We start from the raw sequence: 57416 nt of genomic DNA, 5'->3' as shown, positions 1-57416 counted from the left end.
CTGCTACCTGGTCGCGCCCGCCGGACATCTCTTGCGCCCAACCCTGAATCGTTGAGTCGACCGTACCGCGCAGCGGTCCGTCATGTCCCCCGCACCGCGGGATCGTGTCGGGTGGATACCCGCGCGTCCCGGCAGGCAGGCTAACAATCGTCATTCCGACAACGTCGCCCGGTAGGCGTCGGCAGTCAGCAGGCCCGACAGACTCTGGTCCAGAGCTGCCGAATCCGCGTTCGCCACCTGAAGTTCCAGCAGCCAGCCGGCGCCGTAGGGCTCGGAGTTCACCAATTGCGGGTTCGCGTCCAGGTCGGCGTTGACCGCGCTCACCGACGCGGTGATGGGCGCGTAGAGGTCGGAGACCGATTTGGTCGACTCCACCTCACCGAATGCCTCTCCCGCGGTGACTCCGGTGCCCGCTGCGGGCAGTTGCACGAACACCACGTCACCCAAGGCCGCCTGCGCGAAGTCGGTGATACCCACCCGGACGGTGTCGGGGCCCGTGCGGCGAACCCACTCGTGCTCGGCGGTGTAGTACAGGTCGGACGGAACTAAACTTTCCGAGCTCACGGTGATCGTGCTCCTTGCGCTGTCGGGCTCACTTGACTGGCTGAGCGTATTGGCGCGGTTTCGGTTGTCGCAACACGGTCACCTCCACGCGGTCGGCTTGCTGCACTCCCATGGCGCCGCCAAGCCGTTTGACGCTGTCGACCGCCCCGCCGGGAATGTTCATCGCGGCAGCCAGAGTCGGCGGATCGCCAATCGCCAGAACCGAATACGGCGGCGTCAGAGCCGTGCCATCGAACTCCAGCGCGCCGGGTGCGCCAGCAACCCACGAATCCACCCCGATGCGCACCGCCTTGGTGCCGTCGCGCACTTCCATCGCCTCGGCACCGGCCGCCCGCAGCTCGTTGATCACGTCGAGCATCGTCTCGGGTGCGACACCGCGGGCCGGATCGTCGACGGTGATCACGACGCCGGGCCCGACCGCGCCCACCGTGCCGACCATGATCGCCAGGGCGGCGAGCCGCGCTTGGGCGTTCTCGATAGCGGCCTGGTCACTGCTGCCGGACTCCTGCAGGGCGTTGAGCGTCTGCTGCAGTTCGGCGATTTCGGTGTTGAGGGTGGCCTCGCGTTGACGCAGCGAGTCCAGCAGCACCAGCAGGTCGGCGGGCCGGGCCGTCTCCAGCGCGTCCTGGGAGTCGTTCTGGCGGACCTGCGTGACGATCGCCACGCCCAACAGCAGGCACAGCAGCATCCCCAGCACGCTGAACAGTGGGCCGGAGCGGCCGCGCGGCGGCGCCACACCGTCGTGCGGGGTCGGCTGCGGCAGCTCGTGCCGGCCGTGCGACGCCGGGTCCGTGCTACTCATGCGTGTCAGGCCCCGAAAAGCCGTCGCCGCAGCGCTGCCGCATTACCGAAGATGCGGATGCCCAGCACCACGATGATCGCGGTCGACAACTGAGTTCCGACCCCCAACTGATCGCCGAGGTAGACGATCAGCGCGGCGACCAGAACGTTGAACACGAACGACACGACGAACACCTTGGCGTCGAAGATCCGCTCCAGGTAGGCGCGCAGGCCGCCGAACACGGCGTCCAGCGCCGCGACCACGGCGATCGGCAGATAGGGCTGAACCACCTCCGGCACGCTGGGATGAAAGACCAGCCCCAGCACGATGCCGGCGATCAGCGCGGCGATACCGATCATTGCGAAATCACTCCAGCCTCCCGAACCGGACCCGTGCGGGCCACCACCGTGACACCGCGCCCCGCAGCGCAAGCTTGCGTCACGATGCCCCTATCTGTTTGGCAAACCGGACATCTCGCACCGATCCGGCCGGCAGCGTGATGTCGGCCGAGCCGCGGCCGTCGACCCGCACCACCACCCCGTACGAGGCCTCCAACAGCCGCAGCCGGTAGAGCCCCGGGCTGCGGTCGAAGGCATCGCGCAGTTCGCGTGGCGGTCCGATGGCTTGCAGCGTGTAGGGACTGCTGATCGGCTTGTTGTCGACCAGGATGGCTCCGCCGGCCTGGCGGATCGTGACGTTGGGGCCGATGCGGACATCTCCGACGGCGATCGCCTCGGCCCCGCTGGCCCACAGCGAGTTGACGACCAGCTGCAGGTCGCGGTCCAAGATGATCTGCTGACTGCCCGACACCCGTTGTTTGGACGCGTCGGAGAGGTTTCGCCCGACGCCGGGGTCGGTCACGGTGACGACCACCCCCGGACCGGCCACCCGGGTGCTGGCGGCCTCCAGACTGAGCGCGTCCAGACCGGCCAGCACCCGCTGGCCCTCGGCGTCGTCGGCCAGCCGGTGCCGGCGCAGCTCGTCGACGCGGTTGGAGTACGTGTCACGCTTGTCGGCCAGCCTGCCGGTGACGGCCTCGGCCGCCCGAACGTTCGTCGCCAGCACCTGTTGCGCGTCGCGCACCCCGGGCGCCACCGACCGCGCCTGCGCAACAGCCACCGCGAACACCGTCGCCACCAGCAGCGCCGCCACCGCCTCCCATGCCCACCCCGCGATCCGCGCGGTGGCGGCGGGCGGCGTGCTACAGCGTGCCCGCCTGGCTGCGGCCGCGGCATAACCGGGGTCGAGATGTTCGGACAACAAAGAGCGCAGCAGGGAGGGCACCGCGAATTTCCGCGGCCGGCCGGCCTGGTGGGCGCCGGCACCCTGGGAGTCGTATCCGCTGAGCGCGAAGAACGGTTCAGCCACCGGCAACCTTCGGCATGGTGCGGACCACCATGGTCACCTGAATCAGGTACAGCACGAACGCCCACAGGTACATACCCAGACCCCAGATCAGGAAGCCCCATCCGGCCGACAACACCACCCGGCTGACCAGCGTGTCCCACTGTCCCAGCAGGATCAGCGGAAACGCCGACATCAGCGCGAAGGTGCCCGCCTTGCCGATGTAGGTCACCGGCAGCGCGACCAGTCCCCGGCTACGCAGCGCCGGCAGCGTCGCGGCCAGCAGCAGGTCCCGCGCCAGGAGTGTTCCGATAATCGCCCAGGGCACCAGTCCGCGCACCCCGAAGGAGACCGGAATGGCGATCATGTAGAGCCGGTCGATCGCGGGGTCGAGCAGGGCGCCCAACGCCGAGGACTGATTGAGCAGCCGGGCCAGTTTGCCGTCGGCCCAGTCCGAGGCGCCGCTGAGCATCAGCGTCGCCACCGCCGGGCCGTCCGCCCGCGCGACCAGCAGTAGGTACAGAAAGACGCCGATCAGGCCGAGACGGGCCAGGCTGATGACGTTGGGCACCGTGAGCACCCGGTCTTGGACTTGCTCGGAGCCAGACCCGGCAGGCATAGCGACCCCCTAGCGGAAGATCCCGGGCAGGCTCAGCGCGTCCATACTGTCGTCGCTCAGCGGGTTGTCCCGGACCATGTAGGTCCAGGTCGAGGTGGGCCGGGCCAGCTTCGACAGGTCGATGCCGGGCTCGGACTCGATCGAGTCCGAGGTCTCCAGCGTCTGCTGGGACGCCTCGATGGCGTCGGCGGCCAGCGAGGCGAACGCGTCCAGTGCCAACCGGTGGAACTCATCGAGCGGGTTCTGCCGGCCCAGGGCACGCAGGTGGATGCTCTCCCGGATGTCGGCCAAGTACGCCAGGTGGTCGGCCCATCCGCGATCGAGGTGGTAGAGCATGATCAGCCGGCAGATCTTCTCCAGCTTGGCTTCCCCGTCTTCCCCGTTCTGCCCCAGCTGGTCCTTCAACTCGGCATAACGCTTCGGGGTGAGCTCGGCCAGCTCCTCGCGAGCCGCCGGGGTGGACAGCAGCGTGTTGCGCCGCTCCACGATGATGGCGCGCTGCTGGGCGATCAGCTGGTTGTACCGCCAGGTGTTGGCATGGATGTCGAGCAGCTTGCCCTCGGCGATGCGCTGCGCGTGGTCGAGCATCCCGGAGGCCTTCGGACTCAGAATCCGGCCGTCGTCGTCGGTCTCGGTCGGCAACTTGTTGGCTTCCAGGTTCGTCGCGGCAACTTCGTCCTCCCAGCTGGAGAAGAACACCGACGATCCCGGGTCACCCTGACGGCCGGCCCGGCCCCGCAACTGGTTGTCGAGGCGCTGGGTGTGCTGGCGGCCGGTGCCGATCACGTGCAGCCCGCCCAGTTCGACCACCTGATCATGGTCGGCCGCTTGGTTCTCCGAGGATCCGCCGAGCCGGATGTCGGTGCCGCGGCCGGCCATCTGGGTGGAGACGGTGACCACCCCGAGCTTGCCGGCCTCGGCGATCACCGTGGCCTCTTCGGCGTCATTCTTGGCGTTGAGGACCACCGCCGGCACACCGCGCTTGCGCAGCCGCTCGTGCAGTTCCTCGGACTCGGCGACGTCGTGGGTTCCGACCAGCACCGGCTGTCCGGTGGCATGGACCTCGACGATGTGGGCGACGATGGCGTCATTCTTGGCCGCGGCGGTGATGTAGACCCGGTCCGCCTCGTCTTCGCGGATGTTGGGCATGTTCGGCGGGATCGGCGAGACCCCCAGCTGGTAGAACTGGCGCAGCTGCTCACCGGCAGCCAACGCCGTACCGGTCATGCCGCACACGGTCGGGTACCGGTTGACCAGCGCCTGCACCGTGATGGTGTCGAGCACCTCGCCGGTCTCGGTCGTCTCGATACCCTCTTTGGCCTCCACCGCGGCCTGCAGGCCGTCCGGCCAGCGCTGCAGGGCGGCGATCCGGCCACGCGAGGCGTTGATCAACTGCACCTTGCCGTCGCGGACGATGTAGTGCACGTCGCGCTGCAACAGCACGTGGGCGTGCAGGGCGACGTTGACCTCGGTCAGGGTGGAGACCACATGCTCCTCGGAGTACAGGTCGATGCCGCCGAGCGCCTTCTCGACCTTGCGCGCGCCCACCTCGGTGAGGTGGATGTTGCGCCGGTCCTCGTCGGAGTCGTAGTCCACTCCGGGTTTGAGCCGTCCGACCAGCTCGACGATCTCCATCCGCGGCGTCTCCCGGTGGGTGGTGCCGGCCAGCACCAGCGGCACCAGCGCTTCGTCGACCAACACCGAGTCGGCCTCGTCGATCAGCGCCACGTCGGGGTTGGGCGAGACCAGATCCTCGACATCGGTGACCAGCTGATCACGCAGCACATCGAAACCGATCTCGTTGATCGAGGCGTAGGTGACATCGCACTGGTAGGCGGCGCGGCGCTCGGCCGCCGTGGAGTCTTCGGTGATCCACCCGACGGTGACCCCGAGCGCGGTCAACAGTGGACCCATCCACTCGGCGTCGCGGCGGGCCAGGTAGTCGTTGATGGTGACCACGTGCACGTGCCGGCCGCCGATGGCGTACCCGGCGGCGGCGATCGCCCCGGACAGCGTCTTGCCTTCGCCGGTGGCCATCTCGACCACATCCCCGGCCAGCATCCGCAACGCGCCCTGCAACTGAACATCGAACGGACGCATCCCGATGCTGCGTTCGGCGGCCTCCCGGGCGATCGCCAAGAACTGCGGGATGTCCGACGAATCGGCCAGCTCCTTCAGTTTGAGCAGTTGCGCGGCTTTGCGCAGCTGCTCGTCGTCGAGCCCCGCGGCCTTCTTGGCGTACTCGCCGGCCGCCGTGACCTCGGCCATCGAACGACTCTGGTTCTTCTCGGTGCTGGCGCCCAGCAGTTTCCAGAATTTCCCGCTGAGCCGACCCGACTTGGTTCGCGTTCCGGAGACAGTCTTGGAGGTGTTAGCCACAGCACAACGGTACGCGGTGGCCAGCGCTTGCAAGCCGGGGGCACCGTCGCGTCGGCGGGTCGTCGCGGCAATGCTTATCCGGCGCGACACCGCACTGCTGCGGTAGGTTTCGCACGGGATTTCTCGATTCGGAGACCGGCCGCGATGCGAGTGCGGCGATACGGACGGCAAGGAGACATCGGCAGTGGACTCGAAGCTGTTCAATCCATCCATCGACTGGGCGCATGCGCTGCCCGATTCGCTGGTGTGGATCGTGCTGGCCTGGACCATCAGCGCCGTCAGCGTGCTGGCGGTGGCGGCCCTGCTGCGGGTCAGCACCCGGTGGGGACGCCAGTTCTGGGAGATCAGCGGTGCCTACTTCAGCGGGCGTGACAGCCTCCGGGTCTGGCTCATGTTGGGCGTGCTGCTGCTGTCGGTGATCACCGCGGTCCGGCTCAACGTGCTGTTCAGCTTCCAGGGCAACGACATGTATTCGTCGCTGCAGACCGCCTTCCAGGGCGCCGCCGGTGGCGACGAGGCCGTCAAACAGTCCGGTGTGCACGGGTTTTGGGTGTCGATCGGCATCTTCAGCCTGATGGCGGTGCTGCATGTGGCACGGGTGATGCTCGACATCTACCTGACCCAGCACTTCATGGTGAACTGGCGTATCTGGCTCACCGAACGGCTTACCGGGGACTGGTTGGACGGGCGGGCCTACTACCGGGCCCGCTTCGTCAAGACGCCACTGGACCCCGCCGTGGGTGAGGCCGTCGAAGGCGCGATCGACAACCCCGACCAGCGCATTCAGCAGGACATCGACATCTTCACCGCGGGCAACGGCGCCAACGCCAACGCACCGGCCAACGGCACCGGCAGCACGCTGCTGTTCGGCGCAGTGCAGTCCATGGTCACGGTTGTGTCGTTCACCGCCATCCTGTGGAACCTGTCGGGCACCCTCACCGTCTTCGGTTTCGACATCCCCCGGGCGATGTTCCTGATCGTCCTGCTCTACGTGGCCATCGCGACCATCGTCGCGTTCTGGATCGGCCGGCCCCTGATCCGGCTGAGCTTCCGCAACGAGCTCACCAATGCCGCCTTCCGGTATGCGCTGGTCCGGGTACGCGACGCCGCCGAATCCGTGGCGTTCTACCGGGGCGAGATCGCCGAGCGGCTCCAGCTGCGGACGCGGTTCAACGAGATCATCGCCAACTACCTGAAATTCGTGAACCGGACCATCGGGTTCGCGGGCTGGAACCTGTCGGTGAGCCAGGCGATCGTCCCGTTGCCCTGGGTGATCCAGGCGCCACGGCTGTTCTCCGGGCAGATCATGTTCGGTGGGGTGGCGCAGACCGCGACGGCTTTCGGCAATATCTCCGATTCGCTGTCCTTCTTCCGCAACGCCTACGACAACTTCGCCGGCTACCGTGCCTCGATCATTCGTCTGCACGGGCTGGTGGAGGCCAACCGCGAGGCCCGCGAACTGCCCGAGATGCTGGTCAAGCCCAGCGCCGACGACACCGTTGCCCTTGAAGGCGTCGAGGTGCGCAACCCCGAGGGTGTCCCGCTGATCGAGGCGCTCGATCTGCACCTGGGAGTCGGTGACGCGCTGATGATCGCCGGGCCGTCCGGCAGCGGAAAGACGACCCTGTTGCGCAGCCTGGCCCAGCTGTGGCCGTACGCGTCGGGCACCCTGCGACGTCCCGACGCCGACAACGAAACGATGTTCATCTCACAGCTGCCCTACATCCCGCTGGGCGACCTGCGGACCGTGGTGGCCTATCCGCTGGCTCCGCAGGAGATCTCCGACATCGCGTTGGTCGATGCGCTGGGCAAGGTCCTGCTTCCCCATCTGATCGACCAGCTCGACACCGTCGAGGACTGGGCCAAGGTGCTCTCTCCCGGTGAGCAGCAGCGGGTGGCGTTCGCCCGAATTCTGTTGACCCGGCCCAAGGCGGTGTTCCTCGACGAGTCGACGTCGGCGCTCGACGAGGGGTTGGAGCTGACGCTGTACCAGCTGCTGCGCACCGAACTGCCCGACACCATCCTGGTCAGCGTGAGTCACCGGCACACCGTTCGCCAGCACCACAAGCACGTGCTGGAGCTGCTCGGCCAGGGCCGTTGGGATCTCTCGGCGGTCTAGGCCCACCCCCACCCAGCCGAGCTGGGGGCACCTCCCGCTCGCGGGGGAGCGTGTCCCCGGCCGACACGCCGTGGCGCACACCGGGTTTACGCACCCTCACGCCAGAGTGGCGCGCTCCGCGGCGTGCGCGCCGGCCCGGCGGCCGAAGAACGAGCCCTCCCCCAATTGGGTCCCGCTGGCGTAGCCCTTGCCGTCCTGAGCGATGTTGGCCGCGCAGGCCCCGGCGGCGTAGAGCCCGGGTATCGGCTGTCCGTCACCGCGCAACACTTCGCCGTCCACCGACGTCGCCAGCCCGCCGATGGTGAAACCGGCGTACATCGCCTTGCCCAGCGACAGGTCGAACGCGCCCCACGGTCCGGTGTCCTGCGGGGCCAGGAACGGCGGCTGCTTGTGAAAGTCCGGGTCCTCCCCGCGCGCCGCGTAAGTGTTGTAACGGTCCAGGGTCGCCACCAGGTTTCCTTCCGGAATACCCAGGGCTGCTTCCATTTCCGGTACCGTCTCCCATCCGTCGATCAACGGCACCAAGGGCACATGCGGCTTGCGCATGTGCGCCTCGTCGACGATCAGGAACGCCGCACTGTCGGGCTGGTCCATAACGAACCCCGAGGTGCGTGAGTGGTAGGAGTCCTCGGCGACAAAGCGCTTGCCCTCTTTGTTGACGATGATCCCGGTGAGCAGGATCGAGGGCGGGTAGACGGGCGCGGTGATGAATATCTGGTCCATGTGCTTGGTGGCGCCGCCCACCGACATTCCCATCCGGATGCCCAGTCCGTCGTCGTAGGTGTTGCCCAGCACGAACGGCTTCTCCGCCAGCTTCGGCGTGTACTGGGCGACCATCTCCGGGTTCATCACGAAACCACCGGCGGCAATCACCACCGACTTCGCTTTGATGACACCGCTTGCGGTGAAGTGCTTCCAGGTGACACCCACGACGGCGCCGGAGGCGTCGGTGACCAGACCGGTGGCACCGGTCTCGTAGCGGATCGTCACACCGAGGCTGTCGGCCCGCTTGAGCAGCAGGTCGATCGCCATCTTGGCGCCCTGGGTGTCACCGGGCACCGGAACCTTGTGCCCACGCGGCGCCGGAACGGCCTGGTTCAGAAACGGCCACACCTTCTCGTTACCGGTGAACATCAGCCCCTCGGTGTTGGGCTGGATCACGGCCTTCTCCGGGTAGTAACTGCGCTCGAACGCAATTCCGAGGTCTTCAAGCCAGTTGAAGTGCTCGACGCTGCCGTCGCAATAGGCCCGGATCTTGTCGTGCTCGGGTTCGCGCGACACCGCGACGAGGTACTTGTACATCTCGTCGGCAGAGTCGGGATGCCCGGTCGCCTGCTGGACCGCGGTGCCGCCGCCGAGGTAGAAGTGGCCGCCCGCCATGGCGGTGGTGCCGCCGGCCTCGGCGGCCCGCTCCAGTACCAGTACCTGGGCCCCGGCTGCCGCCGCGGTGACGGCCGCGCAGCCGCCGCCGATGCCGAAGCCGATCACCACGACGTCGAACTCGTCGGACCACTCCGAAACCGTTTCGGCACTGGTGGTTTCCGGGATCTGGGTGCTCATTGCCGCCACTCCTCCTCGTCGCCGGCGCTACTCCTGGGCGCCGCTGCGGTGCTCACCGCTGCTCCTGTTTGATGTAGTCGAAGACCGACCGGATCTCGGCTGGGATGTAAGCGATCTCCAGGTAGGGGATGCCGGCGTCCGGCGCTGAGACGTACGCGAAATGCATGCCTCCGGGCATCACGCCCCGGGCAACCACCTGGGCGCCCCGCTCGGCGGCGTCGTTCAGCATAACCTCGAAGTTTTCGGGGTCCTGGGCCTCGATGCAGACATGGTGCAGGCCCGGCCCGCGGGAACGGAGAAAGTCTTCGTAGAGGCTGCGCCCGCGCACCGGTGCGATCAGCTCCAACTGCATGTCTCCGACATAGCTCAGGGCGATGTCCGCGACGAAATCCGCCGGCTCGCCCAGGTAGCTGCAGGTGTCCGGGGCGAAGTGCACCCCCGGCATACGGACCCATTTCCGCACACCCAGCAACGCGGTCAGGGTCGATTCGGTGGCGTCGAGATCTCCTGTGACCCAGGCGATCTGGATGGGTGGGCGGGGTGTCGGGGTCATGGCAGCGGGTTCGGCACGCCGACGTCTTCGCGGACCTGTTGGGAGATCGCTGGCCACGAGACCGCGGCGGGGAATTCGCCCCAGACACTGTTGAACAGCCCGACGATCCGGGCCGGGCCGGAGTCGCGCGTGACATACACCGGACCGCCGGAGTCACCCTGCTGACTGCGAACACTGCGCGTCATGGTGAACCAACCGTTGTTGACCCGTTCGACGGTGCCGCAGGTCTCTCCGGTGACAATGCCGAAGTGGCAGACCGGTTCACCGGGGTTCAGGACGTGGTCCGGGCCGGCCTGCAGCTGCAGACCACCCGGCAGAACGTCGTTGACGTCGACATCGTCGGCCAGCACGATCGACTCGTAGTCGGCAATCACCTGGTCGGTATTGACCGTCGAACCATTGGGTGTGTTGTCGCGAAAGGTCGCCAACCTGCCGATGACCGCCCCGCCCCGGTCGGTGACGGTACCGCTCCCCCGGCAATGCCCGGCGGTGAAGGCCACCCGCAGCACCGGATCGACGTAGCCGAGAGTGCAGACGTGGGTGTCCTGGCGGATCTCCATCCCTGGGAACACCAGCACCCGATCGGCTCGGGCCGGAGATACCGCCGGGCCGGCAACCGTCGCACCGACCCCCAGCAGCACCGCCAGCACCCGCGCAACGAGCCTGGGCAACCGTCGACTCCTATCGTTGAGGGCCGGTTTCGGTCCGGCCCGACCACGCCACCGCGGCACAGCGCGGCGGCCCGGCCCCATGGGATCCGGGCCGCCGCGTCGGCGTTGCGCGGCGATCAGGGGATCGTCAGCTCCTGACCGGGGTGGATCAGGTCAGGGTTGGCGATACCGCTGGCCTCCGCGATCTGCGGGTACTTGTTGCCGTCGCCGTAGAACCGCTCGGCGATGGCGAACAGGGTGTCACCGGCGACCACGGTGTACGTGCGCGCCGCAGGTGCTGCTGCCTCCTCCACGGGAGCCTCTTCAGCCTTGGGCTCCTCGGGCGGCGGGGCGTCGGTCTCGGTCTTGGTGGACCAGGCCGCACCGTCGGCGGCGTACAGCACCAGGTTGCGGTCGTCCTGCAGAACCAGCTTGACGTCCTTCTTGCCCTTGGTGTCGGTGTGCCAAATCGGCTTGTCGGCGGTGTACAGCACGAAGTTGCCGTCCGCCTGCACCTCGGCACGCACCACGTCGTTGCCGTTGGTGCCCGACGCCCAGATGGCTTTGCCCCGCGCCGCCAACACCAGGTTGCCGTCCTCCTGCAACGTCAGGGTGTAAGCCCCGTTGTTGGAGGTCAGCGACTCGCCCTTGACGAGCTTCTTTCCTGCAGTGAGCGTGTCTCCCAAGCTCTGTGCCACGTTGTCCCCTTCTTATCGGCACGCCGCGACCTTGACTCGTCGGGCGTTGTCGCTCGGATGCGACGCTAGTCAGCCTAGGCGAACACCCGCCGGTGCGCCCTCATTACGTCAGGGCAATCTCGGCGCCGAGGCGGCGGCCGTTTCCGCGGCGACGGGCTGCCAGCCGGGCGGCCCGAAGAGGTAACCCAGCCGATCGCGCCACCGGGTCGCGCTGCGCACATCGGCGATGATCGAGGCGTACTCGTGGAATTGCAGGGTCACGATGTTGAACGTGTCGACGGGCTTGGTCAGCCCGTAGTGCGGGCGAAACCGTTCGGGAGCGAAGGTGCCGAACATCCGGTCCCAGATGATGAGGATTCCGCCGTAGTTGCGGTCCAGGTACTCCGGGTCCATGCCGTGATGCACCCGGTGGTGCGACGGGGTGTTGAAGACGAACTCCACTGCCCGCGGCAGCTTGTCGATCCGTTCGGTGTGCACCCAGAACTGGTAGACCAGGCTCACCGAGAAGCTGGCGAACACCATCCACGGCGGAATACCCAACAGCGGCAACGGAATCCACATCAAGATCTCGCCGCTGTTGTTCCACTTCTGACGTAGCGCGGTGGCGAAGTTGAAGTAGCGGCTGGAGTGGTGCGCCTGATGCGTCGCCCAGATCAACCGGACCCGATGGGCGATGCGGTGGTAGCTGTAGTAGAGCAGGTCCACACCGACGAGTGCGATAACCCAGGTGTACCAGCGCGTGGGCGACAGATGCCACGGCGCCAGATAGGTGTAGATCGCCGCGTAGCCGAGCAGCGCGATGAATTTCCACCCGGCGGTAGTGGCCATGGACACCAGGCCCATCGAGATGCTCGCCCAGGCGTCCCGGGTTCGATAGGCACCGGCGGGCGCCCGCTCCGCTTCGGACTGTTCGAGCTTGCGTGCGGCGAACCATTCCAGACTCAGCAGCAGGAGGAAAAAAGGCACGGCGAATATAACCGGGTCCCGCATCGGCCCCGGCAGCACCGACCACACGCCCGCGATCGCGTCCACCGTCTCCTACCTCCGCAACATCAGCCTAGACACCGCGACGGCCACCAATCAGTCCGGCGACAACGATGACTGATCCTCGGCGTGCCACTGCACCGCGTAGACACCGGGCTGCAGGGACAGTTCGGCGACCAGGCGCTCCAGCCGGTCCGGCGCCCGGCTGTCCGACAGCATGGACGCGGTGAGCGCGATGTTGTCCTCGCCGGCACGAACGGTGTGAATCCCCCGCAGAATCAGGTCGTTGCTGGCGGTGTGTTGCACGATCTGGGCGCGCAGGTACTTCTCGGACTTCGGCCGGCAGATCACCTGCACCTCATACGGCGACTGCGGTTCGTCCTCCTCCACGTGCTGATCACGGTCGATGAGCCGTCCCAGCGGCCGCAACAACAAGTGGGTACCGACGATCGCACCGGTGCCGATCAGCGCGAACACCAGGTCGCCCGCCGCGGCCAGTACACCCACGGCGGCCGAACACCACAGGGTCGCCGCGGTATTGAGCCCGCGGACGTTGAACCCCTCGCGCAGGATCACCCCGCCGCCGAGGAAGCCGACCCCGGACACCACGTACGACGCGACGCGGGTGGAGCTGGGTTCCACGGCGACGGCGTACAGCACAAACAGCGTCGCACCGGCAGCGACCAGCGCGTTGGTACGCAGCCCCGCCATCCGCGCACGCCACTGTCTCTCCAGCCCGATCAGTGCACCGCAGCCCAGCCCGACAGCCAGTCGCAACGTGAACTCGGCGACGCTCAGCGTCTGCATGACGTCAACGATGACACACCGCTAGCCCGCGACCACCGGCCGAGCCATCACCGTGGGCTTGAAGCCGTACCGTGGAGCGGCGAAACCGTAGTTGCGGCCCTGACCGGCGCCGGCCAGCGGCACACCGGGCATCCCGGCGGCGCCGGGCTCCGGTGCATGCGCGGCGACCGTCCAACCGGTGGCCGCGACCGAGGTCCCCGGAGCCGCGGTCGTCGGAACCGCGGCGGCCCACGACTGCGGCACCGACAGTCCCCCCACTGCTGCTGCGTGGCCCATGCTCGCCGAGGCCGCACCGATGCCGGCGTTGGGCAGCCCGGCACCCAGCGCCCCCAGGCCGCCGGGTCCGAGCATCCCGGGAAGCAGCATGTCCATCGGGTCGACTGCTCCCAGGCCCAGCGGGTCGGCGGCAGCCAGGGCGGCACCGCGGATGACGGCGATGTCCGCTCCGGCCTGCGTGATTCCGGCCAGGCCCATCGGGCTGAACGAGCTGCTCATCAGGTTGGTCATCGCGTTGCCCAGATCCCCGGCACTGATCACTTCGCCGCCTGTCGTCGGCGCGTCCACCGGCGTTGCGAGGGCTTGCAGCGCCTGCGGTGTGTTCGTCATCGCCTGCGACAGGGCGGATTGGGCATTGGATGCAGCCGCTGTGCCGGCGGCCTGGGAGGTCGCACCCTGCTGTGCGGCCTGCCCCGCGGGGTCGGCAACCTCGTGCGGCGCGCTGAACGGCGTGACCTTGGTGGCCGCCGCCGACGCTGCCGCGTAGCCGTACATCGCGGCGGCGTCCTGAGCCCACATCTGGCCGTAGTGCGCCTCGGTGGCCGCGATCGCCGCAGCGTTCTGACCGAGGAAGTTGGTCGCGACGAGCGCTGCGAGCTGGGACCGGTTGGCGACGATCAGCGGCGGCGCCACCGTCATCGCGTATGCCGCGTCGAACGCGGCGGCCGCCGCCTTGGCCTGGATAGCGGCCTGCTCTACCTGGGCGGCGGTAGTGCCCATCCACACCATGTAGGGCGTGGCCGCGGCAGCCATCGCGTTGGAGGCCGGTCCCATCCAGCCTTCACTGACGAGTCCGTTGATGACGCCCTGGTAGGCGAACTCGGCCGCGCTGAGCTCGGCGGCCATCTTGTCCCATGCCGCCGCGGCGGCCATCATCGGTCCCGAACCGGGGCCGGTGTAGATACGTGCTGAGTTGATTTCCGGCGGAAACGCTCCGAAGTCCATGGCATTGCTCCTTTTTGGTGGTTTTTCGGCCACGAATGGCTGGTCTAGGGGGATGTGCAGGCAGGGTCGATGCCCGATATGTGTTGCGGCCGTGCTCCGGACGGCAGGAGAAATCGGGACAGCGGTCATAGCGACATACCGGAGCCGGTCATACCAAGTCGATTGCTTGCTCGACGAGAAGGACGAGCTACCAATCGATTTCAGGGCATGCCGAAGCCTGGCGCCTTCCGCTGCGGGAGGGAACGCCAGTCGACGAGTTCAGCGCCGGTGCGAATCAGATGGTGAAAGCAGCACCGAGATCGAAGGAGACGAACATCGATCTCGGATAGGAACTATCACTCGGACTCAATGTCGCTCTCACCTCCTCTCGGCCTGGGCACGCGCGGGTGCCTGCACGTATGCACGACGAGGTGAAGTAACCCGGCAACAACCGGGATCCGCACCCCTCTCGTCAGAGCTTCGGCACTGCACGGCGTGTCCTGGCCTGCGCAAATGTGCAGACCCGGAAGCCACTTGGGCTCAACCCTTAATCCGGGAGGAGCTGTCCTGACCCGGGGCGTCTTTCGACGTTCGGGGTCAGTGGCCTATATCCGTGCAGACGCCTCACCTAACGAGGTGCTTGCTTAACCATAGTGCACCAGTGGGGTGGCAGGGTCAATCCGAATCGCCGGGCCGCCGACGGTCTATCGCAGATCCTGACGCACTGGAGGTGAAAACGCTTGTGCTCGGCCGAAATAGGCAGTCCACGTAAAGCAAAACGCGGCAGCGCACCCGTGGATCGGGTGTGCTGCCGCGCTGCGAATTGCGAGGCGCTCAGGCCCAGCTGGAGCCCACCGAGGCGTCGGTGTTGGCCATGTTGTTGCCGGCCGACTGCACCTTCTGACCGTGAGAGTTGGCCTGCTCGTAGATCACCGCGAAGTTGCGGCCCAACTGCGCCACAAACTCCTGGCACGCCACCGAACCCGCACCACCCCAGAAGTCACCGGCAGCCAGCACATCGTGCACGATCGCCTGGTGCTCAGCCTCCAACGACGCCGCCTGGGCACGAATCAACGCACCGTGGGCATCCACATCACCGAACTGGTAGTTAATCGACATCTGCGGTTCTCCTTCTAGCTCGACAGGATCTGCTGAGAAGCAGCTTCCTGCTGCTCGTAGTGGTTCGCGTCGCGAATCAACCCATCCCGCACCCCGTGCAGCATGTTCACGATGTTGCGAAACGCGGTCTGCATCTGACCCATGGTGTCCATCGACGTCCGCTCCGCCAGACCACCCCAGCCAGCACCGGAGATGTTGGTCGACGACGCCCACATCCGACGCGCCTCGTCCTCCACCGTCTGCGCATGCACATCAAAACGGCCCGCCATCGAACGCATCGCGTCCGGATCAGTCATAAAACGTGTTGCCATGATTTCTCTCTCCTCGATCTGCGAAAGTTGTTGGAACTTAACGGTATGTGGAACTATCCGGCCGACGCGGCGTTAGCCGCCTCGGTCGCTGCGTAGGTGTTGGCGCTGGTGTTCAAGGTGGCCACGAACGCTTGGTGGATGGCCTCCGCCTGGGCGCTGATGGCCTGGTACATGCTGGCGTGCGCGGCGAACTGCGCAGCAGTCAGTGCCGAAACCTCATCAGCAGCGGCCGGAACCACACCGGTGGTCGGCGTTGCCGCCGCGGCGTTCTGAGCACTGAGCGCCGAACCGATGGCGGCCAGATTGCCCGCAGCCGCCGTCAGCGCCTCCGGTTGGGTGTTCACAAAAGTCATGGGGCCCTCCTCCAAGAATGCCGGCCGGATGGCCGACGCTCACCGGCTGCGCCGAACAGGGGCCCCGTGACGACGTCGTACCGGAGCGTGCTCAGCGCAACATGGTTCAAGTAACAGAAACGGTGCCGGAGCCGGATCGGGACCAAACAGTCGCCAACTCCGAGCGGGCATTATCGCCGGGACACAACTCTCGTCCTCACCTCCTGACACCGACAGAGACCAACTGGGCCGGGCGAAAGCACCGGCCCCCTTACCTGCGCAATGGTGGCATCGGTACCAGTAAGCGTCAACCCGGACAAGCGGTCGTTACGCTGTGAATCGGCTGTCGGGCGGCTGTTAGTTCAGGACGGTTTCTTCTCGGCAACCGCCGCACTGAGCCCTTCGGCGAGATCCTCGCGGGTCAGTTCCTTGAACTTGTGCAGCCATTCGTCGCTGAAATCGGTGACATCGCCGGCAAGCACCGCGTCCAGTTCAGAATCGTCGAGACGGAAACTGCGGTGGTCGCGGGCCTTCTCCACGACGTTGCGGACGAATCCGGCATTACCCAGCACGTCGATACCGCGGATCAGGTCGCCGTCTTCGGAGTAGTTCTCGTCGGCGTAGAACCGGGTGTAGTGCGGCAGCAGTCCTTCGACCGCCTCGTCACTGACCACGTCCTCGTTCTCCGCCCCCATCATCTTGGTCAGTTCCAGCAGTTCCGGCGGGGTGTAGCTGTAGAACTCGATCACCGTGGAGAACCTGCGCCGCAGGCCCTGGTTCACCTCGAGCATCTTGTCCATGGCGTTGGCGTAGCCGGCGCCGAACACCACCAGCTCGTCACGGTGGTTCTCCATGTACAGCAGCAACGTGTTGATGATCGCGTTGCCGTAGGCGTCGCCCTGGCTGTAGCCGCGCTCATGCAGGGTATGCATCTCGTCGAAGAACACCGCACCACCGAGTGCGCCTTCGAGCAGCTCCTCGGTGTTCTTCTCGGCATCGGCCATGTAGCGGCCCAGCAGCTTGGAGCGGTTGGTCTCCACCACCAGCGGCTTGCGCAGCACCGTCAGGCCGCACAGCTGCTTGGTGAATGCGCGCGCCACCGAGGTCTTGCCGGTGCCGGGCGGACCGAGCAGCAGGGTGTGCCGCGACGTCACCGGAACCGGTAGGCCCATCTTGGCGCGCGCCAGGTTCACCTTGGTGGTCGCCTTGATCAGCTTGATCTCCCGCTTGGCCTGCTCCATGCCGAGCATGGCGGCCAGCTCCGCGTCGCCTTCGGCCAGATAGCGGGCGGCCTCCTCGGCATGCCGGTGGGCTTCGGCCTGTTCCCGCGTGGGGGCACTGTCGGGGTCCCACGGGTCCGTGCGGGCCTCGATGGTCTCCGGGTCGGTCAGCACCAGCCGAAAGTCGGGATTGTCCAGTGCTTCGCGGGCCGGTGTGAACTTCGAGTCCCGCGAATAAACCCGGCGCAGCAACTCGGCGGCCTCGTCCTCGCGGCCCAGATGCCGCAGGCACATGCCTTGGGTGTAGAGCGCGACGTTGGCGGCACCGGGAACCCGGTCGCCCTCGATCGCCTCTTGAGCCCGCCGCGTCGCCTCCTCGAACACCCCCAGCGAGGCCAGCGCGGTGGTGGCCATCGCCGCCGCTGCCGCCTTGAGCTCGGGCTGACGCCAGGGGGCCGCTGCGGGGAACTGCTTGAGCACGTCCGGCCAGCGCCCGGTCCGGAAGTACAGCAGACCCCGGACATAGCTGACCAGTTCGGTTTCGAAGGGGTTCCGCGGCTCGATGCCGTCGAGCAGCTTCGCCGCCTCTTCGTAGCGTTTGGCTTCGGCCAGCGCGGCGGCGTAGGCGGCGGCCAGCGATTCCACGCTGGTGATCCGCAGCCGCAGGAACATCCCGTCGGAAACCTCCGGATGGAATTCCAGGTCGGACAGGCCGAGTCGGCGGGTCTCCCAGCCGAATGTGCGCACCGTCGACCAGGCGTTTGCCAGCACCTCGATATCGGAGTCACCGGCCAGCACCCGGGCCAGCCAGGCGTCGCACATGCTCGGGTCGATCGTGGTGGCAGTGGTGAACATCTGCAGCGCGACCTGCGGATTATGGCTGGGCTGCAGCCCGTTGACCGAGATCCCGGAGGCCAGCATGCCCGCGACCATCGCGTTGCGCGCGTCGGTCGTCGCCGGTCCGGTCACGAGCGCGTCCCGGTGGCCGCCGCAGGTGTGTACTCCTCGATCACATCGACCGACACCGGCAGCTGCTCACCGTCCTGCAAGTCCCGTCCCGGCACCGACATCCGCCGGTGGGCGGTGGGCGCCGGCAGACTGGCGCAGGCGGCTTCCAGCTGACGCCGGCCCACGAAGCGGTTCAGCGCAGAGCGCATGTTTCGGTCGGGCTTGTCGGCAGTGTGGTACCGCGCCAGCACCGAGACCTCGGTGGTTCGGCCGCCACCGCGCGAAAGACGGACCGTGACCACGGTTGCTTCGGCCTCCGGGTACCACAGGTGTTCGAGGTTCTCCGGGGTGATGTCGTTCGGCGACACCCAGAAGCTGGTGACGTGGCCGGCCGGTCGATCGCGGAACAGCCGGTGCCGCAGCTGCGTGGCCTCCAGCCCCGCGAGCACCGCCTCGTCGACGGCGTCGAACTCGTCGGCGCGCAGCACCTGGGCGCTGAGCTGGCGGCCGTCGATCTCCTCGGCCAGCCGCTCGGTGGCGGCGGCCAAGGTGGCGGCCAGTGAATCGCGCGTGGCCACCGCGTTGACGTTGTGCTGCGGGTCCATCCGCAGCACCACCCAGGTGTGGCGACGGTCGGGCATCGACGGGTTCTCTTCCACGTCGGGGTCGTCGGCGGCGCGGGGATCCTTGCGGGTTCCGACCGACACGACATCGATGCTGTCCAGCCGCACGTCGAACTGCCGCAACCCAGCGGCCAGACGCTCTACCGGCAGGGTCGCCTCCGAATCGCGGCCGTGTCGGCCGGTCGCCGCGGCGGCCCGCCCGCCCACGGCGATCACCGTCACCAGCCGGCCTTCATGTTCGCGGACACCGACCGACTCACGCCCGAAGCGGCGGTGGTGATCGACCGCGGCGGTGCGGCCGCGGTGCAGGGCCTCTTCGGGGTCGGTGAACTGATCGGCCACCCAGGCCGCCCACATCGTGCTGATCGGCACTCGCCGGTAGGTGAGCAGCGCGATGAGCGCGACCAGCACCGCGGCGGCGACACCCGACCACCACACGTAGTCGGCGACTTTCGGGTCACCCGGCCAGCGACCGGCGAGGACCAGGATCCCCACATCGATCAGAAAGACCGCGGTGACCCGCATCCAAGACAGGTTCAGACCTAGTGCGTGCTGTGCCTTCATCGGTTCCTTGACGATCGTCGCAGTGCTGCCACTCCCAGTGCCACGCCGGCCGCCGCGAGCGCCGCCAACAGCCCGGCTCCGGCGACCCAGGCCGGCGTCATGTCGCGTTCGGGCGGCATCGGCGGCACCTGCAGCGGCGCCGACAGCCGCTCCGGCGGCTGGGCCGGAACGTCGGGAACGTCCCAGGTCAGTGCCGCGACCGGATCGACGATGCCGTAACCGACCACATTGTCGACCCCGCGCGCCGGCGGCCGGGCCGTACGGATCAGCCGGTTGATCACCTGGTGCGCCGACAGTTCCGGGTACTTAGCCCGCACCAGGGCCACCACACCGGAGACGATCGCCGTCGAGAAGCTGGTGCCGGACGGGACCAGCAGTGAGTTCTCCGGGCCGTCGACGGCGTTCATCAGTCCGTCATCGCGCGGCGAGAGCCCCTCGATGTCGGTGCCGGGCGCGGCGATCGACACCCACGGGCCGGCCACGCTCGACTTGGCCATCGGTGCACCCGCCGAGTCGACCGCGCCGACGGTCAGCACGTACTCGTCGTACCAGGCCGGCGTCACCACGGTGTTGACGCCGTTCCAGTCGCGGGGGTCATCGGGGCGCATCGCGTTGTAGACGGGGTTCTGCTTGCAGTCCCGCCAACTGGCGTCACCGGCGGCGGCGACGATCACCGCGTTCTTCTCCACCGCGGCGTAACGCACGGCGGCGCCCAGATCCGCCTGGTCGATGAGCGTGCGCACGTTCATGCAGACGGCCTGGGAGATGTTGATGACCTGCGCACCCATGTTGGCGGCATGCACAATCGCCCGCGCCATGGTGCGGATTCCGTCGGTCTTCTCCCGCAGCTGCGGGTCACGTCCGTCCGCGAACGGCTCCTTGGGCCCGAACGCCGCGCTGTACTGCCGGATCGCGATCAGCTGCACGTCGGGCGCGATGCCGCTGAAGGCGTCCGGCCCCCCGCCGGGCGGCGGGGCGCTCGGGGCGCGGAAGTCGACCGGTGCGGTCCGGGCCTGCCCGGAGAACCCGGCCGGCCGCGCCGTAGCGGCGTCATGGGCGCTGTGCGCCGACGAGGCTGCCGCACCGGGTCCCGGCGCCGGACCGGGTGCCGGTCCAGGCGCCGGAGCCGGAGCCGGAGCAGGCGCGGGGGCGGGTGCGGGACCCTGACCCGGGGCCGGTTCCTCACCCTCGACGGGCGGCGGCGGTGGCGGCGGAGGCGGCGGCATCACCAGGATCGTCGTCGCCGGCGACGGGGTCGGTGGTGGCGGCTCGTTGGTGGGAACCGACGGCGGCCGACGGGTCTGACGGGGCGGCGGCAACGGAGCCACCCCGTTGTCCGGCATCGCGGCGATCAGCGACGCCACCAGGGTCCCGTGTGCATCGCAGTCCGACAGCCCGTCGCCGCCGGCCATCACGTAGTCACCGCCGGGGATCAGGTTCGGCAGCCGCGGGTGCGGGGTCACGCCGGTGTCGATGACGGCGACCGTGACGCCTCCCCCGCGACCGAACTTCCAGGCCTCCTGCAGGTTGAGCATGTCCATGTAGGCCGGCTGCACGCGGAAGTCGGTGTTCGGCAGCACACCTACCTCAGTGCAGTACGAGGTCTGCCGCATGGTCTGCGGCGGTCCGGGCGGGCCGTCGGGCGGCAGCGCCGCCGGGTCGATCCCGGGCGGCTCGATCGCGCCGGCAGCCGGCATCCCGGCCAGCGAGCCGCAGGTCATCATGATCATCGCGGCGCCGGCGGCCGCGGTGCGCTGCAGCCGACGCACGCCCCTACCGGTACCGGATCGCTTCATAGGTATTCATCAACCACAGTGCCAGCGGGAACAACGGCATCAGGCACAGGTATTCGATCCACTCGACGAACTTGCGGAACAACGGGCTGTAGATGGTGTTGGGCACGATCACCGCAGACAGCAGCCCGAACATCGGGACCAGCACCAGCACGGCCACGCCGACCACCAGTGCGGTCGGCGTCCACAGCACAACCGCGAAGCGAACCACCACAGCCGCGACGATCACCAGCCCGGTCAGCGTCACCGTGACCGCCTGCAAGCGGTCCCGGAAGGAACGGCCCCGCAGCACCAGGAACCCGGCGGTCAGGGCGGCCAGCAGCACCGGCAGCCACGACCGGTCCGAGTGGGGGTCGCACAGCCCGGTCATGCACACCGCAATCAGCACGCCCAGCCCAGAGAGCAAGCCGGTCATGAACGACCGCGCCCGCTCCGCGCGCAGCACCACTTCACGCACCGACTCCGGCCCCTCCAGCGATGGCGGGGCGCCGGGAGTGCTCACCACCGTGGTGGGCAGGTCGGGGCGAGCCTCGAAGACCCAGCGGCTGGTGGCCGACGGAAAGACCGGCAGCCGCAGGCCGGCCAACCACCGCGACAGCGACGGAGTCCACTGGTAAGCCAGCACACAGACCAAGTACACACAGGTCATGAGGGTCACCGCGCCGGTCAGGAACAGCATCCGCAGCACGCCGGCGAACATCACCGCCACGCTGATGGCGGCGACGGCCGAGTAGGCGGCCAGCTGCCGTCCGGTGAGCCGGATGACAGCCAGTGCAGCGATACCGGCAACGCCGAAGCCCAGCGCGGCATGCGCGGCGCCCACCTCACCGGGCACCGCCGCCGCGGCCGCCACCACCAGCGGAACCAGACCGGTGGCCAGCAGAATGTCACCGACTTGCCGGTCGGACGCGTTGCGCGCCTGCATCAGGATCAGTGCGGCGGCGATCAACACCAGGAAGGCAAGCCCCGCGCCGAAGCCGGCCGTCAGCCAACTGTCGTGCTGGACGCGCCACGCCGCGAGCAGTCCGGTGGCCAGCAGCACACCCAGCGACAGGGTCGACACCCCGACCCGCACCGCTGTCGCCGCGTCGACCGGGGCGAATCGCTTCGCCAGGTTGACCGACACCGCGGTGGAGATGTGCTCGATGACCGGCGAGCGCCGCTCCCGGTCTTCGATGAAGCGCAGCCACAGCCGGTCGCCGTCGTAGACGTCCTGTTCGGTCAGCGACTGGTTCGGTCGCAGCGCCGTGCCGTCGACCAGGCACAACACCCAGCGGCCACGGCCTTCGGCTTTCAGGGTCGGCTCTTCGAGCTCCTGAAGTCGACCGTTGATCACCTTCAGCAGCGGGTCCAGCATCACCGATACCGGGGCGTCAGCGTCGAGCAGCGTCCCGATCTGGACACCGTCGCCCGCCATGACCCCGACCACCACGGCCCGGGGTCCCGACGACGCAAGCTCGCCGCCCGCCTGTCCCGACTCGATCGCCGCGGTCATGATTGCATCACCCGACCAACGAATACTGACCCAATCGAACCCATAGGTGCCGCCTCGCAATTTGTCATTTTTAAAGTCAGTCCAATTCTAAAGGCACTTCATGCTATTCGCACGACCCGCGTTTACTCGCAGTTTTCCGGTGCGACACTTAAGCATTCGGCGCCCAGACCTACCCGAGCAAACCGCTAGACCCTCCGATGCGTTTTCCAGGCGCCGTAGGGCAGGGTGTCCAGGACGGTCTTGACGCCCACCTGAACCAGCTGCGGGGTGGCCGGGCAGATCGCCAACCAGGCTTCGCCCGAGCCTGCGGTGCGCGCCTGCTGATACAACGCAATCCGGCCGCCTGACCCGTCTTTGAGCGACAGCACCGAGGCGCTGGGCCCCTTTGCGTCGTCGCGGTACTGCCGCGCGTACACCGCGGCTTCGGCCGCCGGCTCCGACAGCGCCTGTCCCAGCGCCGCGACAGTGGCGGCACTGATTCCCATCCGGCGCAGGTCTCCCCCGGTGAAAATGTTGAAACCGGAGTCCTGCCAACTCTGGGTGGCCTCCAGCATCTCCTCCATCGGCACGTTGACCGCGGTGATCTGGGCCGGGTCGGCGTGGTGGATGGATTCCATACCGTCGATCACCAGCGCGGCGATCGAGGCGGCATCGGTCACCGCGACATCGTCGACGGTGATGTCGGTGCCGACGCGTACCGCCGACACCCAGTGTTCACCGCGTCGCGCCAACAGCACCCGGAACTCGTTGTCGGGGATGTCGCGGGTGCCGGGCTCCTGGTCTTCGGCGTCGATGACCCCGTAACGCAGCTTGCCCAGCGACAGCAGCGCAATCACCTCGAGGTCGGGCGCGGCAAGAACCCGCATTCGTGCGGCGACGGTCTCGTTGACCTCGTCGTCGACGACGATGCCCTGTTCGCGCATCACCGCCATGCCGGGGTGCTGGGACAGCCAGTCGCTTGAATCGGTGGAAACATAAGGACGACACCGCAACTCGGGAGCAACATGGCGGATGTCCAGCAGTGCCTGCAGCATCCAGAAACCCTCGACGTTGACGGTGATGTCGGTGCGAGTGCTCGGGTCCATCACTACCCTCCTCTACCGGGTTTGTCGGAGTACTTGGCTATTGGATCACGCGAGAGGGCGCGACCGCTCGGCACCACCCGCCAATTGCAGTACGCGGCAGCACACCCGTGGATCGGGTGTGCTGCCGCGCTGCGAATTGCGAGGCGCTCAGGCCCAGCTGGAGCCCACCGAGGCGTCGGTGTTGGCCATGTTGTTGCCGGCCGACTGCACCTTCTGACCGTGAGAGTTGGCCTGCTCGTAGATCACCGCGAAGTTGCGGCCCAACTGCGCCACAAACTCCTGGCAGGCCACCGAACCCGCACCACCCCAGAAGTCACCGGCAGCCAGCACATCGTGCACGATCGCCTGGTGCTCAGCCTCCAACGACGCCGCCTGGGCACGAATCAACGCACCGTGGGCATCCACATCACCGAACTGGTAGTTAATCGACATCTGCGGTTCTCCTTCTAGCTCGACAGGATCTGCTGAGAAGCAGCTTCCTGCTGCTCGTAGTGGTTAGCGTCGCGAATCAACCCATCCCGCACCCCGTGCAGCATGTTCACGATGTTGCGAAACGCGGTCTGCATCTGACCCATGGTGTCCATCGACGTCCGCTCCGCCAGACCACCCCAACCCGCACCGGAGATGTTGGTCGACGACGCCCACATCCGACGCGCCTCGTCCTCCACCGTCTGCGCATGCACATCAAAACGGCCCGCCATCGAACGCATCGCGTCCGGATCAGTCATAAAACGTGTTGCCATGCTTCTCTCTCCTTGCCTGAAGTTCGTTGTTTCTGGTTGATATTCGTAGTTGACGGGTTATTGCCGCCGGTTACGTCGGTAACCGACGACCGGCTTTGAACGAATGAATGGATTCCCCTTCCATCAGCCCGTAGCCGGTAATCCGGTTGGTTCCTGATCAGCCCGCCGCAGCAGCGTTGGCTGCCTCGGTGGCGGCGTAGGAGGTCGCACTGCTGTTGAGCGTGGCCACGAACATCTCGTGGATCGCCGCGGCCTGCGCGCTGACCTGCTGGTACATCGTCGCGTGCGCAGCGAACTGCGCCGCGGTCAGTGCCGAGACTTCGTCGGCGGCGGCCGGGACCACGCCAGTGGTCGGGGCCGCAGCGGCGGCGTTCTGCGCGTTCAACGCCGAACCGATACCGCTCAGGTTCGCAGCGGCAGCCGAGAGCGCTTCGGGCTGCGCATTCACAAACGACATTCGATTCCCTCCTCTGGATCGCGGTCAGCAATCTCTCCGCTGTCGATCGTAGAGGCTCAAAGTGCCCCGGAGTACCCTCAACGCCGAGTGTTCATCTGGCGATAACAAGTGTTCACCTGGGGTAACAATCCGATCGCGGCGACCAGGCAGTTCGGTCCGTGAAATGGCTCCAAACTGGCGAAACACAGGGCTGTTATTTACCGCGTGGTTGGTGGCCGCCCTCGGCTCCGATGCCTGCGGCCATGACGCCCTGATTAAAATCTTGCCGCACGTAATTCACCGCCCCGCGCCGGGCTGTGACCGCGCCAGCAACCACCGCGACGCTGTTGCTCACGTCACAGTGGTTGCCGGCCCGTCCGGTCAGCCCGCCGGGGTGGCCGCGCGCTCTTGGGCCGGCGCCCGCCGCAGTTCGGTGGCGGCGACCTGAACGAACACGCCGGTGTCCTCGGCCATCAACAGGCCACGACCACGGGGCAGCGGGCCACCCTTCATCTTGCCGCGGATGAAGCCCTCGTCGGGGTCGGCGTCCATGACCAACAGCGGTGCGTTGGCCTGGTGCAGGGCCCGCAGCAGCGGGTCGGCGCCAGCGGACGACCAGCCGCCGAAGGTGCGGGTGGCGATCACATGGAGCCCAACGTCGGCCGAACGGGTGACCCAGGGCGCCGCTTTCTGGAACGGCGAGTCGAAGCCGGGCGGGAACTGCTGGATGTCGTCGATGATCAAGAAGATCTCCGGCCCACTCCACCAGGTCCGCGACAGCAGCTCTTCGGCCGACAGCCCCGGCGGAGGTTCACGGTTGGCCAGGGTGGCGGCCAACTCGTTTATGAGCGCCACCGTGCCATCTAGGTTGTAGGCGAACTTCTCCACGTAGTCCGACCCCAGCGTGGTCAGCAGCTGCCGGCGCGGGTCGATCAGCCACACCTGCGCCGACGGCCGGCCGTCCGGGCTGGGTGTCGGCGCGGTGCTGGACCCCGGCGCGTAGAGCCGCTCGATCTCGCTCATGATGGTGGCCAGCGTGGTGGTGCGGCCACATTCGCGACGCCCGGTCACCATCAGGTGACCGTTCTCGGCGAAGTTCAGATAGACCGGCTGCAGGTCGAGTTCGGAGATCGCCCAGGCGATGCCGCCCGCTCCCACTCCTTCGCGGCGGTCGTTGGCCGCGACCGCGCGCACCTCTTCCAACCCGAACCGCGCCGGCAGACGCCGTACCGGGCGCACCCGGCCCACCGCCACCTGGCTGACCGCGGCCGCGACGCTGTCGGACTCGAACACCTTGGCGCCGGTGTCGGCCATTGCGGGCCGAGCGATCAGGGTGTGCAGACCGGACTGGGGGTCGCTGTCGAGGCGTACATAGTTGACCGCGACCATGCCCCGCCCCGGCTTCACCGGGACGTCCTTGGCGAACCGGGAGCGCACCAGCTTGGCGTCCTCGACCGCGGCCAGACGCAGCTCGACCCGGGAACCGAAACCGCTTCGCACCGGCGGGCGCAGCTCCGATTCGCGGTCGGCCGTCACGATCACGTGCACACCGAACGAGGGTCCCTGGTTGATGATCTGGTTGACCTGCTCGACGAGCACCTCGTTGTCCTCCGAGAGCGCCCGGTAGTTGTCGACCACCAGATAGACGTCGCCGAAACCATCGTTGGGCACGGTTCCCGGGGCACCCTCGAACTTCCGCCGGCGGAAGACGTCCATCGACGCAACGTCGTTCTCCAGGAAGCTGCGCTTGCGGGTCCGCACCAGCGCCAGCAGTTCGGCCACCGTGCGGCGCACCCCGTCGGGGTCGGTCGGACCACAGACGCTGCCCACATGCGGCAGGCCGGCGACCGTGGTCAGCGACGTGCCGCTGTAGGCCAGGCAGTAGAACTGGACCTGTTCGGGAGTGTGCGTCAACGCCGCCGAGCAGATCAAGGTCTGCAGTGCGGTCGTCTTGCCCGAACCACCGGCACCCAGGATCAGCACGTTGGCGCCGGGGCCGGAGGTGTCCACCGTCCACGGCGGCTGGTCGTGCTTGAACGGCCGGTCGATGACCCCGATCGGGAACACCAGGTCGCGCCGGGTGCCGTAGTCCTGTTGCCACGGGTGACCCAGGTAGCGGTTCACCAAGTCCTCGACGGTCACCGGGACGTCGAGCGGCGGCTGCCACAGCCGGTAGGGCTCGAAGTCGATCTGGCGCAGCTGATCGATGATCACCGTGCCGACCTTGGGAGTCCGGATGAAGTCCTCTTCCTCGGCGGCCTCGGCGACCGCTGCCGGCTTGGAGTCGATCGCCGCAATGTCTTCGGGCGCTTCGATCTCGGGCGTGCTGACACTGACTTCGAGCGGAGTGAACTCGGTGGTGAACAGCTGCGGCCGGATGTAGTCAACGGCATGCGTCAACGGCATCTGCTCGTCGTCGAGCATTCCGCCCCGGTGGTAGTCGCGCCACAGGAACTCGGCCTGGAAACGGATGACCTCTTCACCGCTCTTGCGGAAGTAGCCGAGGCCGGCCTTGGACGGCAGATTCACCGCGTTGGGCACCCCGGCGGCCTGCGCGGCGCCGGCGGTCTGCGCCTTGAGCACCAGCCGGTAGCCCATGTTCTCCATGAGCTTCTCGGCGCGGCTCTCGATGGTCTGCGAGGCCATCATCAGGTGCACCCAGTAGGCGCGGCCCTGTCGGCCGATCGAGTCCAGCACCTCCACCGCGGTGGGCATGATGCGGAACCACTCGTAGAACTCGTCGATCACCACGACCAGCATCGGCAGCGGCGGCAGGCTGTCGTCTCCACGCGCCCGCATCCGCGACCGAATCTCGTTGTACTCCTTGGCGCCGTCGACACCGGCGTTGTCGCACATGGTCTTTCGCCGGGCGATCTCACCCCACATGGCCTCCAGGAAACGCTCCATGAGGGCCTGGTCGTCTTCCAGGTCGGTGATGATCCGCGACACGTGCGGGACACCGGCGAACGGCTTGACCGCCGATCCGCCCTTGAGGTCGGCCAGCACGAACTGCAGCTCGTCCGGCGGGTGAGCCAGCAGCAGCGACTCGATCACGGTGCGCACCAGAGTCGACTTACCGGAACCGGTGGTGCCGGACATGACGCCGTGCGGCCCGTCGCCGCCCTCGTCGAGAGACTTCATGTCCAGGAACAGCAGTTCGCCGTTGTCCGAGCGGTTTCCGAACGGAATCCGCAGCCGGCCCCGGCTGCCCGCATCGCGCCGGCTGGCCCACAGCTCGTTGAAGTCGATACGCCCGGCATCTTCGATGCCGTAGTAGGCCATGATGTCGCGCGCACCGATGTGGTGCGTCACCTTCTGGCCGATCTCCTCATAGGCCGCCGCGAGCCGCCAGTGCGCCAACCGCTGCGCGAACTGTTCGGCGTCGGTCGAGCTGACCTGGTCGGCGAGGGCGAAGAACCACTCGTTGTCGTCGATCACCATCCAGGTGTCGCGGTCACGCGGCAGGGCGTTGATGATGCCCTTGTCGTCGAGCCGCAGCACCCGCTGCGAAACGCCCCGCCACTCCGGAGCGCCGGTCAGATCGAAGAAGGTCACTCCGTCGATGCCCTCGGTGGTGTTGACGTACTCCCACTGCGGGTCCAGGCCGTCCACGATGATCAGGTGGTGCGGGGTCGGGGTCTCCGCCGAAGAGCTGGCGTGACGCGGCATGAACGATCCGCGCCCGGAGAACAGTTCGGCGTGTTCGGTGGCGAAGTCCTGCACCGAGCCGTAGACCATGCGGGCGTTGCCCGCGGCGTCCTGGCGGCGCGGATCGCCGAAGTGCGGCATCCACTTCACCCAGTCCCACTGCGCCACATCTGAGGTCACCACGACCATCCGCAGATGGTCAGGCCCGTGCGAGAAGGCCAGCTGGCAGATGATCGCGCGCATCAGCCCCAGCACCTGCTCGCGGTCACCGACCAGCGAGTACCAGGGCTCGACCAGCAGGGAGATCATCTTCGGCAGGTTGTAGACCACGCTCTGGTAGCGCCCAAACTCCTGCAGCGCCTTACCGGTCACCGGTTCGAGCTCGATGTCGGTCGGCATGTTCTGGGGTTCACCCCAGGTGACCTCGGGCCGGGTCATCCCCACCCCGACTCGGGCCAGGCCGAAGTTGAGGTCCTTACCGTTGGGCTGGCGCTCCCACATGCGCGACGACCCCACCGCGGCAGCCAGGGTGGACGGCGCCGGGTGGTACCACCGGTAGTTGGCGTCCATGCTGTCCGCGGACTCCGCCGCCGACTCGCGCAGCCGGTCCAGCATGAGCATGAACTGGGCGCGCATCGCGTCGAGCTTGGGCCGGCTCAGTTGCTGGGCGCCGCCGCCGAAGCGGCCGCCGAACATCATCATCGCGACGCCACCGATCATGAAGATCGGGAAGATCGAGCCGGCGCCCAGGAACATCCGGGAGCCGCTGGCCACCGTCATCGCGACCATGCCGACGAGCAGGCCGACCACGAGCACACCGACCACCACCAGCCACCACGGCTTGCCTTCTGGCGGCGGCACGCTCAGCGGCGTCGGCAATACGATGTTCTCCGGCTTGACCACCGGCGCGCGTTCCGGCGTCGGCCGGGCGTATCCACGTTTCATCTGGGCACCGCCAATTCTGCTGGGCTCATATCGGTTGGCAGGGTGTCGTGACGCACCAGCGCATCCTGACGGGACAGGGTCGGGCCGTGTGCCAGCAGGCGCAACGCCACCGACGGCGCCAGTGCCGGTTCACCGACCAGGCCCAGCGCCTTGCGCTCGTCATCGCCGGGAATCCCGAATCGCACGCCCGACGCCGAGATCCACCACAACGACTCCCGCGTGGAGGCGTCCGGGTCGTTGCCGGTCACCGCGACGAAATTGCCGTAGCCCGAACCGAAGTAGACCCGGTCAGCCTCCGGCACAGTGGTGTCGTTGGTCTTCACCAGGGACACCACCCGGTTCATCTGCTTCTGCGACACCGGAATCGTGGGACCCGACACCACCTGTACCCGGGCCCGGCTGTCACCGGCGGAGCGCTCCCACCACCAGCATGTGGAGGGGTTCTCCTTCATGTCGACGACCTGAAGCGGCCCGTCGGGGTAAGCCGACAGGTCCAGTCCGGTGACCACCGGCATCTTCGCCAGATCCTGCGGCGTCACCACTGCCGGCGCGCCGCCGCCGGTGGCTCCGGCGTTCTGCAGAATCCGGGCCACCACCGACGACACCGTTTGCACACCGTTCATCAGCACCACCGAATACTGTTGCGGCCCAGCCAACTGCGGTGTGGTGAACACCATTCCGACCGGGCCGGGGGCATTCGGGAAGGCCGGCGGATGACCCGCGTCGGGCACAAAGGGCACCGCCAACTCCGGCCCCACCGGTAACGCGTCGAACAGCGCCTGGCTCATCGGCCGGGCGTGGTCGACCTGCTCGGGAGTCAGCCCCAGCGGCAGCAACACAGCCCGGTCGGCGGCGTCGATGCGCGAGCGGCGGCCCTGGCGAACCACCCAGGAGTCATTGCCGTAGCGCAGCACCACCGCGTCGGGCCCATCCAGCACCCGGCGGCGGGAGTTGAGTTCCGGGGCACCGTCGATCACCGTCACCGTCACCGGCGACGGCGCACCGACGCCCTGAACATTGGCGACGGTGTCGCAGATCAGCCACGAGGACGTCGTGGGCGTTGTCGGCAAGATGTCCGACGGCGCGCCAGGAATTCCGACGAGCGGGCCGTGCGGCTGCTCGGCTATTTGAGTGGAGCGCACCTTGTGCGGGTTGTCGGCCCGGCCGGCGATCAGGCGCGCCGAGGCCAAATTCAGCGCCGGATATATGGTGTCGCCCACCCGCACATAGAGGGCACCGGAATCACGGTCGGCAATGATCGGCGATTCGTTCATCTGGCCCGAGGGACTCAAAAACGACCACAGCAGCGCACCAAGGCAGACGACCGCCGCGGCGGACACCGAGGCCACCACGGCCAGCGACTGGCGCCGGCCGGGCTCCACTTCCATCCGAACCTGCCAGCGGGTCAACGCCATCGCCGTGCGTCGTGCCAGGAATTGGTACCCCGTCATCTGGGTACGCGTGGACAGCCCAAGTCCGTAACCGGGTCCCCGCTGTTCCTCAGCCACGGCGCGCCCCTACCCCAGCCCGCAGCGTTGACAGCACTGCCGGATTACGGCGCGGTGCCGGTCCCCTATAGGTCGTCATCTACCCCTGCCTGGTCACAAGTTTCTCCACTGCGCATGCTAGCTGTGTCGCGCTACAACTGCCCGCGGTGCAGATTGCAATCTGATGGCGATGGCGAAACGCGCTTCGCCCGTTCTTCGCTGAATTATGACCGCGCTAGATGAACGATCTGTAAAGCGCGAGATCCGCATGAGTTCACTCGTGTCTTGCTCAGCAGAAAACAGCGGCTTGCCCACCGAAATGATCGCCTCGACGGCACGATCGCGCCGGTCCACCGGCCGGCAGTGCAGCCGGCGGCCCGGCGGCCGCCGGACATCACCGAAATCCGCACTTGCGATAGCTGAGTTTCCTGTCAGAAGCCTGCGCATCTGATGTCAGAATATCGTGTCACGAGGGTTTTTGCGTTACCTTCGAAGGGTGACCACGATTGATGGACAGGGTGCTGACGGACGGCTCGACCCGCGGGGTCCGGCCACCTCACCAGCAACGAAAGAGACGACTCGCCCGGTCAACTACTCCGCTGATGTCGTCGACGTCGAGCTGGAACTGGAACAGGGTTACCGGGCAGAAATTCACAAGAACCACAACGAGACCGTCGACGTCGAGACCTACGGTGGTGGTTTCGACCTGACCCGGCGTGCGGTGGCCCCGCACCTACGTATCGGCCGGGACAAGTGGTTCAACCTGCTCTGGCTGATCCCGATCGGCTTCGTCGGGCTGGTGGCGATGATCGCGATCGGTAAGGGCGTTCGCAATATCCCCGCCGTTGAGGACTTCATCACACGGTATCCGGGCAGCGCCGCGTCGTCGGAGTTCGCAGGGGGAATCCCCGCCTGGGCCGGGTGGACGCACTTTTTCAACCTGTTCATGATGATCTTCATCATCCGAGCCGGCATCCAGATTCTCTGCGACCATCCGAGGCTGTACTTCAGCCGTAACTCCACTCCTGGCAAGGACGAATGGCTGCGGGTGGGACCGCCGGTTCCAGACGACCCGTACTGGACGGCCAACGCCGACACCGTCGCCCTGCCCGCGCAGTTCGGGCTGCCGGGGTTCCGGCACTCGATCGGGCTGGCCCGGTGGTGGCATCTGGGCTTGGGCGTGTTGTGGCTGCTCAACGGCGCAGTGTTCTACGTCCTGCTGTTCACCACCGGTCAGTGGCACCGCATTGTGCCGACCAGCTTCGACGTCTTGCCGAATGCGGCTTCGGTCGCCATCCAGTACGCCTCGCTGGACTGGCCGACCGACCACACCTGGACCAACTACAACTCGCTGCAGATGATCTCCTACTTCGTCACGGTGTTCGTCGCGGCTCCGGCTGCACTGATCACCGCCCTGGGGATGTCGCCGGCACTGTCACAACGGTTGGGGTTGATCAGCAAGCACATGCGACTGAACCTGCAGATCGCCCGGTCACTGCACTTCGTGGTACTGGTCTACTTCCTGTTGTTCATCCTCGTGCACGTCACGATGGTGTTCGCCACCGAAGCGCTGGTGAACCTCAATCACATGTTTGCCGCCCGCGACGACCACAGCTGGGTCGGGTTCGGCGTCTTCTCGGTGGCATTCGTGATCTGCGCAGCCGGGTGGATCGCCGCCACGCCGCTGACCCTGCGCTACCCGCGAGTCGTCCAAAAGATCGGATACGCCCTGATCGGGCCGTTCCAGCGGGCGTTGGAAAAGCTCGACCCGAAGCCCGGGACGTTCACCGAGGCCGACATCTCACCGTTCCACTGGCGCAACGGCCGGCTGCCCGAGACCGTCGAGTACAAGGAGTACGAGGCAAACGACTTCAAGGACTGGCGACTGAAGGTCTACGGCCTGGTCGAGAACCCGATGGAGTTCTCGCTGGAGGATCTCAAGGCCCTCCCGTATCACGACCAGATCACCCAGCACATGTGCGTGCAGGCCTGGTCCGGCGTAGCCAAGTGGGGCGGCGTGCAGATGTCGACGATCATGAACATCGTCAAACCGCTTCCCCAGGCTAAATGGGCGATCTTCTACTCGATGGGCCTGGGCGCCACCGGCGGCATTTTCTACAACGCCCACCCGGTCGACCAGATGTGGCACCACATGTCGATGCTGGCCTACAACATGAACGACCAGCCACTGCCCTACATGCACGGCCGGCCGCTGCGGCTGCGCAACGAGCTGCAGCACGGCTACAAGCTGGTGAAGTGGATCAAGGGCATCGAGTTCGTGGAGAGCTACAAGGAGATCGGCAGCGGCCACGGTGGCTATAGCGAAGATCACAAGTTCTTCGGTCGCCATCAGACGATCTGAGCCGAACCAGAGTTCGCGCGGCCTGACAGGGAACACCGGTCAGGCCGTGCCGCATCTGCGGACGTTACGACGGCCGACAGCCCCGGTCTGATGTTGTTGACGGCTCGTCCGCCGAATCCACCCGCGCGTCGTAGGGTGACATGAGGCAACGGAACAACGGGGAGAATCCATGCGCGGTCGCGGTATCGGGAAGTCAGTCCTGTCGGTGGTGGTGGTCGGACTGGCCGTGGGTGCGGTGGCGACCGCCTGCGGCGGCTGCGACAGCGAGTCCGAGGAAGACACCTACGGCGAAGTCACCGAGGCACCCGCAGCGCCGTTGGCGCCGAGCCCGCCGGCCGACAGCGGCGGCAGCGAGTCCGAACCCGGCCCGACTGCGCTGCCGGATGCCCCGCTCACCAGTGCTGCTCCGGTGGTCGAACCCACTGCCAAACAGGCACCGGCGGCTCCGGCGGTACCTCGGGCCCCGTCTGCGCCCGCCGTCCCGGCAGTTCCCGCGATTCCGGCAATCCCGGCGATTCCCGCCATCCCGGCGATTCCGGCCATCCCCGCAATCCCCTACCCCTAGGGATCGCACGGGCGCGTGGTCAGATTCCGGTCCAGGCGGAGTCCAGCTGCTCGGCCACGTCGATGATCTGCGCCCGCTGGGACTGCGGACTGTCGATCTCGGCCGCCACGTAGTGCGCGATGAATCGGCGGATCTCCCCGTCGACGCCGGCGAAGATTCGCAGCAGCTCGCCACGGATGGACGTCGACGACACCTCGACGGTGATGTCGGAGGACCGCGGTTTAGGCACGTCGATGATCAGCAGCAGTGGTTCGGCGGCGCGCGCGGTGGCGCGCAGGGCGATGTCGCCGGCCACCGTGAACCGTTGCTTGTCCAGGCGCAAGTCGATGAGCAGGTCGATCTCCAACGGAATGTGGATCGCGAACGTCAGCAGGTCGCCCAGGCCACGTGCCACCCGGGGCTGTTGGACCCGCACCTTCGCGGTGACCTTGGCGATGCCGCCCGGCCCCTGCCGCATGGTGGGCATCTCGAACTCGTCACCGGCGATGTCGGCGAACGCAGCTGCCACTCGTTCTTCGGTGACCGCGATCTCGAAGAACTTCCGCCCGAACTCTTCGTAAGTCAGGTAAGTGTGGTTCTGCATAGGTTGATACGTTCTCACGTCCCCGTCGCCGCCGGGCGCTGATCGGCCCGCGCCACGCAGTCGTCTTCGGACTCCACCACGCCGCGATCGGTCAGATGCTCGATCAGCGGCATCACGCCGGCCGCCAAGTGTTCGGCCATCGCGGTGCGGGCCAGCGCCTGATCGCGTGCCGCCAGCGCGGCGAGCACCCGCCGATGATCCTGCATGGACCGCTCCGGCCACCCGGCGATCCCTGGGAAAACGGCCTCGGGCGCGTACCGGGTTATCTGCGACATCATTTGGGCCAGCTTGGGTGAGGCGGCGGCCACATTGATCGCTCGATGGAAATCGTGGTTGAGCCGCACGGTCCGCTCTTCGTCGTCTCCGGCGTAGGCCTGCTCCAGCCGGGACTGAATCTCATTCAGCTCGCTCAACTGCTCCTCGGTGATGCCGGCGGCGGCCCGTGCCGCCAGCTCGCCGCCCACGAACGCCTGGACCTCGGCGACATCGGCCAGATCCCGCTTGGTCACCGGCAACACGACGAACCCGCGGTGCGGCTGCTGGTCGAGCAGGCCTTCAGCACGCAACTCGAACAATGCCTCCCGCACCGGGGTGACGCTGATGCCCAATTCCGTTGCCAGCTGGTCCAATCGGACGTACTCCCCCGCGGCGTAACCGCCGTCGAAGATCCGCTGGCGCACGAAACGCGCGACGGCTTCCGACAACTGCGGCCGGGTGCTGAAGTCGGGGGCAGACATGATTTCAGATGCGGTAGTCGGCCAGCAGGCGCTTGCTGATGATCTGCTTCTGGATCTCGCTGGTTCCCTCGCCGATCAACAGGAACGGCGCGTCGCGCATCAGGCGCTCGATCTCGTATTCCTTCGAGTAGCCGTAGCCGCCGTGGATTCGGAAGCTCTGCTGGGTGATCTCGTTGCAGTACTCGCTGGCCAGGTATTTCGCCATACCTGCCGCGAGGTCGTTGCGTTCGCCGGAATCCTTCAACCGAGCCGCGTTGACGACCATCAGGTGTGCGGCCTCCACCTTGGTCGCCATCTCGGCGAGCCCGAACGCGACGGCCTGGTGCTCGGCGATCGGCTTGCCGAAGGTGCTGCGCTGCTGGGCGTATCGGGCTGCCAGCTCGAAAGCACGGATGCCCACCCCGCAGGCGCGTGCCGCGACGTTGACCCGGCCGACCTCGATGCCGTCCATCATCTGGTAGAAGCCGCGGCCGGTGGTGCCGCCCAGGATGTCGGCGGCGCTGGCCCGATAGTCGTCGAAGATCATCTCGGTGGTGTCGATGCCCTTGTATCCGAGCTTGTCGAGCTTGCCGGGGATGGTCAGCCCCGTGACGACTTCACCGAATCCGGTGGGCTTTTCGACCAGGAACGCCGTCATGTTGCGGTGCGGGGTGTCCGCTCCCTCATCGGTGTGGACCAGCACCGCCACCAGGCTCGAGGTGGCGCCGTTGGTCAGCCACATCTTCTGGCCGTTGATGAGGTAGTCACCGTCTCCGGTGGGGGTGGCCCGGGTGCGGATGGCGGCGACGTCGGAGCCCAGCTCGGGTTCGGACATCGAAAACGCCCCGCGCACATCGCCGGTCGCCATCGCCGGCAGGTAGCGCTGTTTCTGCTCGTCGGTGCCGTGCTGGCGCAGCATGTAGGCGACGATGAAATGGGTGTTGATCACCCCCGAGATGCTCATCCAGCCGCGCGCGAGCTCCTCGACGCACAACGCGTAGGTGAGCAAGGACTCGCCCAGCCCGCCGTAGGCCTCCGGAATCATCAAGCCGAACAGGCCCAACTGCCGCATGCCGTCAACGATCTGTTGCGGGTAGGCGTCGGCACGCTCGAATTCGGCGGCGTGCGGGATGACCTCTTTGTCGACGAAAGCCCTTACCGCCGCGATGATCTCGGTCTGGCTCTCGGTCAGCCCCAACGTCTGGCACAGCTTCGTCATTTACGCCACCCTCTCGAACACGGCGGCCAAGCCCTGGCCGCCCCCGATGCACATGGTTTCCAGTCCGTAGCGCTCCTGGCGACGGTTCAGCTCCCGCGCCAGCGTCGCCAGCATCCGGCCGCCGGTCGCGCCCACCGGATGGCCCAGCGAGATTCCGGAACCGTGCACGTTGGTCCGGTCCCGGTCCGCGGCGCCGAATCGCCACTCCGCCATGACCGCCAGCGCCTGAGCGGCAAAGGCCTCGTTGAGCTCGATCAGGTCGATGTCGGCGAGCGTGAGGCCGGCCTTGGCCAGGGCGATATCGGTGGCCGGCACCGGGCCGATGCCCATGACTTCGGGCTTGACTCCGGCCAGGCCCCAGGAGACCAGCCGCACCAGCGGAGTCAGGCCCAGTTGCTGCGCCTTGTCCCGGGTGGTCACCACGCACATCGAGGCCGCGTCGTTCTGGCCGCTGGAGTTGCCGGCGGTCACGGTGGCGTCGGGATCGCTTTTGCCCAGAACCGGTTTCAGTTTGGCCAGCGACTCCACCGAGGTGTCGGCGCGGGGATGCTCGTCGGTGTCGATCCGCTGCTCGCCGGTGCGGGAGCGCACGGTGACACCGACGATCTCGTCGGCGAGCACACCGCTGCGCTGGGCCGCCACCGCGCGCTGATGCGAGGTGACCGCAAGCTCGTCCTGCTCGGCGCGGGAGATCTGGTAGTGGCGGCGCAGGTTCTCCGCGGTCTCCAACATGCCGCCGGGCACCGGGTGGTATTGCCCACCGGCAGTGGTCCGGCCGCGTGCCAGGCCGTCGTGCACCCGTACTCCGTCGCGGCCTGCGCCCCAGCGCATGTCGGTGGAGTAGAACGCCACATTGCTCATGCTCTCGGCACCGCCGGCGATCACCACCTCGTGCGCGCCACTGCCGACCTGCAGGCAGGCCTGGATCACCGCCTGCAACCCCGATCCGCACCGCCGGTCGACCTGCATGCCCGGCACCGTCACCGGAAGGCCGGAGTCCAGGGCGACCACCCGCCCGATCGCCGGTGCTTCGCTGCTGGGATAGCAGTGCCCCAGCACCACGTCGTCGATGGCATCGGCGGGCAGGCCGGTGCGCTCCAGCAGCCCGGTCAGTGCGGCGACGCCGAGTTCGACGGCGGTCAGCGACTTGAACATGCCGCCGTAGCGGCCGATGGGGGTCCGAACCGGTTCGCAGATCACCGCCTCGCGCAGGGTCATAGGTGGCGACCGCCGGTCACCTCGAGCACGGTGCCCGTCATATAAGAGGACATGTCGGACGCCAGGAACAGCGCGACCGTCGCCACCTCGTCGGGCTCGCCGGCCCGGCCCATCGGTACCTCGGCGACCTTCGAATCCCAGATCCGCTGCGGCATGGCCTCGGTCATCGCCGAGCGGATCAGCCCGGGCTGGATCGCGTTGACGCGGACACCGAGGTAGGCCAGCTCCTTGCTGGCGGCCTTGGTCATGCCCACGATGCCGGCCTTGGCGGCTGAATAGTTGGTCTGCCCGACCATGCCGACCTTGCCCGATATAGAGGACATGTTGACGATCGCGCCGCGCTTGCGTTCGCGCATGATCGCCGCGGCCGCGCGCAGACCGTTCCAGGTGCCTTTCAGGTGGACCGCGATCACCTGGTCGAAATCGTCTTCGGTCATCTTGCGCATGGTGGCGTCGCGGGTGATGCCGGCGTTGTTGACCATGATGTCCAGACCACCGAACCGCTCGACGGCGGCTGCCACCAGTGCGTCGACGTCGGCGGAATTGGTGACGTCGGTGCGTACCGCCACCGCCACGTCGGCGCCGAGGCGCGCAGCCGCGGCCTCGGTCGCCTCAGAGTTCAGATCGCCCAGCACCACCCGGGCGCCCTCGGCGACGAAGCGCTGCGCGATCGCGAAGCCGAGCCCCTGCGCCCCGCCGGTGATGACCGCCGTCTGCCCGTTGAGTAATGCCACGCCGAAACCGTCCTCTACATGTCGTGATGCCCTGCCCACCCGTGGTCCGGCATATCATATTTCATATATGATTTGGCGGCCAGTGCCGAAAGGGGCCGTGCCATGACGACCACATCCGTCTCGTCCGTTGAAGACGACGTCTTCGCCGACATCCTGTCCCAGACCCGCCGGTTCGTCCGGACGATGGTCCTCCCGCGCGAACAGGAGATCCTCGACACCGATCGCGTGCCCGACGACCTGCGGCAGGCCGCCAAGGACCTGGGCCTGTTCGGCTACGCGATCCCCCAGGAATGGGGCGGGCTGGGCCTGAATCTGGCCCAGGACGTCGAACTGGCCATGGAACTGGGCTACACCTGCCCGTCGGTGCGGTCGATGTTCGGCACCAACAACGGCATCGCCGGCCAGGTGCTGGTGGGGTTCGGCACCGACGAACAGAAGGAGCGCTGGCTCGAGCCCATCGCCTCCGGAGCGGTCGCCTCCTTCGCCCTCACCGAGCCCGGGGCGGGCTCCAATCCCGCGGGTCTGCGCACCAAGGCCGTCCGTGACGGCGACACCTGGGTACTGGACGGTCAGAAGCGATTCATCACCAACGCCCCGCTGGCCGACCTGTTCGTGGTGTTCGCCCGCACCCGGCCGGCCGACGAGCGGGGCGCCGGTATCGCAGTGTTTCTGGTACCGGCCGATACCGACGGGGTCGAAGTCGGCGCCAAGGACGCCAAGATGGGCCAGGAAGGCGCCTGGACGGCCGATGTCACCTTCTCGCACGTGCGACTGCCCGCCGCCGCCCTGGTCGGGGGCAATGAGGACATCGGCTACCGGGCGGCGATGACGTCGTTGGCCCGCGGCCGCATCCACATTGCGGCGCTGGCGGTGGGCGCCGCGCAGCGCGCGCTGGATGAATCGGTGAACTATGCCGCCACCGCCACCCAGGGCGGCAGCATCATCGGCGACTTCCAGCTGGTGCAGGCGATGCTCGCCGATCAGCAAACCGGCGTGCTGGCCGGCCAGGCGCTGGTCCGCGATGCCGCCCGCAAGTGGGTGAGCAACGAAGATCGGCGGATCGCTCCGTCGGCGGCCAAGGTCTTCTGCACCGAGATGGCCGGCAAGGTCGCCGACCTGGCGGTGCAGATCCACGGCGGCAGTGGATACATCCGTGGCGTGCCGGTGGAGCGCATCTACCGCGATGTCCGACTTCTGCGGCTCTACGAGGGCACCAGTGAGATTCAGCGGCTGATCATCGGGTCGAATCTGATCAAAAACGCGAAGCGTGGACTGTAAGCAGCATCACTTCCGGCCTGGAGAATGGCACGTCACTTACGGCGCCATTTTCGCTGATACCGGCTGCAGGGGTCACATGCAATGCACCCATTGATCAGGCAATTTCATCCCAATAATGCGAATTTGTGACCTTTGAGGCCACGCTCAACAAACACATACGGGTCATCTACCAGCACTTACGTAAATAGACCAGCCCGCTCCGTGGATTTTCACCGATCTACCTGGCGTTTTTCGTTCCGACGTTATGTTTGACAACATGAATGCTAAACGTGATGGGCGCCACAGATTTTGGTGAGTGCAGTTATCCATGGTTAATGTGCCTGGTCATGTTTGGTCTAGAAGCACTGATGGCGCTCATCCAGCAGGTTTCGGGCACTCCGTACATCGTTGGTGGGAACACCCCCGCCGGTACGGATTGCTCGGGTTTGGCCTCGTGGGTGTCCAACGTCGCCAGCGGCCGACCGGCCTTCAGCGGCCGGTTCCACACCGCCAACGAGGAGTCGGCACTGCTGGCCCGCGGGTTCAAATACGGCACCGCCCCCAACGCTCTGGTGGTGGGCTGGAACAGCCATCACACCGCGGTGACCCTGCCCGACGGCACGCCGGTGGCCAGCGGTGAGCCCGGCGGCGTGAAGATCGGTGGCGGCGGCGCCTACCAGCCGCAGTTCACCCACCACATGTACCTGCCCATGGAGGAAGCACCTGTCCCGGACGCCCCGGTGGTGGAGTTTGCCGCCATGGTGGAGCCGGGCCCCGAACCCGCCGCTGAGCCGATGGCCGAGCCCATGGCCGTCGAGCTGGCCGCGGCGCCCATAGCGGCTCCGCCGTTTGAGGCACCCCCGGCCGACGCCCCCGTCGAGGCGCCGATGGACGTACCGCCTGGCGAGGCGCCGCCGATGGATGCTTTGCCGCTCGACCAGGGCCCGGCCGAGCCCGGCCCCGAGCCCAGTGACCGCGAGGCCCCGGCGCCGGCCTAGCCTCGTCCGTCCTCGTGTGCTGACGGCGCCGTCGCCTTCCGGCGGCGTCGCCCCAGCAGCCACGCCATTCCGTCCGCCTCGCCCTCGGCGATCACCTCGAGGCCGGCGAACACCGTGCGCAGTTCCCCGGGCGCAGCCCGGAACCGTCCGGGGGTGGCACCGACCTGGCTCAGCGCGGTGACCGCCAGCAGTCCGCCCGGGGCCAGCCGCTGCACCATCGGTGCGTCGAGCCGACGGTCGCGGAACCGGGCGCAGTAGACGACGTCGGCTGGTGGCCCGCCCGGCAGGCCGTCATCGAGGTCCACGACGTCGAATCGGCACCGGTCGCCGACACCGCTGCGCTGAGCGAGCCCCCGCGCCTGCTCGATGGCGACCGGCGAGACGTCGAACCCGCTCACCTGCAGGCCCCGCTGGGCCAGCCAGACTGCCGCTGCGCCCTGACCGCAGGCGATATCGAGCGCATAGCCCGCGGCCGGAAACGCGTCGACGAAGGGCGCAAACACCGCGGCCGGTCCGACCGTGTCCGGCGCCGGAACGGAGCGGCCTGCGTATTTCGCATCCCAGCGGGTGCGGTCCTCGACGCTCATCGGAATGGACGATACTGCGAGGGTGAAATTACGCCCCTCGATCGCACTGTTGCTGTTCGTCCTCGGCGGAGCGGCCGGTCTGATCGGTGACCACTCGCACGTGATCACCGGCACCACCGAATACCTGCCGGCAGCGCACGTCGTGCTCTTCATCTGGAACAGTCCGCTGTATTTCCCGATTCTGGTCGGATCCGCGACGGTCTTCCTGGCGGAACTGCGACTGCTTCTCCCGGCCCCGAGGGCAACGGTCACCGTGCGTCAGGGGGTGGCTGGTCTGGCTGCGGTCCTGGGCAGCTACGTCGTCACCGCGATGTTGCATGCGTCGCCGGTGGTTCCCCTTACGACGCTGATCTGTGCGTTCGCCGCGATCACCTTCTGCGCCTTGGGTGATCGTCCGGCGATTGTCTGCGGTGTGCTGATCGCGGCCATCGGTCCCGTCGTCGAGATCGGGATCGCCGCGGCGGGACACTTCCGCTACGCCCCCGGCTCGGACGGGTTGTTCGGGGTGGCGCCGTGGCTGGTGCCGCTGTACTTCGCGTTCGGGGTGGTCGCGGCCCTGATCGGTGAAGTCGCCGCCGGCGTCGAGCGGTCGGCGGAGTAGAGCCACTCGGGGAAGGACGCGATGGCACCGGTCACGCTGGGCGGCTACCCGGCAAAGCAGTGTGCCCGCGTCACCCACAATGAGTTCGCCCCGGGAACCCCGGAGCCGGCGCCGCCGCGCCCGGACTTGGAGTCGCTGCGCACTGCCGGAATCGAATTCGAGGAACGCGTTCTTGACGAGCTCCGGGCACGCTACGGCGATTCGGAGCGACTGCTGCTCCTCGACGCCGACCTCAGCCGGGCCGAACGTCAGCGGCGCACCGTCGCCGCGATGACTGCCGGTGTCGCGGTGATCTCCGGCGGGCGCCTGCCGGATGTCCACGGCCGCAGGGGACTTCCCGACGTGTTGATCAGACACCAGGACGGCTACCTGCCCGTCGACATCAAGAACCACCGCACGGTGGCCTCCGCGAAACGCGCGGACGTGAAGATCTCGACGCTGTCCGCACCGGATCGGTGGCTGTCCCATCCGGGCTACAGTGATCACGGCGCGCGCTGGCGTGACGACGTCATGCAGCTGGCGCACTACACCCGGATGTTGCAGGAGTTGGGTTTTCACTGCGGGGTGAACCGCGGCGGCATCATCGGCAGCTCCGACCTCACCGATCTTCTCGGCGAGAGCCTCGGTATCACCTGGTATGACCTGGAAGCCGAGAACATCGTCACGTATTCGGCCAGCGATCCAAAACGCCGCAAGTCCCGCTCGGCCCTGCAGCGCTACGACCATGAGTTCGCCTTCCGACTCGACGTCGCGCGGGCAGCAGCCGCCGGACGAGAACTGGTGCGGCCCTACCGCATCAGCGACTGCGCCACCTGCGCGTGGTTCGACTATTGCGCCACCGTGGTCGGCGACGACGACGCGTCGTTCGCGCTCGAGACCGGCCACCTCACTGTCCGGGAGTGGCAGTACCTGTATCGACACTGCGGCGACGGCGCGGTGTTGAGCGTCGCGCAGTTGGCCGCCGTCGACGTGGACGCACACGTCGAGGCGTTCCGCCTTCAGTCCGTCGGCACGAAAATGCCGCAAGACCGGCTTGCCAACGCGGTCCGACGAGCCCGGATGAGTTGCACCGGAATTGATTTCGAGACGCACGAACCCGCCTCACCGACCGTTCCGTCCGCCGACATCGAGGTCGACTTCGACATCGAGTGGGATGATCACGGCCGGATCTATCAGTGGGGTCTGCGTATCCGCGACGGCCAGGACGACACCACTGCCCGCTATCGGCCCGTGGTCTCGTTCGATCCACTCGACGAGGCCGCCGAGGCCGAACTGGCCGCCGAGTTCGCCTCTCGGATGCAGCAATTACGAAGCCACGCCGCGCGGGAGGGCAAGTCGCTTCAGGTCTTCCATTGGCACCACCCCGAGATCACCAGCACGCGCAGGTTCGCCGAGGTGGAGCAGGCGCTCGACGGACTCACCTATGACCTGCGAAAGTGGTTCGACGCGACGTTTTTCGCCCGCACCTCATCATCGATCAAACAGGTTGCCGGCTTCTTCGGCTTCCGCTGGGAGGTCGACGACGCCGGGGGCCTGGCCTCCCAGGGCGCCATCGAAACGGCCCGGGGCAACGGACCGCACGCCGACGCCGCCCGGCAGTGGTGTCTGAGCTACAACGAATGTGACGTGGCGGCGCAAGCTGCGATCCGCGACGGATTGCGCGCGTACCGCCGCTGAACCGGCTCAGCCCAGCGTCTTCACCGTCGGGCAGATATTGGTGCGGGCCGACTCGACCACCTCACCGGCGGTGGGCTTCGAGATCTGCAGGTACACGGAGACCTGCTCGACGATGAGGCTGGTCGGATGCTTCGGGAACTCCAGGCACGCGGTCCGTCCGGCGGCCAACCGGCGGGCCTCGCTGCCGGGCGGGAACTTCCCGCGGATGGCGTTGAGGTAGGCCATCTCAGCCGGACTCGGGTACGTCGACTTCTGCTCGTTGCACAACAGGATGTCGGGGCTGTTGCCGCAGTAGTCGGGATCACGAGGATTGAGCGGATCGGCCTGGGCGGATGACGCGGCACCGATCAGCCCGGCCAGCACACCTGCGGCCAGCGTCGCCGCGAGTGCGGTTGATTTCACGTCCAGCGCCTTTCTCCTCGCCGCTGACGCTAGCAGCAACACGAAGTCGCTCGGGGGGACTTGCCGGGTCTGACCGGACCGCGGCGCCGCTTTCCCTGCACCCGTCGTAGCATCGCGGGTATGAGTTGGTCAGCCCGGGTCACCGCACCCTTGGCCGTCGCCGGTGTCGCGATGGGAGCTCTGGTCGGGGCCGCGCCGGCGCACGCCGACGAAGCCAGCTTCATGAAATACCTCAATACCCACGGCTACACCGCCCGCTACGCGAATGACGAACCGATCTCGGAGTCCAGCGTGCGCGCGCTCGGGCACATGATCTGCGAGAACCTGCATGTGGGCCGGACCGTCGAGATCCAGCAGCCGCACTACCCGGCGTGGCCGCAGTTCGCGCTGATCGCCGAGGCGGCGCGCCAGGAGTTGTGCCCGGGGGCGTAAGCGCTGCCAACGCTGGGTGTCGGCCGGTCCAGATGCGGGTAATTCGGTGCCGTGAGGCTGCGCAGAAGCAATACCGCTGGCCCCGGGTTGCGCCGTATCGGTCGGGGCCGCGGCTTTTCCTACACCGACGGGCAACGCCCGGTCGACGATCCGGAGGCGCTCGCCCGGATCAAGACGCTGGCCATCCCACCGGCGTGGCGAAAGGTGTGGATCTGCCCTTATCCCAACGGGCACATCCAGGCCGTCGGGGAAGACGCCGCCGGACGTCGTCAGTATCTGTATCACCCGCAGTGGCAGGCCGAACGATCCGAGGAGAAGTACGACCGGGTTCTGACCCTGGCCCGCCTGCTGCCGGACTGGCGCGCCGATGTACTCGCCGACTTGCGCGGTCGCGGCCTAAAACGCGATCGGGTGCTCGCAGTCGCCCAGCAGCTCATCGACCGGGGCTATTTCCGGGCCGGTGGCGAGGAGTACGCCCAGGAAAACGGCAGTTTCGGGCTGGCGACCCTGCTGCGTGACCACGTCAGGATGCGCAACGGTTGCGTGGACTTCGACTATCCGGCCAAAAGCGGCGTGCGGCGCACCGTTTCCGTCGACGATCCCCTGGTGGTGCGCGCGGTGCGAGCACTGTTGCGCGCGCCGACCGACCTTCCGCGGCTGCTGGTGTACCGCACCTCCGACGGCTGGTGCGAGGTCCGAGCCGACGACCTCAACGAGCGGTTCCGGGAGCTGACCGATGAGCAGTTCAGCGTCAAGGACCTGCGCACCTGGCATGGCACCGTGCTGGCGGCCGAGAGCTTCGCCGCCGCGAACGAGCCGACCTCTAAAACCGTCCGCCGTCGGGAGGTCGCTGCAGTCATGCGCTGCGTCGCCGAGGAACTGGGCAACACCCCGGCGGTCGCCCGCAGTTCCTATGTCGACCCGCGCGTGGTGGAGGCCTACGAACGGGGCATCACCATCCGCTCGGCTCTGCGCCGGGCCAAGGGCCGCGGCAAGGAGTCCGCGCGCCGACTCGCCGCCGAAGCCGCCACCGCTCGGTTGATCAGACGCATCGACCGAGCGGGGCGTTAGCGCCGGGCACATCGGAGTCACGGCCGGTGCGGGCCGCTGAACCGTTCTATTGTGCGACGAAGGGCAGCCGAGATGAGAGAGGTGACACGGTGACGGCTAGGGGGCGGCAACGGCGGGGCCAGGCTCTGCTGTTCGATCCGCTGACCACCAAGGGCACCGCCTTCAGCCAAGACGAGCGCCGCGAGCTCGGCCTGCTGGGTCTGCTGCCGGTTGCGGTGAAAACCATCGCCGAACAAGCCGCCCACACCTACGCCGAGTTCTCCACGCGGCATGACGACCTGGACAAGCACATCTACTTGCGGGCGCTACAGGACCGCAACGAGACGTTGTTTTACCGGCTGCTGCGCGACCATCTCGAGGAGATGCTGCCGATCGTCTACACGCCGACAGTCGGTGATGCGTGCCAGCGGTTCAGCGAGATCTACCGGCGCCCGCGCGGGCTCTTCGTCTCCTACCCGGATCGCGATCGGCTGCGGGAGGTTCTGCGCAACCGACCGGAACACGAGGTGGACGTCATCGTCGTCACCGACGGACAGCGCATCCTGGGTTTGGGCGACCAGGGTATCGGCGGCATGGGCATCCCGATCGGCAAGCTCTCGCTGTACACCCTGATCGGCGGGATCGATCCGGCCCGCACGTTGCCGATCATCCTCGACGTCGGCACCGACAATGTCGACCTGCTCCACGATCCGCAGTACCTCGGCTGGCGCCATCGCCGGATCAGCGACGAGGACTACTACGCCTTCGTCGACGACTTCGTGGCCGTCGTGCATGAGGAACTGCCCGACGTGCTGCTGCAGTGGGAGGACTTCGCCACCACGCATGCGCTGCCGCTGTTGATGCGGTACCGGGATCGGCTGCTGACGTTCAACGACGACATCCAGGGCACGGCGGCCGTAGCCCTTGGCGCGCTGCAGGGCGCTGTCCGCGCCGCCGGGCGCCCGCTGTCGCAGCAGCAGGTGGTGATGCTCGGCGCCGGCTCGGCGGGCGTCGGCGTACTGGAGATGATCCGCCAGCAGATGGTCGCCGAAGGACTCTCCGAAACCGAGGCCGCCGAACGGATCTGGGCGATTGACGTCAACGGGCTGCTGACCGATGACCGTGCGGACCTCTCGGACAGCCAGCGCCGCTTCGCTCAATCCGCAGCTCGGGTGGCCGGCTGGGACGGTCGCAGGCTGGCCGACGTGGTGCAGCACGTCGACGTGGGCATCCTGCTGGGCCTGTCGACGGTGGCCGGCGCCTTCACCGAGGGAATCGTCCGACAGCTGGCGGCCAAGACGGACCGTCCGATCATTTTTCCGCTGTCCAACCCCACCAGCCGGGCCGAGGCACACCCTGCGGAGCTCGACGAATGGACCGATGGGCGCGCGCTGATCGCCACGGGATCACCCTTCGCCCCGATCCGACACGGCGAGCGCACCCGTCGCGTCGCGCAGTGCAACAACGTCTACATCTTCCCGGCGGTCGGGCTGGCCGTCACGGCAGCGCGGGCGTCACGGGTCACCGACGCCATGATGCGGGTTGCCGCCACCACCCTCGGCGATGCCTCCCCCGCCCTGGTCGACGCCGACCAGCCGCTGCTGCCCGCGTTCGAGGATCTGCCCGAGATCACCACCCGTATTGCAACCGCGGTAGCCCTCCAGGCGGTGCGTGACGGCGTCGCGCCGGCGGCCTCCGACGACGCGATAGCCGAGGCCGTCCGGCAGTCCCGCTGGACGCCGGACTATCCGACTCGGTAACCACAGGAAAGCGCCGGTCCCGTGCTATCCAGCGAGAAGTAACTAAAGTGCTCTTGGTGGACGGACGAAAGATTGCCAGGTTCTGCGGTCGCAGCCTGGCCATTCTGACGTCGCTGGCGGTCTCGGCCGCCCTCATCTACGCCCAGAGCAGCCACGAGCCGGCGCCCAAGCCCACCGAGACCGCCGAAGCGGCCCCGTCGGCGCCGGCGGCACCTCCGCCGCCGTCTACCGGGGGGATGCGCATCGCCAACCCCGCGGAGGCCGCGGCACTGGCGGCCAGCGTGCCGATGCCCACCGAAGGTCAGCAATTCACCTTCCCGCTGCCCCCGGGGGTGGCGCCGGAGAACGGGCTGCAGGTCAAGACCATTTGGGCGGCCCGCACCATCGGCGTGCTGTTTCAGGAGATCAAGACCATCTACGGGTATCGCCAGGACCCACTGAGATGGCATCCCGACGGGTTGGCCATCGATGTGATGATCCCGGACTACCACAGTGAGGCCGGGATTCTGCTCGGCGACCAGATCGCCGGCTATGCGCTGGCCAACGCCCAACGCTGGGGTGTCAACCACGTGATCTGGCGGCAGAAGATCTACCCGGGCGTGGGCGGCGGCAACTGGACGTCGGATTACGGCAACGAAACCGCCAACCACTACGACCACGTCCACATCGCCACCGATGGCGGCGGCTATCCCACCGGGCAGGAAACCTACTACGTCACCTCGATGACCCCGGCGCCGAGGGATTGAGCGGCGGCTTCGACCGCATTGTCGAACGTGTGTTCTAATACGTGGTGAGCTTGCCCGCCGCCGCGGGCGACGAATCAGCAAGGAGGTCGCCACGATTATGACTGCACCCACGTTCGCCCCCGAAGCCCCGGCCGCGACCCCCGACACCGTCGGGATCGGTTCGTTCGCCGACACCACACCGGCCCCCGACACCGCCCCCGCTGCTTCCGAGGCCAAGGAGCCGGTGAAGAAGTCGGCCGGCAAGAAGGCCAAGACTCTCGAGTTGACCCTGACTGTGACCGGTACGGCCGACGGCGAGTGGCACGCCGAGATCAAGCAGGGCAGCAGCTATCTGGTGCGTAACCTCGCCGTCGCGGCCGCCGCGGTGTCGCGGGCCGCCAAGGAACTGCACGAGGAGCTGTTCGCACCGATCGAGGCGCTGATGGACGAGGCGCGCTCCCAGCATGCCGCGCGGGTGGCCGCGCTCGAAGCCGAGCTTGAAGCCGCCCGGAAAGCCTTGGCGGACTTGGACTGAGGTCCGCGCACTCCCCGCTCACCGGCGCGCCAGCCAACCCAGAAACTCGTCCACGGTGAACACCGGCTTCCCATAGTCCTGGGCTTTGCGGGCCTTTCCGGACTGCGTGCCCGCTTCGGCGATGACCAGCACCTCACATCGCGTCTTGGTCACCGAGCGCACCGGCGCCAGCCCAGCCGAGGCAGCCAGCCGCTCCATCTCGTCGCGATCCACCACCCGGCCGTCGCCGTCGACCGCTGTTCCGGTGAAGCAGATGCGGGCACCGGGAACCAGCACCGTGTCGATGTTGTCGGTCGTCGACGGCGGCTGAGCGAGCCCGGACGCCAGGTGGCCGGAACCCAGCGCCACCAAGGCGTCTCGCAGGCGCGCCAGTACCTCATCCGGGAGTCGGGTGCGGTCCGCCGCCAGCAGCAGCTGGTCGGCGGCGGCCTGGCGAGCCGCCTGCTCCCAACTGGTCTCCCCCGCCGGCGACATCTGATCGACGGGACTGGTGCCCAGCAGGACCGCTCCGAGGGCTCGGCTGATTCGCAGCAGCGCGGACAGGGCCGGAAGGTGTTCTGCGGTCGGGGTTGTGACGTCGGGTTCGCGGCTGAGCAGGATTCCCGAGAGGGCGTCGCTCTCGTCGGGATCTTCGAACGGCGACGAGCCGGCATCCAGGTCGGCGGTATCGAGGCGCTCGAGCGCGGCCTTGGCACGCTGCAGCGCCGTGTCACCCGTGGTGCTTGTGCCCCGCAGATCGATACCCAGCGGCATCGGAGCCACCAGGCCCAGTCGCTTGAGTTCGAAGTCGATCAGCCCCAGCGTCTCATCGACTTTGACGCCCACCGGCGTGCACCCGGCCAGCATCGGCGCGATCACCGCCCAGGCCTCCCGCAGCGTGGGTGCCAGCAGCACGTCGGCCACCCCGATCCGATACGCCTGGCGGGCGTCGGCCAGATCCCGCTGCGGGTTGATCAGTGTCGATACGGCCGTGCCGTCGTCGAAAGCCACCGCCAGTTCCACCGGGCGCGGCCGCGACATCCGGCCTTCATCGCCGACCGTGAGCAGACCGATCGCGCAGTAGCGGCGCGCCCGGTCGCTGTTGGCCGAGACGCGCAGAAACCGGGCGATCCGGCGATCCACTTTCAGATCCTTCGGCAGCACAGGGCGTTTCAGCACGAGCCCGGCCAACGAGGTACACCGGCTCAACGCCACATAAAGCTGGCCGGTGGAGAACATGCCGCCGGACAGATCCACCACCAACCGCTCCAGGGTCTGACCTTGACTCTTGTGGATCGTGATCGCCCACGCCAGCTTGAACGGCAGTTGAGTGAAAGTGCCGACGACGTCGCGACGCAAAGTCCCGCCGTCGACCACGGGGCGGGTGGCCTCCCAGGTGAACGGGGCAACTTCGGCGATGTCACCGTCGGGAAACTCGACTTCGACCACGGCGCCGTGGCGGTCGTAGCCCACCCCCACCACGCGGCCGATCGAGCCGTTCACCCAGCGCTCGGCCTGATCGTTGTTGAGCATCATCACCTGGGCGCCGACCTTGAAGCGCAACTCGTCGTCCAGCGGCTTGTCGAACAGGGACAGGTCGCCGGATTCGTTGGCGCGGTGCACCATCTCCTCGCCGGGCAACCGCTCGAGCTGCTGGCGGTTGCGGGCGGTCACCAGCCTGTTGGTGGGCGCCAACGTCAGCCAGAATTCGTCGTCTGGCGGCACGAAGTCGGCGTCCACCCGGGCGTCCAGGTGCTGCTTGGCATGGCCGAGTAACACGCCTTCGCGAATCTCGTTGAGGATCGCGGTCATCCGGTCATCGCCGAGCTGGCGGAACACCGTCGTCAGCGAGACGCTCGGGAAATCCGCACGGCGGAAGGTGTTCGCCGAAAAGAAGTACGGGGTCTCATACGTCGTCGAAAAGTAGTGCTGCTCACCCTCGGTGACCACCGGCGGCAGCTGGTAGAGGTCACCCACCAGCACCACCTGGACGCCGCCGAACGGCCTGCCCGGGTCTGGGCCGAACCGCTGCAACGCTTCCGCGATCATGTCGAACACGTCGGCGCGCACCATCGATGCCTCGTCGATGATCAGCGTCTGCAGCTTGGCCAGTGTCTTGGTGAAGCGGCCCGGCCGGTACTCCCCGCCGGCGATATCAGACAGCGTTGTGGTGGGCCGGAATCCGAACAGGCGGTGGATGGTGTGGCCGTCGACGTTCAGCGCGGCGATCCCGGTCGGCGCGACCACCACGACGTTGCGATCGGTATTGGCCATGAAGTGACGGATGAGCGTCGACTTACCCGTGCCGGCCTTACCGGTCAGGAAGAGATTTCGGCCCGCGGACAGCAGCCCCAGCGCTTCTCGGAATTCCTCGGTCAGCAGGACGGTTTTGCTGGCTGCCACCACGCTGGAACCTTACTGGCGGGCGAGAGCGTGGACGGGCGAGGGCCTCACTTCCCCAGCACGGAGACGATCTTCTTGGCCGTCGCCTTGGCCGAGCCCGGATTCTGGCCGGTGACCAACCGGCCGTCGACGACGACGTGCGAGGCGAATGGAATCAGGCCCTTTTCGTAGTGGGCGCCGCGCTTCTTCATCTCCGCTTCGGCGTTGTAGGGCACCAGTTTGTTGACGCGGGCCAGAACCTCCTCCGACCAGGCGAAGCCGGTGAGCCTTCGTCCGGCGACCAAGAACGACCCATCTGCGAGGGTGGTGTTGAGCAGGCCGCAGTAGCCGTGGCAGACCGAGGACACCACTCCCCCGTTCTCGAAGATCTCACGCGTGATGCGTTGCAGTCCTTCACTGTTCGGGAAGTCATACATGACGGCGTGCCCGCCGGTGAAGTAAATCGCGTCATAGTCCGCCGAGTCGATGTCTTCTGGCGATGCGGTGCCGGCCAACAGCGCCATCTTCGTGCTGTCGGCTTTCCACGCCTTGGCGCTCTTGTCGAAGTTGGGGAACTTCAGCGAACGCGGCTCCAGTGGCGACGGTCCGCCTTTCGGGCTGACGATCGTCTGTTGGTAGCCCGCTTCGGCGAAGACGTGGTAGGCGTGCGTCAGCTCCGAGAGCCACAACCCGGTCGGCTCGGCGGGGTCGTCGTAGTGGGCGACGTTGGAGACGACATTGAGGATGCGCTTGGTCATCTCCCCAGGATTCCCCGGATGCTCGGCCGGCGCCAGCGAACTGGCCACTTTGCACAACTTGGAACACACCGGAGACGGATGATGAAGCAGCGACCGACAACGGCCACGTGAGATCCAGTTGAGTACGCACGACGTTCTGCGCTCACCGGGGGAAGGAAGTTTTGGATGTATGCCATAACGCTCAACGGTTTTGGTGATCCCGAAGTGATGGAGTGGGCCCACGTCGACGACCTTCCCCCACCGGGTGCTGCCGAAGTGGCCATCGATGTGGTGGCCGCGGGCGTGAACCGGGCCGATGCGATGCAGCGCATGGGCTTCTACCCGCCGCCGCCGGGCGTCAGCGAGGTCCCCGGCCTCGAGGTCTCCGGTGTGATCGCTGAAGTCGGCGCCGGAGTCTCGGACTGGGAGCCCGGCGACGCCGTGTGCGCGCTACTGGCCGGTGGCGGGTACGCCGAACGCATCAACGTGGCCGCCACCCAGGTATTGCCCGTACCGCAGGGGGTCAGCGTCACCGCGGCCGCCGCCCTGCCGGAGGCCGCCGCGACGGTGTGGTCCAACGTGGTGATGGTCGGTGGCCTCGAACCCGGTCAGACACTGTTGATTCACGGTGGCGGAAGCGGAATCGGCACGCATGCCATCCAAGTGGGCCGAGCGATTGGCGCCAATGTGGCGGTGACCGCTGGGTCGCAGTCGAAGTTGGAGCGCTGCCGCGAACTCGGCGCGCAGACCTTGATCAATTATCGCGAGCAGGATTTCCCCGCGGTCGTGAACGCCGAGTACGCCGGGGCCAACGTCATCCTCGACATCATGGGCGGCAGCTATCTGGCCAAGAACGTCGAGGCCCTCGCCGAGAACGGTCACCTGACAATCATCGGGTTGCAGGGCGGCGCCACAGCCGAACTGAATCTCGGTGCGCTGCTGTTCAAGCGGGGATCGGTGCATGTGACCAATCTGCGGCGCCGTCCCGAGCAGGGCCGCGGCTCCAAGGCCGAGATCATCACCGAACTGCGGCGGCAGCTGTGGCCGATGATCGCCGAAGGCGCGGTGGCGCCTGTCGTCGCCGCCGAAGTCCCGATCACCGAGGCAGCCGAGGCCCACAAGCTGCTCGACTCTTCCGAGACGGTCGGGAAGGTTGTGCTGACCGTGCGCGAGCCGTGACCTGTCGTCCTGGGCCGATTCCGCCTACGCTGGCGCGATGGAGACGATCTCGCCGAAAGCACACCAGCCGAGTGCTCAGCACCTCGCCGCGTTCCTGGTCTCGCTTGTGCTGGTCATCGTCGTCGCGGCCCTCGGGGGTGTCGCCTCGGCTGACGCCGCAGCCGACTACGGAAGGCTCGCCCAACCGGCCTGGGCGCCGCCGAGCTACCTGTTCGGTCCGGTGTGGAGCGCCCTTTATCTGCTGATGGCGGTCGCGGCCTGGCTGGTCTGGCGCGCAGATCCGCGGTGGACAAACCCCGCGATCATCGCCTACGGCGTACAGCTGGCGCTGAACCTGCTGTGGTCGCCGCTGTTCTTCGGGCTTGGCTGGCGCGGCCTGGCCCTGGTCGACATCCTGCTCCTGGACGTCGCCGTGGCAGTCACCATCGCGGCGTTTTGGAAGGTCCACCGCGGCGCAGCGCTCCTGATGGTGCCGTATTTCGGCTGGATCCTGTTCGCGACCGCATTGAACTACTCGGTGTGGTCGCTGAACAGCTGACGCGCAGCCTTGCTCGCTTGTATAACGCTACTCGACGTAGTGTAATTGCGAAATGAATCGCGCTGCCGCACCGCAGGCCACCGCCCCGTCGAGCGCAGCCGGCACTGACATGCAACTGAACGAGCTCGGCTACTACGCCGTCACCCGACACCCCGCGGACGTCCGCGTCGTTCTGCCGGAAGCCCGCGAGGCGGAGGCGCTCGGCCTGGGCTCCTGCCACATCGGTGAACGCTTCACCGTGAAAGACCCGGCGGTGCTCAGCGGCGCCGTGGCGGGCTGCAGCTCCAGTCTGGGTATCGCCCCGTCGACCAACCACCACACTCGCCACCCCACCGTGACCGCGACCGTGGGGTCGACCATGCACGCACTGACCGAGGGTCGTTTCGCGATGGCGTTCGGCCGCGGAATGGCCGGCTATTGGCAGGCGATGGGGCTGCCGGTGGTGACCGCGGCCCGGCTGCGTGACTTCTTTTCCATCCTGCGCCGGCTCTGGGCAGGCGAGCTGATCCTCAACCACGACGGCCCGGCCGGGAAGTGGCCGATGCTGCGCCACGCGAACGGCTTGGGCGAGGGGCCACCGATCGGCTTGGTGGCGGTCGGTCCCAAGACGATGGAACTGGCCGGTGAGATCGCCGATTTCGTTGTGCTGCACACCTTCTTTTCCGACGAGGCGACTGCCGCCTCGGTCGCGGCCGTGCGGCGGGGCGCCGAACACGCGGGCCGCGATCCCGACAGCATCCGCATCTGGGCTTGCCTGGCCACCGTCTGCGACTCGTTGTCGGAGGACGATCAACTGCGCCGCGGGGTCGGCCGCCTGGCGACCTATTTGCAGGCCTATCCCGATGTGCTGGTCTCCGCCAATGGCTGGGATCCGCACGTGTGGGAGCGAATCCGGCAGTCCGAGCTGTTCACCGATGCGGCCACCGCCGGGCCCATCGACGCCAGCGCGTCATACGAGACGCTGCAGCGGATCGCCGAGCTGATTCCCGCCGAATGGTTGGCGTCGGTGGCCGCGGGATCGGCCCGCGACTGCGCGAACACCATCGCCCGGCAGTTCGACCTGGGCGTGCACTCGGTGATCATGCACGGGGCGAGTCCGCATGAGCTCGCGCCCGTCGTGCAGGCCTATCGGGCCAACCGGCCGACGCTGCACCGTGCTGTCGCGGCGAACCCGGGCCGCTTCGCCTGAGCCCGAGCGACTTCGACGTGGGTCAGTCGACCTTAGGGCAGTAGAAGTGCGGGTCGTTGCGGTACTCGACCGGCGGCAGGTTGCGCGCCGGGGTCTGCACCAGCGGTGCGTCCACGGGAAGGCGACCCGACGCCCGGTCCAGCGCCGACCGCTTACGCGGATGCATCAAGGCACGCTTGGGACCGTACTTGGACACGAAGGTGATCGCCTTGCAGATATACCCGTGCACCCGCTCCTGGCGCGGGGACCAGGTGTAGCCCATGAGTTCGCGCACCGGCGGGTCGTAGAGGGCCACTGTCATGAACGTCAGGAAGCGCTGCATGACCTTGAGGTTCTGCGCCCACAACCAATCCGGAATCCATTCCAGTGACGGGTGTTTGGGCATGGTCGACAGGTCCATGACCTCACGGGCCGCCCAGTTGTTCTCCAAGACGTTGTTGCACATGTGGTCCCAGTACTCTTCGAATTCTTCCCAGGACTTGGGCACCGGGCGCATGCTCATGCCGTACATCCGGTACCACTGCACATGCTCGTCGAACAGCTGCCGCTTGTCGGCCTCGGTCAGTCCGCCGGCGAACTTCTCGGCGGCCAGCAGGGTCGACTTGAAGAAGGTCGCGTGCGCCCAGTAGAAGACGTCGGGGTTCAGCGCGCTGTAGCGGCGCCCCTGCTCGTCGACGCCCTTGATGCCGATGTGGTAGTCGCGGACCTCGGCGCCGGTCTGCGGGGCACGGTAGCCGTCGAACACCACGCCGCCGATCGGGTAGATCGACCGCATCAGACGCGGGATGCGCTCCATGAAGAAGATCGAGTGGTCCTTGACCGCGGCACCGAGTTGCGGGTGCATGTTCTGCATCGAGCCGGCCCAGGTCCCCTGGAACAGACCGGTCCATTGGCCGAAGTACTTCCAGGTCAGCGAGTCGGGCCCCAGCGGAATCGGGGGTGCGTCGTAGCCGCCGTTGCTCACCGGACAGCCGGCGGCGATCGGCGCTTCGCTGGCCGCGGGGCAGGTTTCCGACATGTCTTGAGTCACGAGCGCGCACTCCCAGTCATCATCGACCACTTCTGACAACATGCGTTATCAGTATCGGGAGTCTAAGGGGAGTCTGGACTCCGGTCAATGACGGGCTTGGGCGACACGTCCGCTCAGTGACCGGCGACGCACCCCAACGACGGCGTATTCACACCTGCCTCGCTCCCCTGACCAGCCGGCCCGGAAGCGCACCGGTGTGTTGTCCGCTGGTGTACACCTCGATGCCGCTGACGATGGTGTGCAAATAGCCGTCGGCCGCCTGGAGGACCCGCTGGCCGCCGGCCGGAAGGTCGGCGACCAGTCGTGGCGCCCGTGCGGTGAGATTGTCGAAGTCGATGACATTGACGTCAGCCTTATAGCCCGGTGCGAGCACCCCGCGGTCGTTGAGTCCCACCATGCGGGCCGCGTCGCGGGTCTGTCGCTGGATCAACCACGCCACGTCGAACCGGTCGTCGAGACGGTCCCGCCCCCAGTGTGTGAGCAGCGTGGTCGGAAAGCTCGCATCGCAGATGGTGGAGACGTGGGCGCCACCGTCACTGAGCCCGGGCAGCGCGTTGGGGTGAGAGAGCATCTCGTGCACTACGTCGAGATTGCCGCCGTGATAGTTGAACACCGGCATATAGGCCGGGCCGGCGAGCATGATGTCGTAGAGCACCTCGGCCGGATCGTCGCCGGCCCGAGCGGCCCGAGCCGCCACCGAATCCTGCGGCGCTGGTTCGTAGTTCGGCGGGTCACCGAGTTCGAAAATGGTGTCCAGCGGCGCCCGCAGACCCCCGCGTTCGGAGATCTCGGCCAAGACGCGACGTTTCACCGCAGGATCGTGCAGGTCAGGTCCGGAACGGAAGAACCGGGACAGCACGAACGGGTTGTAGGTCCCGCGGAAGTCGACCAGCACCCCGATGGCACGTGGCGCGACGACCGCGGTCATCTGCAGTCCCTCGGCATTGGCCCGCTCGATGGCCGCGAGGGTGCGACGGTAGCCGTCACCGGCCTCGTGTTGCATCACCGACAGCGACAGCGGCCGCCCGGACACCCGCATCATCTCGTACATCACCGCGATCTCGTGGTCGAACCCCTTGAGATCCGAAACCACCTGGAATACCCCGGTTCCGGTTTCCCCGATCGCTTTGGCGATGCCGACGAGTTCGTTCAACTCGGCCCGTACCGATGGTGTCTGCTCACCACGGCTGGTCTTGTGCCATTCGGTGCGCGAGGTGCTGAATCCCAGGGCGCCGGCCCGGATTCCGGCGGCCGCCAGCCGCGCCATCTCGGCGATATCGTCCGGCGTGGCGGCCTCCCGGTCGGCACCGCGCTGCCCCATCACGAACAGCCGCAGCGGATCGTGGGTGACCTGGGCGGCCACGTCGATATCGTGCGGCAGGCTGTCGACGGCGTCCAAATACTCCTCGAAGCTGCGCCAGGTCCACGGCAACCCCTCGTGCAATACCGGGCCGGGCAGGTCTTCGACACCTTCCATCAACTCGATGAGTTGGTCGTGGTCGGTGGGCCGCACCGGCGCGAATCCCATGCCGCAGTTACCCATCAGCGCGGTGGTGACGCCGTGCGTCGACGACGGCTGCAGCTGATTGTCCCAGGTCACCTGCCCGTCGTAGTGGGTGTGGATATCGACGAATCCGGGCGTCACGAGGGCGCCGTCTGCATCGATCTCCCGGCGGCCGCCCTCATCGACGCGTCCGACTGCGGCGATCACCCCGTCGCTGATCGCCACATCTGCGGTCCGGCCGGGCTGCCCCGTGCCGTCGATGACGGTGCCGCCCCGGATGATGACGTCGTAGGTCATGGCTGCTCCTTCTTCGTCAGTCTTTGCATCTGCCCATAGGCGTCGATGGGACTGTGCAGCGCCAAACCGCCATCGGCGAAAAGCGTCTGACCGGTCACCCAGGACATCTCGAGCAGGCCAAGGATCGCCTCGGCGATGTCATCGGCGGCCCCG

Annotated in this window: 54 protein-coding genes and 1 riboswitch (1 of these 55 cut by a window edge); of the genes, 15 read left to right on the top strand and 39 right to left on the bottom strand. The window is 67.2% G+C overall.

All coding sequences use genetic code 11. The features are described 5' to 3' along the window. Positions 1-150: 150 nt before the first annotated feature. The 6 genes from gcvH to secA2 all read right to left on the bottom strand — a co-directional run bounded on the left by gcvH (position 151) and on the right by secA2 (position 5687). On the bottom strand, positions 151-564 hold the full coding sequence (gene gcvH / locus K3U94_RS10995; protein ID WP_047321560.1) for a glycine cleavage system protein GcvH: 414 nt from the start codon (positions 562-564) through the stop codon (positions 151-153). A gap of 28 nt (positions 565-592) precedes the next feature. Further along, entirely contained in the window at positions 593-1366 is a 774-nt protein-coding gene (locus K3U94_RS10990; protein WP_220696489.1) for a DUF881 domain-containing protein, read from the bottom strand. 5 nt (positions 1367-1371) lie between these two features. Next, positions 1372-1704 carry a small basic family protein gene (locus K3U94_RS10985; protein WP_013828851.1) on the bottom strand — a complete coding sequence of 111 codons (333 nt, stop codon included), beginning with the start codon at positions 1702-1704 and terminating at the stop codon, positions 1372-1374. 79 nt (positions 1705-1783) lie between these two features. Further along, positions 1784-2713: a DUF881 domain-containing protein gene (locus K3U94_RS10980; RefSeq protein ID WP_220696488.1), complete on the bottom strand. Its 930-nt coding sequence runs from the start codon at positions 2711-2713 to the stop codon at positions 1784-1786. Then, on the bottom strand, positions 2706-3308 hold the full coding sequence (locus K3U94_RS10975; RefSeq protein ID WP_047321557.1) for a CDP-alcohol phosphatidyltransferase family protein: 603 nt from the start codon (positions 3306-3308) through the stop codon (positions 2706-2708). The genes K3U94_RS10980 and K3U94_RS10975 overlap by 8 nt, the downstream gene beginning before the upstream one ends. Positions 3309-3317: 9 nt before the next feature. Continuing rightward, positions 3318-5687: an accessory Sec system translocase SecA2 gene (secA2, locus tag K3U94_RS10970; RefSeq protein WP_220696487.1), complete on the bottom strand. Its 2370-nt coding sequence runs from the start codon at positions 5685-5687 to the stop codon at positions 3318-3320. A 184-nt stretch (positions 5688-5871) separates the two neighbouring features. Here secA2 and K3U94_RS10965 point away from each other — a divergent pair, with 184 nt between their 5' ends. Further along, positions 5872-7806 carry an ABC transporter ATP-binding protein/permease gene (locus K3U94_RS10965; RefSeq protein WP_220696486.1) on the top strand — a complete coding sequence of 645 codons (1935 nt, stop codon included), beginning with the start codon at positions 5872-5874 and terminating at the stop codon, positions 7804-7806. A gap of 96 nt (positions 7807-7902) precedes the next feature. Here K3U94_RS10965 and K3U94_RS10960 read toward each other — a convergent pair whose 3' ends face one another. From K3U94_RS10960 to K3U94_RS10860, 21 genes are all read right to left on the bottom strand, one after another. Beyond that, positions 7903-9366: an FAD-binding protein gene (locus tag K3U94_RS10960; protein ID WP_220696485.1), complete on the bottom strand. Its 1464-nt coding sequence runs from the start codon at positions 9364-9366 to the stop codon at positions 7903-7905. 52 nt (positions 9367-9418) lie between these two features. Then, entirely contained in the window at positions 9419-9919 is a 501-nt protein-coding gene (locus tag K3U94_RS10955) for a VOC family protein (protein WP_220696484.1), read from the bottom strand. Then, the gene (locus tag K3U94_RS10950; RefSeq protein WP_052957076.1) at positions 9916-10590 is read right to left on the bottom strand and encodes an Rv1815 family serine proteinase; all 675 of its coding nucleotides are present in this window, start codon (positions 10588-10590) and stop codon (positions 9916-9918) included. The genes K3U94_RS10955 and K3U94_RS10950 overlap by 4 nt, the downstream gene beginning before the upstream one ends. A gap of 116 nt (positions 10591-10706) precedes the next feature. Further along, positions 10707-11255, bottom strand: coding sequence for a LysM peptidoglycan-binding domain-containing protein (locus tag K3U94_RS10945; RefSeq protein ID WP_109519723.1), 549 nt, complete (start codon positions 11253-11255; stop codon positions 10707-10709). Between the two features lie 120 nt (positions 11256-11375). Beyond that, on the bottom strand, positions 11376-12299 hold the full coding sequence (locus K3U94_RS10940; RefSeq protein ID WP_220696483.1) for a sterol desaturase family protein: 924 nt from the start codon (positions 12297-12299) through the stop codon (positions 11376-11378). Between the two features lie 48 nt (positions 12300-12347). Further along, complete coding sequence (locus K3U94_RS10935) at positions 12348-13058, bottom strand: MgtC/SapB family protein (protein ID WP_047321549.1); 711 nt, start codon at positions 13056-13058, stop codon at positions 12348-12350. A gap of 21 nt (positions 13059-13079) precedes the next feature. After that, the gene (locus K3U94_RS10930; protein ID WP_220696482.1) at positions 13080-14279 is read right to left on the bottom strand and encodes a PPE family protein; all 1200 of its coding nucleotides are present in this window, start codon (positions 14277-14279) and stop codon (positions 13080-13082) included. A 436-nt stretch (positions 14280-14715) separates the two neighbouring features. After that, positions 14716-14901: riboswitch (M-box (ykoK) riboswitch) on the bottom strand. Between the two features lie 191 nt (positions 14902-15092). After that, on the bottom strand, positions 15093-15377 hold the full coding sequence (locus K3U94_RS10925; protein ID WP_047317298.1) for a WXG100 family type VII secretion target: 285 nt from the start codon (positions 15375-15377) through the stop codon (positions 15093-15095). Between the two features lie 14 nt (positions 15378-15391). Further along, a complete protein-coding gene (locus K3U94_RS10920) occupies positions 15392-15688 on the bottom strand; it encodes a WXG100 family type VII secretion target (RefSeq protein ID WP_047317297.1) in 297 nt (98 codons plus the stop codon). A gap of 53 nt (positions 15689-15741) precedes the next feature. Further along, the gene (locus K3U94_RS10915) at positions 15742-16041 is read right to left on the bottom strand and encodes a PE family protein (protein WP_046286641.1); all 300 of its coding nucleotides are present in this window, start codon (positions 16039-16041) and stop codon (positions 15742-15744) included. A gap of 341 nt (positions 16042-16382) precedes the next feature. Further along, the gene (gene eccA / locus K3U94_RS10910) at positions 16383-18173 is read right to left on the bottom strand and encodes a type VII secretion AAA-ATPase EccA (protein WP_109519728.1); all 1791 of its coding nucleotides are present in this window, start codon (positions 18171-18173) and stop codon (positions 16383-16385) included. Positions 18174-18205: 32 nt separating this feature from the next. Next, positions 18206-19375: a type VII secretion protein EccE gene (gene eccE / locus K3U94_RS10905; RefSeq protein ID WP_220696481.1), complete on the bottom strand. Its 1170-nt coding sequence runs from the start codon at positions 19373-19375 to the stop codon at positions 18206-18208. After that, on the bottom strand, positions 19372-21171 hold the full coding sequence (locus K3U94_RS10900; protein WP_220696480.1) for a type VII secretion-associated serine protease mycosin: 1800 nt from the start codon (positions 21169-21171) through the stop codon (positions 19372-19374). The genes eccE and K3U94_RS10900 overlap by 4 nt, the downstream gene beginning before the upstream one ends. Further along, positions 21149-22663 carry a type VII secretion integral membrane protein EccD gene (gene eccD / locus K3U94_RS10895; protein ID WP_047321586.1) on the bottom strand — a complete coding sequence of 505 codons (1515 nt, stop codon included), beginning with the start codon at positions 22661-22663 and terminating at the stop codon, positions 21149-21151. The genes K3U94_RS10900 and eccD overlap by 23 nt, the downstream gene beginning before the upstream one ends. 185 nt (positions 22664-22848) lie before the next feature. After that, the gene (locus tag K3U94_RS10890; RefSeq protein WP_047321587.1) at positions 22849-23748 is read right to left on the bottom strand and encodes an ESX secretion-associated protein EspG; all 900 of its coding nucleotides are present in this window, start codon (positions 23746-23748) and stop codon (positions 22849-22851) included. 147 nt (positions 23749-23895) lie between these two features. After that, positions 23896-24180, bottom strand: coding sequence for a WXG100 family type VII secretion target (locus K3U94_RS10885; protein ID WP_047317298.1), 285 nt, complete (start codon positions 24178-24180; stop codon positions 23896-23898). Positions 24181-24194: 14 nt separating this feature from the next. Beyond that, the gene (locus tag K3U94_RS10880) at positions 24195-24491 is read right to left on the bottom strand and encodes a WXG100 family type VII secretion target (protein WP_047317297.1); all 297 of its coding nucleotides are present in this window, start codon (positions 24489-24491) and stop codon (positions 24195-24197) included. 157 nt (positions 24492-24648) lie between these two features. Then, on the bottom strand, positions 24649-24948 hold the full coding sequence (locus K3U94_RS10875; RefSeq protein WP_046283697.1) for a PE family protein: 300 nt from the start codon (positions 24946-24948) through the stop codon (positions 24649-24651). A 360-nt stretch (positions 24949-25308) separates the two neighbouring features. After that, the gene (gene eccCa, locus K3U94_RS10870) at positions 25309-29520 is read right to left on the bottom strand and encodes a type VII secretion protein EccCa (protein WP_047320871.1); all 4212 of its coding nucleotides are present in this window, start codon (positions 29518-29520) and stop codon (positions 25309-25311) included. After that, the gene (eccB, locus tag K3U94_RS10865; protein ID WP_047320870.1) at positions 29517-31028 is read right to left on the bottom strand and encodes a type VII secretion protein EccB; all 1512 of its coding nucleotides are present in this window, start codon (positions 31026-31028) and stop codon (positions 29517-29519) included. The genes eccCa and eccB overlap by 4 nt, the downstream gene beginning before the upstream one ends. A 117-nt stretch (positions 31029-31145) precedes the next feature. Continuing rightward, on the bottom strand, positions 31146-31454 hold the full coding sequence (locus K3U94_RS10860; RefSeq protein WP_220696479.1) for a hypothetical protein: 309 nt from the start codon (positions 31452-31454) through the stop codon (positions 31146-31148). Positions 31455-31626: 172 nt separating this feature from the next. On the opposite strand from K3U94_RS10860, the gene K3U94_RS10855 reads away from it, so the two are divergent. Both K3U94_RS10855 and K3U94_RS10850 read left to right on the top strand, forming a co-directional pair. Then, positions 31627-33369, top strand: a complete 1743-nt coding sequence (locus K3U94_RS10855; RefSeq protein WP_220696760.1) for a molybdopterin-dependent oxidoreductase — start codon at positions 31627-31629, stop codon at positions 33367-33369. A gap of 169 nt (positions 33370-33538) precedes the next feature. After that, complete coding sequence (locus K3U94_RS10850; protein ID WP_220696478.1) at positions 33539-33934, top strand: hypothetical protein; 396 nt, start codon at positions 33539-33541, stop codon at positions 33932-33934. Positions 33935-33953: 19 nt separating this feature from the next. Here the strand turns inward: K3U94_RS10850 and K3U94_RS10845 are convergent, their stop codons facing one another. Genes K3U94_RS10845 through fabG form a run of 5 tightly spaced genes read right to left on the bottom strand, consistent with a single transcriptional unit; the run spans position 33954 to position 38404 of the window. Further along, on the bottom strand, positions 33954-34517 hold the full coding sequence (locus K3U94_RS10845; RefSeq protein WP_220696477.1) for a hypothetical protein: 564 nt from the start codon (positions 34515-34517) through the stop codon (positions 33954-33956). A 14-nt stretch (positions 34518-34531) separates the two neighbouring features. Continuing rightward, positions 34532-35254, bottom strand: coding sequence for a GntR family transcriptional regulator (locus K3U94_RS10840; RefSeq protein ID WP_220696476.1), 723 nt, complete (start codon positions 35252-35254; stop codon positions 34532-34534). 4 nt (positions 35255-35258) lie between these two features. After that, entirely contained in the window at positions 35259-36452 is a 1194-nt protein-coding gene (locus K3U94_RS10835) for an acyl-CoA dehydrogenase family protein (protein WP_220696475.1), read from the bottom strand. Next, entirely contained in the window at positions 36453-37670 is a 1218-nt protein-coding gene (locus tag K3U94_RS10830) for an acetyl-CoA C-acetyltransferase (protein WP_220696474.1), read from the bottom strand. It lies immediately after the preceding gene. Continuing rightward, the gene (fabG, locus tag K3U94_RS10825; protein ID WP_220696473.1) at positions 37667-38404 is read right to left on the bottom strand and encodes a 3-oxoacyl-ACP reductase FabG; all 738 of its coding nucleotides are present in this window, start codon (positions 38402-38404) and stop codon (positions 37667-37669) included. Before fabG ends, K3U94_RS10830 begins: the two co-directional genes overlap by 4 nt. Positions 38405-38506: 102 nt before the next feature. Here fabG and K3U94_RS10820 point away from each other — a divergent pair, with 102 nt between their 5' ends. After that, on the top strand, positions 38507-39682 hold the full coding sequence (locus K3U94_RS10820) for an acyl-CoA dehydrogenase family protein (protein ID WP_220696472.1): 1176 nt from the start codon (positions 38507-38509) through the stop codon (positions 39680-39682). Positions 39683-40008: 326 nt separating this feature from the next. Continuing rightward, positions 40009-40659 carry a C40 family peptidase gene (locus tag K3U94_RS10815; RefSeq protein WP_230987544.1) on the top strand — a complete coding sequence of 217 codons (651 nt, stop codon included), beginning with the start codon at positions 40009-40011 and terminating at the stop codon, positions 40657-40659. Here K3U94_RS10815 and K3U94_RS10810 read toward each other — a convergent pair. Then, the gene (locus K3U94_RS10810; protein ID WP_220696471.1) at positions 40656-41246 is read right to left on the bottom strand and encodes a class I SAM-dependent methyltransferase; all 591 of its coding nucleotides are present in this window, start codon (positions 41244-41246) and stop codon (positions 40656-40658) included. The genes K3U94_RS10815 and K3U94_RS10810 overlap by 4 nt on opposite strands. Positions 41247-41268: 22 nt before the next feature. Here K3U94_RS10810 and K3U94_RS10805 point away from each other — a divergent pair, with 22 nt between their 5' ends. Beyond that, the gene (locus K3U94_RS10805) at positions 41269-41847 is read left to right on the top strand and encodes a diacylglycerol-binding protein (protein ID WP_230987543.1); all 579 of its coding nucleotides are present in this window, start codon (positions 41269-41271) and stop codon (positions 41845-41847) included. A 21-nt stretch (positions 41848-41868) separates the two neighbouring features. Further along, positions 41869-43524: a ribonuclease H-like domain-containing protein gene (locus tag K3U94_RS10800; RefSeq protein WP_220696469.1), complete on the top strand. Its 1656-nt coding sequence runs from the start codon at positions 41869-41871 to the stop codon at positions 43522-43524. Positions 43525-43530: 6 nt separating this feature from the next. Here the strand turns inward: K3U94_RS10800 and K3U94_RS10795 are convergent, their stop codons facing one another. Next, positions 43531-43926, bottom strand: coding sequence for a hypothetical protein (locus K3U94_RS10795; RefSeq protein WP_047320860.1), 396 nt, complete (start codon positions 43924-43926; stop codon positions 43531-43533). Positions 43927-44046: 120 nt separating this feature from the next. Between K3U94_RS10795 and K3U94_RS10790 the strand changes: the two genes are divergently transcribed. The 5 genes from K3U94_RS10790 to K3U94_RS10770 all read left to right on the top strand — a co-directional run bounded on the left by K3U94_RS10790 (position 44047) and on the right by K3U94_RS10770 (position 48428). Continuing rightward, positions 44047-44358: a DUF732 domain-containing protein gene (locus K3U94_RS10790; protein ID WP_220696468.1), complete on the top strand. Its 312-nt coding sequence runs from the start codon at positions 44047-44049 to the stop codon at positions 44356-44358. A 51-nt stretch (positions 44359-44409) separates the two neighbouring features. Then, positions 44410-45429: a DNA topoisomerase IB gene (locus K3U94_RS10785; RefSeq protein WP_047320858.1), complete on the top strand. Its 1020-nt coding sequence runs from the start codon at positions 44410-44412 to the stop codon at positions 45427-45429. Between the two features lie 128 nt (positions 45430-45557). Beyond that, positions 45558-47168, top strand: a complete 1611-nt coding sequence (locus K3U94_RS10780) for an NAD-dependent malic enzyme (protein ID WP_434084925.1) — start codon at positions 45558-45560, stop codon at positions 47166-47168. A gap of 26 nt (positions 47169-47194) precedes the next feature. Next, positions 47195-47914, top strand: coding sequence for a VldE C-terminal domain-containing protein (locus K3U94_RS10775; protein ID WP_047320857.1), 720 nt, complete (start codon positions 47195-47197; stop codon positions 47912-47914). Between the two features lie 97 nt (positions 47915-48011). Continuing rightward, entirely contained in the window at positions 48012-48428 is a 417-nt protein-coding gene (locus K3U94_RS10770; protein ID WP_220696466.1) for a DUF6319 family protein, read from the top strand. An 18-nt stretch (positions 48429-48446) separates the two neighbouring features. Here the strand turns inward: K3U94_RS10770 and K3U94_RS10765 are convergent, their stop codons facing one another. Together K3U94_RS10765 and K3U94_RS10760 are read right to left on the bottom strand one after the other, a co-directional pair. Beyond that, positions 48447-50813 carry an AAA family ATPase gene (locus tag K3U94_RS10765; protein ID WP_220696465.1) on the bottom strand — a complete coding sequence of 789 codons (2367 nt, stop codon included), beginning with the start codon at positions 50811-50813 and terminating at the stop codon, positions 48447-48449. 44 nt (positions 50814-50857) lie between these two features. Then, complete coding sequence (locus K3U94_RS10760) at positions 50858-51547, bottom strand: type 1 glutamine amidotransferase domain-containing protein (RefSeq protein ID WP_047320855.1); 690 nt, start codon at positions 51545-51547, stop codon at positions 50858-50860. 165 nt (positions 51548-51712) lie between these two features. Between K3U94_RS10760 and K3U94_RS10755 the strand changes: the two genes are divergently transcribed. From K3U94_RS10755 to K3U94_RS10745, 3 genes are read left to right on the top strand one after another with little or no spacing between them, the layout of a single operon-like run. Continuing rightward, positions 51713-52705 (top strand): NAD(P)H-quinone oxidoreductase, encoded by a 993-nt coding sequence (locus tag K3U94_RS10755; protein WP_220696464.1) that lies wholly within the window; start codon positions 51713-51715, stop codon positions 52703-52705. A gap of 37 nt (positions 52706-52742) precedes the next feature. Then, on the top strand, positions 52743-53243 hold the full coding sequence (locus K3U94_RS10750) for a TspO/MBR family protein (RefSeq protein WP_220696463.1): 501 nt from the start codon (positions 52743-52745) through the stop codon (positions 53241-53243). A 52-nt stretch (positions 53244-53295) separates the two neighbouring features. Next, complete coding sequence (locus tag K3U94_RS10745) at positions 53296-54432, top strand: TIGR03857 family LLM class F420-dependent oxidoreductase (RefSeq protein WP_230987542.1); 1137 nt, start codon at positions 53296-53298, stop codon at positions 54430-54432. 22 nt (positions 54433-54454) lie between these two features. Here the strand turns inward: K3U94_RS10745 and K3U94_RS10740 are convergent, their stop codons facing one another. From K3U94_RS10740 to K3U94_RS10730, 3 genes are all read right to left on the bottom strand, one after another. Then, positions 54455-55450, bottom strand: coding sequence for an oxygenase MpaB family protein (locus tag K3U94_RS10740; RefSeq protein WP_220696758.1), 996 nt, complete (start codon positions 55448-55450; stop codon positions 54455-54457). A 160-nt stretch (positions 55451-55610) separates the two neighbouring features. After that, on the bottom strand, positions 55611-57263 hold the full coding sequence (locus K3U94_RS10735) for an N-acyl-D-amino-acid deacylase family protein (protein WP_220696462.1): 1653 nt from the start codon (positions 57261-57263) through the stop codon (positions 55611-55613). Then, positions 57260-57416 carry the end of an SDR family NAD(P)-dependent oxidoreductase gene (locus K3U94_RS10730; RefSeq protein ID WP_220696461.1) on the bottom strand. 578 nt of this gene lie beyond the right edge of the window, so 157 of the gene's 735 nt are visible here — the last part of the coding sequence; its start codon lies off the right edge, out of view — the gene reads right to left on this strand; the stop codon is at positions 57260-57262. The genes K3U94_RS10735 and K3U94_RS10730 overlap by 4 nt, the downstream gene beginning before the upstream one ends.

It is taken from the genome of Mycolicibacter heraklionensis (assembly GCF_019645815.1).
Lineage (GTDB): Bacteria > Actinomycetota > Actinomycetes > Mycobacteriales > Mycobacteriaceae > Mycobacterium > Mycobacterium heraklionense.
This window is presented reverse-complemented; position numbering and strand designations above follow the sequence as displayed.

Bases quoted from the DNA above. Each gene is read 5' to 3' on its own strand.
- K3U94_RS10990 (WP_220696489.1), bottom strand. From the start codon at position 1,366: ATGAGTAGCACGGACCCGGCGTCGCACGGCCGGCACGAGCTGCCGCAG.
- K3U94_RS10985 (WP_013828851.1), bottom strand. From the start codon at position 1,704: ATGATCGGTATCGCCGCGCTGATCGCCGGCATCGTGCTGGGGCTGGTC.
- K3U94_RS10975 (WP_047321557.1), bottom strand. From the start codon at position 3,308: ATGCCTGCCGGGTCTGGCTCCGAGCAAGTCCAAGACCGGGTGCTCACG.
- K3U94_RS10960 (WP_220696485.1), bottom strand. From the start codon at position 9,366: ATGAGCACCCAGATCCCGGAAACCACCAGTGCCGAAACGGTTTCGGAG.
- K3U94_RS10955 (WP_220696484.1), bottom strand. From the start codon at position 9,919: ATGACCCCGACACCCCGCCCACCCATCCAGATCGCCTGGGTCACAGGA.
- K3U94_RS10935 (WP_047321549.1), bottom strand. From the start codon at position 13,058: ATGCAGACGCTGAGCGTCGCCGAGTTCACGTTGCGACTGGCTGTCGGG.
- K3U94_RS10930 (WP_220696482.1), bottom strand. From the start codon at position 14,279: ATGGACTTCGGAGCGTTTCCGCCGGAAATCAACTCAGCACGTATCTAC.
- K3U94_RS10925 (WP_047317298.1), bottom strand. From the start codon at position 15,377: ATGTCGATTAACTACCAGTTCGGTGATGTGGATGCCCACGGTGCGTTG.
- K3U94_RS10920 (WP_047317297.1), bottom strand. From the start codon at position 15,688: ATGGCAACACGTTTTATGACTGATCCGGACGCGATGCGTTCGATGGCG.
- K3U94_RS10915 (WP_046286641.1), bottom strand. From the start codon at position 16,041: ATGACTTTTGTGAACACCCAACCGGAGGCGCTGACGGCGGCTGCGGGC.
- eccA (WP_109519728.1), bottom strand. From the start codon at position 18,173: ATGGTCGCGGGCATGCTGGCCTCCGGGATCTCGGTCAACGGGCTGCAG.
- eccE (WP_220696481.1), bottom strand. From the start codon at position 19,375: ATGAAGGCACAGCACGCACTAGGTCTGAACCTGTCTTGGATGCGGGTC.
- K3U94_RS10900 (WP_220696480.1), bottom strand. From the start codon at position 21,171: ATGAAGCGATCCGGTACCGGTAGGGGCGTGCGTCGGCTGCAGCGCACC.
- eccD (WP_047321586.1), bottom strand. From the start codon at position 22,663: ATGACCGCGGCGATCGAGTCGGGACAGGCGGGCGGCGAGCTTGCGTCG.
- K3U94_RS10890 (WP_047321587.1), bottom strand. From the start codon at position 23,748: ATGGACCCGAGCACTCGCACCGACATCACCGTCAACGTCGAGGGTTTC.
- K3U94_RS10885 (WP_047317298.1), bottom strand. From the start codon at position 24,180: ATGTCGATTAACTACCAGTTCGGTGATGTGGATGCCCACGGTGCGTTG.
- K3U94_RS10880 (WP_047317297.1), bottom strand. From the start codon at position 24,491: ATGGCAACACGTTTTATGACTGATCCGGACGCGATGCGTTCGATGGCG.
- K3U94_RS10875 (WP_046283697.1), bottom strand. From the start codon at position 24,948: ATGTCGTTTGTGAATGCGCAGCCCGAAGCGCTCTCGGCTGCCGCTGCG.
- eccCa (WP_047320871.1), bottom strand. From the start codon at position 29,520: ATGAAACGTGGATACGCCCGGCCGACGCCGGAACGCGCGCCGGTGGTC.
- K3U94_RS10860 (WP_220696479.1), bottom strand. From the start codon at position 31,454: ATGCGCAGGCTTCTGACAGGAAACTCAGCTATCGCAAGTGCGGATTTC.
- K3U94_RS10850 (WP_220696478.1), top strand. From the start codon at position 33,539: ATGCGCGGTCGCGGTATCGGGAAGTCAGTCCTGTCGGTGGTGGTGGTC.
- K3U94_RS10845 (WP_220696477.1), bottom strand. From the start codon at position 34,517: ATGCAGAACCACACTTACCTGACTTACGAAGAGTTCGGGCGGAAGTTC.
- K3U94_RS10840 (WP_220696476.1), bottom strand. From the start codon at position 35,254: ATGTCTGCCCCCGACTTCAGCACCCGGCCGCAGTTGTCGGAAGCCGTC.
- K3U94_RS10835 (WP_220696475.1), bottom strand. From the start codon at position 36,452: ATGACGAAGCTGTGCCAGACGTTGGGGCTGACCGAGAGCCAGACCGAG.
- K3U94_RS10830 (WP_220696474.1), bottom strand. From the start codon at position 37,670: ATGACCCTGCGCGAGGCGGTGATCTGCGAACCGGTTCGGACCCCCATC.
- K3U94_RS10820 (WP_220696472.1), top strand. From the start codon at position 38,507: ATGACGACCACATCCGTCTCGTCCGTTGAAGACGACGTCTTCGCCGAC.
- K3U94_RS10815 (WP_230987544.1), top strand. From the start codon at position 40,009: ATGTTTGGTCTAGAAGCACTGATGGCGCTCATCCAGCAGGTTTCGGGC.
- K3U94_RS10810 (WP_220696471.1), bottom strand. From the start codon at position 41,246: ATGAGCGTCGAGGACCGCACCCGCTGGGATGCGAAATACGCAGGCCGC.
- K3U94_RS10800 (WP_220696469.1), top strand. From the start codon at position 41,869: ATGGCACCGGTCACGCTGGGCGGCTACCCGGCAAAGCAGTGTGCCCGC.
- K3U94_RS10790 (WP_220696468.1), top strand. From the start codon at position 44,047: ATGAGTTGGTCAGCCCGGGTCACCGCACCCTTGGCCGTCGCCGGTGTC.
- K3U94_RS10770 (WP_220696466.1), top strand. From the start codon at position 48,012: ATGACTGCACCCACGTTCGCCCCCGAAGCCCCGGCCGCGACCCCCGAC.
- K3U94_RS10760 (WP_047320855.1), bottom strand. From the start codon at position 51,547: ATGACCAAGCGCATCCTCAATGTCGTCTCCAACGTCGCCCACTACGAC.
- K3U94_RS10755 (WP_220696464.1), top strand. From the start codon at position 51,713: ATGTATGCCATAACGCTCAACGGTTTTGGTGATCCCGAAGTGATGGAG.
- K3U94_RS10750 (WP_220696463.1), top strand. From the start codon at position 52,743: ATGGAGACGATCTCGCCGAAAGCACACCAGCCGAGTGCTCAGCACCTC.
- K3U94_RS10745 (WP_230987542.1), top strand. From the start codon at position 53,296: ATGAATCGCGCTGCCGCACCGCAGGCCACCGCCCCGTCGAGCGCAGCC.
- K3U94_RS10740 (WP_220696758.1), bottom strand. From the start codon at position 55,450: ATGTCGGAAACCTGCCCCGCGGCCAGCGAAGCGCCGATCGCCGCCGGC.
- K3U94_RS10735 (WP_220696462.1), bottom strand. From the start codon at position 57,263: ATGACCTACGACGTCATCATCCGGGGCGGCACCGTCATCGACGGCACG.